Annotated in this window: 52 protein-coding genes; 35 read left to right on the plus strand and 17 right to left on the minus strand. The window is 68.2% G+C overall.

The annotated features are described in order from the left end of the window. Positions 1-246 precede the first annotated feature (246 nt). The gene (locus tag FZ029_RS29060) at positions 247-663 is read right to left on the minus strand and encodes a hypothetical protein (protein ID WP_149196838.1); all 417 of its coding nucleotides are present in this window, start codon (positions 661-663) and stop codon (positions 247-249) included. 115 nt (positions 664-778) lie between these two features. Continuing rightward, positions 779-1,693 (minus strand): pseudouridine-5'-phosphate glycosidase, encoded by a 915-nt coding sequence (locus FZ029_RS29065; protein WP_149273303.1) that lies wholly within the window; start codon positions 1,691-1,693, stop codon positions 779-781. Positions 1,694-1,733: 40 nt separating this feature from the next. Between FZ029_RS29065 and FZ029_RS29070 the strand changes: the two genes are divergently transcribed. Both FZ029_RS29070 and FZ029_RS29075 read left to right on the plus strand, forming a co-directional pair. After that, positions 1,734-2,825, plus strand: coding sequence for a ligase-associated DNA damage response exonuclease (locus FZ029_RS29070; protein WP_149273305.1), 1,092 nt, complete (start codon positions 1,734-1,736; stop codon positions 2,823-2,825). Further along, on the plus strand, positions 2,822-4,411 hold the full coding sequence (locus tag FZ029_RS29075) for a cisplatin damage response ATP-dependent DNA ligase (RefSeq protein WP_149273307.1): 1,590 nt from the start codon (positions 2,822-2,824) through the stop codon (positions 4,409-4,411). The genes FZ029_RS29070 and FZ029_RS29075 overlap by 4 nt, the downstream gene beginning before the upstream one ends. A gap of 7 nt (positions 4,412-4,418) precedes the next feature. Here the strand turns inward: FZ029_RS29075 and FZ029_RS29080 are convergent, their stop codons facing one another. Further along, positions 4,419-4,610 carry a hypothetical protein gene (locus FZ029_RS29080; RefSeq protein WP_149196834.1) on the minus strand — a complete coding sequence of 64 codons (192 nt, stop codon included), beginning with the start codon at positions 4,608-4,610 and terminating at the stop codon, positions 4,419-4,421. Between the two features lie 350 nt (positions 4,611-4,960). Here FZ029_RS29080 and FZ029_RS29085 point away from each other — a divergent pair, with 350 nt between their 5' ends. Continuing rightward, positions 4,961-6,121 carry a patatin-like phospholipase family protein gene (locus FZ029_RS29085; protein WP_149273309.1) on the plus strand — a complete coding sequence of 387 codons (1,161 nt, stop codon included), beginning with the start codon at positions 4,961-4,963 and terminating at the stop codon, positions 6,119-6,121. 31 nt (positions 6,122-6,152) lie between these two features. Beyond that, entirely contained in the window at positions 6,153-6,932 is a 780-nt protein-coding gene (locus tag FZ029_RS29090; RefSeq protein ID WP_149273310.1) for a 3-hydroxybutyrate dehydrogenase, read from the plus strand. Between the two features lie 236 nt (positions 6,933-7,168). On the opposite strand, the gene FZ029_RS29095 is transcribed toward FZ029_RS29090, so the two are convergent. After that, positions 7,169-9,679: a methyl-accepting chemotaxis protein gene (locus FZ029_RS29095; RefSeq protein ID WP_149273312.1), complete on the minus strand. Its 2,511-nt coding sequence runs from the start codon at positions 9,677-9,679 to the stop codon at positions 7,169-7,171. Between the two features lie 272 nt (positions 9,680-9,951). Between FZ029_RS29095 and FZ029_RS29100 the strand changes: the two genes are divergently transcribed. Beyond that, complete coding sequence (locus FZ029_RS29100; RefSeq protein WP_149273314.1) at positions 9,952-11,835, plus strand: ABC transporter ATP-binding protein/permease; 1,884 nt, start codon at positions 9,952-9,954, stop codon at positions 11,833-11,835. 22 nt (positions 11,836-11,857) lie between these two features. Further along, a complete protein-coding gene (locus tag FZ029_RS29105) occupies positions 11,858-12,403 on the plus strand; it encodes a biliverdin-producing heme oxygenase (protein ID WP_149273316.1) in 546 nt (181 codons plus the stop codon). Between the two features lie 10 nt (positions 12,404-12,413). On the opposite strand, the gene FZ029_RS29110 is transcribed toward FZ029_RS29105, so the two are convergent. After that, positions 12,414-12,926: a GNAT family N-acetyltransferase gene (locus FZ029_RS29110; RefSeq protein ID WP_149273318.1), complete on the minus strand. Its 513-nt coding sequence runs from the start codon at positions 12,924-12,926 to the stop codon at positions 12,414-12,416. Beyond that, positions 12,917-13,222: a DUF1778 domain-containing protein gene (locus tag FZ029_RS29115; protein WP_149273320.1), complete on the minus strand. Its 306-nt coding sequence runs from the start codon at positions 13,220-13,222 to the stop codon at positions 12,917-12,919. Before FZ029_RS29115 ends, FZ029_RS29110 begins: the two co-directional genes overlap by 10 nt. A 170-nt stretch (positions 13,223-13,392) precedes the next feature. Here FZ029_RS29115 and pyrF point away from each other — a divergent pair, with 170 nt between their 5' ends. The 4 genes from pyrF (at position 13,393) to upp (ending at position 16,510) form a co-directional block, all read left to right on the plus strand. Then, entirely contained in the window at positions 13,393-14,118 is a 726-nt protein-coding gene (pyrF, locus tag FZ029_RS29120) for an orotidine-5'-phosphate decarboxylase (RefSeq protein ID WP_149273322.1), read from the plus strand. After that, positions 14,115-14,759 carry a phosphoribosylanthranilate isomerase gene (locus FZ029_RS29125; protein WP_149273324.1) on the plus strand — a complete coding sequence of 215 codons (645 nt, stop codon included), beginning with the start codon at positions 14,115-14,117 and terminating at the stop codon, positions 14,757-14,759. The genes pyrF and FZ029_RS29125 overlap by 4 nt, the downstream gene beginning before the upstream one ends. A gap of 95 nt (positions 14,760-14,854) precedes the next feature. Continuing rightward, positions 14,855-15,763 carry a diguanylate cyclase gene (locus FZ029_RS29130; RefSeq protein ID WP_149196826.1) on the plus strand — a complete coding sequence of 303 codons (909 nt, stop codon included), beginning with the start codon at positions 14,855-14,857 and terminating at the stop codon, positions 15,761-15,763. A 96-nt stretch (positions 15,764-15,859) separates the two neighbouring features. After that, positions 15,860-16,510: a uracil phosphoribosyltransferase gene (gene upp / locus FZ029_RS29135; protein ID WP_149273326.1), complete on the plus strand. Its 651-nt coding sequence runs from the start codon at positions 15,860-15,862 to the stop codon at positions 16,508-16,510. Between the two features lie 70 nt (positions 16,511-16,580). On the opposite strand, the gene FZ029_RS29140 is transcribed toward upp, so the two are convergent. Beyond that, a complete protein-coding gene (locus FZ029_RS29140) occupies positions 16,581-16,763 on the minus strand; it encodes a hypothetical protein (protein WP_188052107.1) in 183 nt (60 codons plus the stop codon). Between the two features lie 458 nt (positions 16,764-17,221). Here FZ029_RS29140 and hemA point away from each other — a divergent pair, with 458 nt between their 5' ends. From hemA to FZ029_RS29165, 5 genes are all read left to right on the plus strand, one after another. Continuing rightward, complete coding sequence (hemA, locus tag FZ029_RS29145; RefSeq protein ID WP_149273328.1) at positions 17,222-18,436, plus strand: 5-aminolevulinate synthase; 1,215 nt, start codon at positions 17,222-17,224, stop codon at positions 18,434-18,436. 178 nt (positions 18,437-18,614) lie between these two features. After that, entirely contained in the window at positions 18,615-19,160 is a 546-nt protein-coding gene (locus FZ029_RS29150) for a hypothetical protein (RefSeq protein WP_109074336.1), read from the plus strand. A gap of 130 nt (positions 19,161-19,290) precedes the next feature. Then, entirely contained in the window at positions 19,291-20,067 is a 777-nt protein-coding gene (locus FZ029_RS29155) for an Hpt domain-containing protein (RefSeq protein ID WP_149273330.1), read from the plus strand. 241 nt (positions 20,068-20,308) lie between these two features. Further along, the gene (locus FZ029_RS29160) at positions 20,309-21,193 is read left to right on the plus strand and encodes an ABC transporter permease (RefSeq protein ID WP_149273332.1); all 885 of its coding nucleotides are present in this window, start codon (positions 20,309-20,311) and stop codon (positions 21,191-21,193) included. Between the two features lie 25 nt (positions 21,194-21,218). Beyond that, the gene (locus FZ029_RS29165) at positions 21,219-22,034 is read left to right on the plus strand and encodes an ABC transporter permease (RefSeq protein ID WP_149196820.1); all 816 of its coding nucleotides are present in this window, start codon (positions 21,219-21,221) and stop codon (positions 22,032-22,034) included. Positions 22,035-22,052: 18 nt separating this feature from the next. Here FZ029_RS29165 and FZ029_RS29170 read toward each other — a convergent pair whose 3' ends face one another. Further along, positions 22,053-22,298 (minus strand): hypothetical protein, encoded by a 246-nt coding sequence (locus FZ029_RS29170; protein ID WP_014248877.1) that lies wholly within the window; start codon positions 22,296-22,298, stop codon positions 22,053-22,055. A gap of 180 nt (positions 22,299-22,478) precedes the next feature. Between FZ029_RS29170 and FZ029_RS29175 the strand changes: the two genes are divergently transcribed. After that, positions 22,479-22,901, plus strand: coding sequence for a thioesterase family protein (locus tag FZ029_RS29175; RefSeq protein ID WP_149229491.1), 423 nt, complete (start codon positions 22,479-22,481; stop codon positions 22,899-22,901). Between the two features lie 41 nt (positions 22,902-22,942). Next, a complete protein-coding gene (locus FZ029_RS29180) occupies positions 22,943-24,289 on the plus strand; it encodes a class I SAM-dependent RNA methyltransferase (RefSeq protein WP_149273334.1) in 1,347 nt (448 codons plus the stop codon). A gap of 30 nt (positions 24,290-24,319) precedes the next feature. Here the strand turns inward: FZ029_RS29180 and FZ029_RS29185 are convergent, their stop codons facing one another. After that, positions 24,320-25,531: a class I SAM-dependent rRNA methyltransferase gene (locus FZ029_RS29185; protein WP_149273336.1), complete on the minus strand. Its 1,212-nt coding sequence runs from the start codon at positions 25,529-25,531 to the stop codon at positions 24,320-24,322. An 82-nt stretch (positions 25,532-25,613) separates the two neighbouring features. Continuing rightward, positions 25,614-26,198: a hypothetical protein gene (locus tag FZ029_RS29190; RefSeq protein ID WP_149273337.1), complete on the minus strand. Its 585-nt coding sequence runs from the start codon at positions 26,196-26,198 to the stop codon at positions 25,614-25,616. Positions 26,199-26,443: 245 nt separating this feature from the next. Here FZ029_RS29190 and ccoN point away from each other — a divergent pair, with 245 nt between their 5' ends. The 8 genes from ccoN to FZ029_RS29230 all read left to right on the plus strand — a co-directional run bounded on the left by ccoN (position 26,444) and on the right by FZ029_RS29230 (position 34,070). Continuing rightward, positions 26,444-27,940: a cytochrome-c oxidase, cbb3-type subunit I gene (ccoN, locus tag FZ029_RS29195; protein WP_149196815.1), complete on the plus strand. Its 1,497-nt coding sequence runs from the start codon at positions 26,444-26,446 to the stop codon at positions 27,938-27,940. A 21-nt stretch (positions 27,941-27,961) separates the two neighbouring features. Next, positions 27,962-28,699 (plus strand): cytochrome-c oxidase, cbb3-type subunit II, encoded by a 738-nt coding sequence (gene ccoO / locus FZ029_RS29200; RefSeq protein ID WP_109074327.1) that lies wholly within the window; start codon positions 27,962-27,964, stop codon positions 28,697-28,699. A gap of 15 nt (positions 28,700-28,714) precedes the next feature. Further along, entirely contained in the window at positions 28,715-28,876 is a 162-nt protein-coding gene (locus tag FZ029_RS29205) for a cbb3-type cytochrome c oxidase subunit 3 (RefSeq protein WP_012972963.1), read from the plus strand. Between the two features lie 3 nt (positions 28,877-28,879). After that, complete coding sequence (ccoP, locus tag FZ029_RS29210) at positions 28,880-29,770, plus strand: cytochrome-c oxidase, cbb3-type subunit III (RefSeq protein ID WP_149273339.1); 891 nt, start codon at positions 28,880-28,882, stop codon at positions 29,768-29,770. Between the two features lie 229 nt (positions 29,771-29,999). Continuing rightward, positions 30,000-30,530, plus strand: coding sequence for a FixH family protein (locus tag FZ029_RS29215; RefSeq protein WP_149273341.1), 531 nt, complete (start codon positions 30,000-30,002; stop codon positions 30,528-30,530). Positions 30,531-30,575: 45 nt separating this feature from the next. Beyond that, positions 30,576-33,101 (plus strand): heavy metal translocating P-type ATPase metal-binding domain-containing protein, encoded by a 2,526-nt coding sequence (locus FZ029_RS29220; RefSeq protein WP_149273343.1) that lies wholly within the window; start codon positions 30,576-30,578, stop codon positions 33,099-33,101. Further along, positions 33,022-33,225: a cbb3-type cytochrome oxidase assembly protein CcoS gene (gene ccoS / locus FZ029_RS29225; protein ID WP_149273345.1), complete on the plus strand. Its 204-nt coding sequence runs from the start codon at positions 33,022-33,024 to the stop codon at positions 33,223-33,225. The genes FZ029_RS29220 and ccoS overlap by 80 nt, the downstream gene beginning before the upstream one ends. Before the next feature lie 182 nt (positions 33,226-33,407). Then, entirely contained in the window at positions 33,408-34,070 is a 663-nt protein-coding gene (locus FZ029_RS29230; RefSeq protein WP_244434101.1) for a cyclic nucleotide-binding domain-containing protein, read from the plus strand. A gap of 59 nt (positions 34,071-34,129) precedes the next feature. On the opposite strand, the gene FZ029_RS29235 is transcribed toward FZ029_RS29230, so the two are convergent. The 4 genes from FZ029_RS29235 to FZ029_RS29245 form a co-directional block, all read right to left on the minus strand. Then, a complete protein-coding gene (locus FZ029_RS29235; protein WP_149273346.1) occupies positions 34,130-35,197 on the minus strand; it encodes a COX15/CtaA family protein in 1,068 nt (355 codons plus the stop codon). A gap of 89 nt (positions 35,198-35,286) precedes the next feature. Beyond that, positions 35,287-35,781, minus strand: a complete 495-nt coding sequence (locus FZ029_RS29240; RefSeq protein ID WP_149273348.1) for a lysozyme — start codon at positions 35,779-35,781, stop codon at positions 35,287-35,289. A gap of 143 nt (positions 35,782-35,924) precedes the next feature. Beyond that, positions 35,925-36,074: a hypothetical protein gene (locus FZ029_RS33245; protein WP_188052108.1), complete on the minus strand. Its 150-nt coding sequence runs from the start codon at positions 36,072-36,074 to the stop codon at positions 35,925-35,927. Positions 36,075-36,180: 106 nt separating this feature from the next. Then, positions 36,181-36,444, minus strand: coding sequence for an usg protein (locus FZ029_RS29245; RefSeq protein ID WP_149196808.1), 264 nt, complete (start codon positions 36,442-36,444; stop codon positions 36,181-36,183). 356 nt (positions 36,445-36,800) lie between these two features. On the opposite strand from FZ029_RS29245, the gene groES reads away from it, so the two are divergent. From groES to FZ029_RS29275, 6 genes are all read left to right on the plus strand, one after another. After that, a complete protein-coding gene (gene groES / locus FZ029_RS29250) occupies positions 36,801-37,091 on the plus strand; it encodes a co-chaperone GroES (protein ID WP_014248860.1) in 291 nt (96 codons plus the stop codon). 48 nt (positions 37,092-37,139) lie between these two features. Then, on the plus strand, positions 37,140-38,783 hold the full coding sequence (gene groL, locus FZ029_RS29255; protein WP_149196807.1) for a chaperonin GroEL: 1,644 nt from the start codon (positions 37,140-37,142) through the stop codon (positions 38,781-38,783). 451 nt (positions 38,784-39,234) lie between these two features. Further along, complete coding sequence (locus tag FZ029_RS29260) at positions 39,235-39,600, plus strand: hypothetical protein (protein ID WP_149273349.1); 366 nt, start codon at positions 39,235-39,237, stop codon at positions 39,598-39,600. A 15-nt stretch (positions 39,601-39,615) separates the two neighbouring features. Continuing rightward, the gene (locus tag FZ029_RS29265) at positions 39,616-40,533 is read left to right on the plus strand and encodes a DMT family transporter (protein ID WP_149273351.1); all 918 of its coding nucleotides are present in this window, start codon (positions 39,616-39,618) and stop codon (positions 40,531-40,533) included. A gap of 424 nt (positions 40,534-40,957) precedes the next feature. After that, positions 40,958-41,659, plus strand: coding sequence for a LuxR C-terminal-related transcriptional regulator (locus FZ029_RS29270; RefSeq protein WP_246457569.1), 702 nt, complete (start codon positions 40,958-40,960; stop codon positions 41,657-41,659). Positions 41,660-41,812: 153 nt separating this feature from the next. Further along, positions 41,813-42,994 (plus strand): anti-sigma regulatory factor, encoded by a 1,182-nt coding sequence (locus tag FZ029_RS29275; RefSeq protein WP_149273353.1) that lies wholly within the window; start codon positions 41,813-41,815, stop codon positions 42,992-42,994. Between the two features lie 121 nt (positions 42,995-43,115). Here the strand turns inward: FZ029_RS29275 and FZ029_RS33250 are convergent, their stop codons facing one another. Continuing rightward, positions 43,116-43,460: a hypothetical protein gene (locus FZ029_RS33250; protein ID WP_188052109.1), complete on the minus strand. Its 345-nt coding sequence runs from the start codon at positions 43,458-43,460 to the stop codon at positions 43,116-43,118. Between the two features lie 241 nt (positions 43,461-43,701). On the opposite strand from FZ029_RS33250, the gene FZ029_RS29285 reads away from it, so the two are divergent. Beyond that, positions 43,702-44,712 carry a zinc-binding alcohol dehydrogenase family protein gene (locus FZ029_RS29285; RefSeq protein ID WP_149273355.1) on the plus strand — a complete coding sequence of 337 codons (1,011 nt, stop codon included), beginning with the start codon at positions 43,702-43,704 and terminating at the stop codon, positions 44,710-44,712. A 25-nt stretch (positions 44,713-44,737) separates the two neighbouring features. Here FZ029_RS29285 and FZ029_RS29290 read toward each other — a convergent pair whose 3' ends face one another. Continuing rightward, positions 44,738-45,631: a LysR substrate-binding domain-containing protein gene (locus tag FZ029_RS29290; protein WP_149196801.1), complete on the minus strand. Its 894-nt coding sequence runs from the start codon at positions 45,629-45,631 to the stop codon at positions 44,738-44,740. 192 nt (positions 45,632-45,823) lie between these two features. Here FZ029_RS29290 and FZ029_RS29295 point away from each other — a divergent pair, with 192 nt between their 5' ends. Both FZ029_RS29295 and FZ029_RS33255 read left to right on the plus strand, forming a co-directional pair. Then, positions 45,824-46,345 (plus strand): substrate-binding domain-containing protein, encoded by a 522-nt coding sequence (locus FZ029_RS29295; RefSeq protein ID WP_149273359.1) that lies wholly within the window; start codon positions 45,824-45,826, stop codon positions 46,343-46,345. A gap of 39 nt (positions 46,346-46,384) precedes the next feature. Continuing rightward, positions 46,385-46,531 (plus strand): hypothetical protein, encoded by a 147-nt coding sequence (locus FZ029_RS33255; RefSeq protein WP_188052110.1) that lies wholly within the window; start codon positions 46,385-46,387, stop codon positions 46,529-46,531. A gap of 23 nt (positions 46,532-46,554) precedes the next feature. On the opposite strand, the gene FZ029_RS29300 is transcribed toward FZ029_RS33255, so the two are convergent. Continuing rightward, positions 46,555-48,114, minus strand: a complete 1,560-nt coding sequence (locus FZ029_RS29300; protein WP_149273361.1) for an ATP-binding protein — start codon at positions 48,112-48,114, stop codon at positions 46,555-46,557. 612 nt (positions 48,115-48,726) lie between these two features. Here FZ029_RS29300 and FZ029_RS29305 point away from each other — a divergent pair. Then, entirely contained in the window at positions 48,727-50,595 is a 1,869-nt protein-coding gene (locus FZ029_RS29305) for a GGDEF domain-containing protein (protein WP_149273363.1), read from the plus strand. Positions 50,596-50,703 lie beyond the last annotated feature (108 nt).

The raw sequence follows: 50,703 nt of genomic DNA on the forward strand, positions 1-50,703 counted from the left end.
GGGCCAAAACACTGGCTGTGTCTGCCGTGCAGCTCCAATCCATTCAAAAATCCCGGACAGCAGTGCGCGAAGGCGGGGATCCAGAGTTTCCAGTGCAAGTGCTTGCAGAGTCTGGATTCCCGCCTTCGCGGGAATGACGGCCGATAAAACTCCTTGAGGATAGGAAGAAAGCAAACGCAAAACGCCCCGCAGGCGGGCTGCGGGGCGTTTTCGGAGGCTGGGCTTGTCGGACCGGAAAGGTCGCGTTCAGTGCCGCGTGCGGGCCGGGGTGATGTAGACGCCGTCCCAATCGACGCCGAACAGGGCGTCGTCGCCGGCCTCTTCCACCAGATCGTCATATTCGTGGGCCTCGATCAGCCCGAAGATGGAGGCGGTGCCGGAGGCGTCGAGGTCGCAGGTCACCACATGGCCGCCCACCTCGACGGAGGTGAAGAACACTTCCGGCAGTTCCATGCTGTCCAGGTCGGCGGTGACGGCGGCTTCGATCTCGTGGATGCTGCGGGCCGACAGCGACACGCGCAGCTTGGCCGCCTGGGAGGCCCAGACGATGCGCTTGACGTGGGCCGGCTCCTTCATCTCCGCAACGCCCGACGCCTCGTCGCCTTGGCCGGCCATCGCGATCATCCGGGAAACCAGGGTCGAGGTGCTGCTGGGTGCGCGCATTGAAGCCTCCGCTCGTTCGATGACGACAGATTTGCGCGCAGGCGGTTAACGGGGTCTTAAGCCGGTACCGGGGCTAAAGCCTTACCACCCCGGAAGTAGTCCTATCCGTTCGGTTTTAGGCGGCGGCAAGGGCGGCGGCGACCCCTGCCGCGACCCGCGCGTTGTTGCGGATCAGCGCGATGTTGGCGGTCAGGCTGCGCCCGCCGGTGATGCGCTCCAGCGCCGCCAGCAGGTGTGGGGTAATGTCCTTCCCCTTGATTCCATTGGCTTCCGCGTCGGCCAGCGCCTGGGAGACCGCGGCTTCCATCGCGTCGGCGTCCAACTCGTCGGCGGGCGGGATCGGGTTGGCGAGCAGCACGCCGCCTTCCAGGCCAAGCTGCCATTTCGCCCGCAGGATGTCTGCCACCTCGATTGCGTTGTCACAGCGATGATCGACGGGCAGGCCGCTGCGGCGGCTGTAGAAGGCGGGAAATTCCTCCGTGCCGAAGCCCAGGACCGGGACTCCGCGGGTTTCCAGCACCTCCAGCGTCTTGGGCAGGTCGAGAATCGACTTGGCGCCGGCGCAGACCACGCAAACCGACGTGCGGGCCAGCTCGTCCAGGTCGGCGGAGATGTCGAAGCTGGTCTCCGCCCCGCGATGGACGCCGCCGATGCCGCCGGTGGCGAAGACCGATATCCCGGCCAGCCGCGCCCCGATCATCGTCGCCGCCACCGTGGTGGCGCCGATGCCGCCGGTGGCGATGGCGACGGGCAGGTCGCGGCGGCTCAGCTTGCGCGCCTTGTGGCCGGCGGTGGCCAGCCGTTCCAGCGCCGTGTCGTCCAGCCCGACGCGGATGCGCCCGTCCATCACCGCGATTGTGGCGGGAATGGCGCCGGCGGCCCGCACCTCCGCCTCCAGCGCGCGGGCGGTCTCCAGATTCTGCGGATAGGGCATGCCGTGGGAGATCACGGTCGATTCCAGCGCCACCACCGGGCGGCTCGCGGCAAGCGCGTCGGCAATCTCGGGGGTCGGCAGCAGGATCGGGTGCATGCGCTGGGTCTCCGCTGTTGGGCGCCCTATATTAGGACGCATGTCCGCTGCACTCCAATCCAATCAGGGTGGGTCCAATCCCGACCGCCCGCACCCCGACAAATGGATCAAGGTCCTGCCCGAGGGGCTGTATGTCGAGCCGGGAGGATTCTTCATCGACCCGGTGCGCCCGGTGGAGCGCGCGGTCGTCACCCACGGCCATTCCGACCATGCAAGGCCGGGCAACCGCCATGTGCTGGCGACGCCCGGCACGCTCGCCATCATGCGCCAGCGGATGGGCGAGGGGGTGGGCGGAAGCCTGCAAGCGCTGGACTATGGCGAGAGCCTGCGCATCGGCGACGTGGCGGTGCGGCTGGTGCCGGCCGGCCATGTGCTGGGCAGCGCGCAGGTGGTGCTGGAGCATGCAGGGTCGCGTGTCGTGGTGTCGGGCGACTACAAGCGCCGCCTCGACCGCACCTGTGCGCCGTTCGAGCCGGTGCCCTGCGACGTCTTCGTCACCGAGGCGACCTTCGGCCTGCCGGTGTTCCGCCATCCGCCAGACCTGGGGGAGGTGGGAAAGCTGCTGCATTCGATGGCGCTGTTCCCGGAGCGCAGCCATGTCGTCGGCGTCTATGCGCTGGGCAAATGCCAGCGGCTGATCACCTTGCTGCGGGCGGCGGGGTACGACCGGCCGATCTGGCTGCATGGCGCGCTGGAGCCGCTGTGCCGGCTCTACAGCAGTCTGGGGGTGGAACTGGGGGAGCTGCGGCCGGCGACGGTGGCGGCGAAGGAGGATTTGAAGGGGGCGCTGGTGCTGGCCCCGCCGGCGGCGGTGGCCGACCGCTGGGCGCGGCGGCTGGCCGATCCGGTGGTGGCGGTGGCGTCGGGATGGATGCGGGTGCGCCAGCGTGCCCGCCAGCGCGGGGTGGAACTGCCGCTGGTCATCTCCGACCATGCCGACTGGGACGAGCTGTGCCAGACGCTGGAGGATGTCGGCGCGCCGGAGGTCTGGGTGACCCATGGCCGGGAAGAGGCGCTGGTCCATTACGCCACCGGCCGCGGCATCCGCGCCCGCGCGCTGGCGCTGATCGGCTTCGAGGACGAGGATTCGGAAGGGATTCCGGAGAAGGCCGGGGAAGGGGAGGCGTCGTGAACCGCTTTGCCGCGCTGATCGACGCGCTGGTCTTCATGCCGTCGCGCAACGGCAAGATCCGCCTGCTGGTGGAGCATTTCGCCACCGCGCCGGACCCCGAGCGCGGCTGGGCGCTGGCTGCGCTGACCGGGGCCCTGAGCTTCCGCGAGGCCAAGCCGGCGGCGATCCGCGAACTGGCGGCGACCAGGGTCGATCCGCAATTGCTGGCGCTGTCCTACGACTATGTCGGCGATCTGGCGGAGACGGTGGCGCTGATCTGGCCGGAGCGCCCTGAACGCGCGAACAGCTTGCCGCCCAGCCTGGACGAGGTGGTGGAGGGGCTGCGGGCCGCCAGGCGCGGGCAGGTGATCGGGCTGGTGGAGGGCTGGCTCGACACGCTCGACTCGTCGGGGCGGTTTGCGTTGCTGAAGCTCATCACCGGGGCGCTGCGCATCGGCGTGTCGGCGCGGCTGGCCAAGACGGCGCTGGCGGAGTGGGGCAGGGCGGCCCGGCCGGAGGTCAGCGTCGATGACGTGGAGGAGGTCTGGCACGGGCTGACCGCCCCCTATCGTGAGCTGTTCGCCTGGCTGGAGGGGCGGGCGGAGCAGCCGGCCACCGGCGCCGGCGCCGGGTTCCGCCCGATGATGCTGTCCCACCCGCTGGAGGAGGAGGACCGCGCGGCGCTCGACCCCGCCGCCTATGCCGCCGAATGGAAATGGGACGGCATCCGCGTGCAGATGGCGGCGCGCGGCGGAGAGCGGCGGCTCTACAGCCGCACCGGCGACGACGTGTCGGGCGCCTTTCCGGACATCGTCGATCACATGAGCTTCGACGCCGTGCTGGACGGCGAGCTGCTGGTGGCGCGCGACGGGGTGGTGGCGCCGTTCAACGACCTGCAGCAGCGGCTGAACCGCAAGACGGTGACCGCGCAGATGCTGCGCGACGGGCCGGCCTGGGTGCGGCTCTACGACATCCTGTTCGACGGCGAGGAGGATCTGCGCGGCCTGTCCTTCGTCGAGCGGCGCGCCCGGCTGGAACGCTGGTTCGAGGCGGTGCAGCCGCGGCGGATGGATTTGTCGCCGATGGTGCCCTTCACGGCCTGGGACGAGCTGGTGGCGTTGCGGGAAGGCGCGCGGGAGAACGGCATCGAGGGGCTGATGCTGAAGCGGCGTGACAGCGCCTATCTGGCCGGGCGGCCCAAGGGACCGTGGTTCAAGTGGAAGCGCGGGGCGCTGACGCTCGACACCGTGATGATGTACGCCCAGCGCGGCCACGGGAAGCGGTCGAGCTATTATTCCGACTACACCTTCGGCGTCTGGCGCGGCGAGGAGCTGGTGCCGGTCGGCAAGGCCTATTCCGGTTTCACCGATGCGGAGCTGATCGAGCTGGACCGCTGGGTGCGCAACCACACCACCCGCCGCTATGGCCCGGTGCGCGAGGTGGAGGCCGGGCTGGTGCTGGAGGTCGCCTTCGACAGCGTGCACCCATCGACCCGGCACAAGAGCGGGCTGGCCATGCGCTTCCCCCGCATCCACCGCATCCGCTGGGACAAGCCGGCGCCTGAGGCCGACCGGCTGGAGACGCTGGCGGCGATGGTGGTGGGGTAAGAACCGCTTAGCGCAGCGGCGCCGTCACCACGTCGACGGAGGTTTCCGCCACGGTGCCGACGACATCCACGGCGGTGCCGGCGATGCTGGCCGCACCGCTGGCCACGCCGGTGACGGCACCGCAGCCGCTCAGCGAAGCGCCCAGCAGCAACAGGGCGGCGAGCGGGAGAAGGCGGCGGGAAGCAGGGCGGCGGGACATGGCGTCCTCCAGAAAACCACAGGCTGAAACGAAACCGATGGCGATTGCAGCACGCAATTCCCACCGAAAGGTTAATTCGGGCATTTGGCACAACAGCCTTGAAATCCGCCATCCTGCGAAGAGCCCTTCGCCGGCACTGAATATTACAAGTAATTAATAGTGGTGTAATACCTTGATGTAGGTTTTCGCGAGGATTGGGGTGGCGTAAAAGAAATCGGCATGGCTGCCATGAATATTCCTCTGTTTTTGGAGAATGTTTCCATATGGCCGCATTCATTTCCGGTCCCATATCAGGCCTGCCGACCGAAGAATGACGTCGGCAAGCGATTGACTGGTAGGGAAAGACACCGATGCGCGACGGATCCTTTGCCGATCTCACCGCCCCCTACGACCGGGTGGCTCTCGTCCTGCAAGGTGGCGGAGCGCTTGGTGCCTATCAGGCGGGCGTCGTCGAGGGGCTGTTCAAGCACGACATCCATCCGACCTGGGTGGCCGGCGTGTCGATCGGCGCCGTCAACGCGGCTCTGATCGCCGGCAATCCGCCGGAACGGCGCTGTGCCGCGCTGGCGGAGTTCTGGGCCCGCGTTGCCCCGCCCTCGCCCTGGGAGCATGCGGAGGCCCTGTGGCGGCGGCTGGATCCCGACGGCCCGTCGATTTCCATCCTCAACCAGTGGAGCGCGTGGCGGACGGCACTGTCCGGACAGCCCGGCTTCTTCCGGCCGCGGCCGGCGGTGGAATGGGCGGCGGCCGGCCCCTTCGCCGGACCGACCAGCGTCTACGACACCGCGCCGCTGAAAGACACGCTGGAAGACCTGATCGACTTCGACCGGATCAACCGGGGCGACATCCGGTTGTCGCTCGGCGCGGTCAATGTGCGGACCGGCAACTCCATCTATTTCGATACCGAGACCCATCGGATCGGCCCGGAGCATGTGATGGCCAGCGGCGCCCTGCCGCCCGGCTTCGCCCCCGTGGAGATCGACGGCGAGTTCTATTGGGACGGCGGGCTGGTCTCAAACACGCCGCTCGACCATGTGCTGGAGGACCAGCCGCGCCGCGACACGCTGGTCTTCCAGGTCGATCTGTGGAGCGCCAGCGGTCAGGTGCCGCGCGGCATGTCGGAGGTTCTGGAGCGCCAGAAGGACATCACCTATTCCAGCCGCACCCGCTTCAACACCGACAAGGTCACCTACGAGCAGACCCTGCGCAACCAGCTTGTCACGCTGCTCGACCGGCTGCCCGACGATCTTCGCGACACACCGGAGGCCAGGGCGCTGCGGCGAGCCGCCTGCGGGGCGGCGATCAACATCATCCACCTGATCTACCGCCGCAAAAGCTACGAGCGCGACAGCAAGGACTACGAGTTCTCCAACGCCGGCATGCGCGAGCATTGGGAGAGCGGCCTTGCCGACACGCTCGCCACGCTCGCCCACCCGGAATGGCTGGCGATGCCGTCGCGGCTGGACGGTCCCGTCACGCACGATGTGCGGCGCGAGCGCGCCGAACCGTAACCGACCCTCTCACCGTTTAAGGAGCGGACCCATGCGTTTGCAGGACAAAGTCGCCGTCATCACCGGGGCGGCGAGCGGAATCGGGCTGGAAATCGCCCGGACCTTCGCACGCGAAGGCGCGCTGGTCGTCATCGCCGACCTCAACCAGGCCGGCGCCGACGCGGCGGCGGCCAGCCTCGATCCCACCGGCAAGCGGGCGCTGGGCGTCGCCATGGACGTGACCGACGAGGCCCAGGTCGATGCCGGCATGGCCCGCGCCGTCGCCGCCTTCGGCCGCATCGACATCCTGGTCAGCAACGCCGGCATCCAGACCGTGGCGCCGATCGAGCAGTTCGAGTTCGCGAAGTGGAAGCAGCTTCTGTCCATCCATCTGGACGGCGCCTTCCTGACCACCCGCGCCGCCCTGCGCACGATGTACCAGCAGGGAAGCGGCAGCATCATCTTTATGGGGTCGGTCCACTCCAAGGAGGCGTCGGCGCTGAAGGCGCCCTATGTCACCGCCAAGCACGGGCTGATCGGTCTCGCCAAGGTGGTCGCCAAGGAAGGGGCGGCGCATGGCGTGCGCGCCAACGTGATCTGCCCCGGCTTCGTCCGCACCCCCCTGGTCGAAAAGCAGATCCCCGAGCAGGCCAAGGAACTCGGCATCTCCGAAGAGGCGGTGGTGAAGACGGTGATGCTGAAGGAGACCGTCGACGGCGAGTTCACCACGGTCGAGGACGTCGCCCAGGCCGCCCTGTTCTTCGCGTCCTTCCAGTCCAACGCGCTGACCGGCCAGTCGCTGGTCGTCAGCCATGGCTGGTTCATGCAATAGGCGGAACGCCGCCGGAATGAAAAAGGCGCCGGGCCATCGGCCCGACGCCTTTTCGTTACAAGATATCCTCACCCGCTGAGAGGATTTTCTCGGCCGGATTTTCTCGGCCGTCATCCCCGCGAAGGCGGGGATCCAGGCTGCTCCGTATCTAGATCTTTGAAGCGTCTGGATTCCCGCCTTCGCGGGAATGACGGCTGAGAGACGCTCATGACGTGAGCATCAAACCTCGTGAACTTTCAGAATTCCTTCCAGTCGTCGTCGTCGCCGCTGCTGTGCTTCAGGACCGGAACCGCGGTGGTGGTGCCGCGCGCCGGCGCGTCGGTGCGGGCGGCCGGCTTGGCCGTGCCGTTGCCGCGGGCGGCGGGCTTCGCCGTGGGCTTGGCGGCGGAAGCGCGGGTGGGGGCCGCCGCGGCGCGGCGGGTGGTGGCGACCGCTTGGGCGTTGTGGGCGGCGGCATGGACGGCCACCGGCGCGCGCGGAGCCGCGGCATAACCGAAGCCGGCCGCCTGTTCGAACTTGAAGAAGCCGACCAGCGACTTCAGGTCGCCGGCCTGACCGCTCATCGCCTGGGCGGCGGCGGTGGTCTCCTCCACCAGGGCGGCGTTCTTCTGCGTCATCTCGTCCATGTTGGCGACGGTCGAGTTGATCTCGTCCAGCGCCGTCGCCTGCTCGGCCGAGGCCGACGCCATCTCGGCGATCAGGGTCGCCACCTGCTGCACGCCGGACACGATGCCCTGCAGTGCGTCGCCGGCCTTGCTGACCAGATCGACGCCGTCCTTGACCTGGGCGTCGCTGTCCAGGATCAGCCCCTTGATCTCCTTCGAGGCCTGGGCGGAGCGCTGGGCGAGCTGCCGCACCTCCTGCGCCACCACGGCGAAGCCGCGCCCGGCGTCGCCGGCCCGCGCCGCCTCCACCGCCGCGTTCAACGCCAGCAGGTTGGTCTGGAAGGCGATCTCGTCGATCACCCCGATGATGTCGGTGATCTTGCGGCTCGATTCCTCGATCCGGCGCATCGCCTCGATGGCGGAGCCGGCGACGCCGCCGCCGGATTCGGCGGAGCCGCGGGCCTGGGCCGCCATCACGTTGGCGCGCTGGGCGTTCTCGGCGTTGGAGCGCACGGTCGCCCCCAGCTCCTCCATGCTGGCCGCGGTCTCCTCAAGCGAGGAGGCCTGCTGCTCGGTGCGGTCGGCGAGGTCGGAGGAGCCCAGCGACACCTCGGCGGCGGCGGCGGCGATGGTCTCGGCCGCCTGGGTGATCTGGCCGACGATCTCGGCCAGCCGGGTGGAGGTGGCGTTGACGTCGGTCTTCACCTTCTCGAAGGCGCCCTGGTAGTCGCGGGTGACGCGGCGGTTCAGGTCGCCCTGGGCCAGCGCGCTCAGCACCTCGCCCAGGTCGGCGATGACCGCCTCCACCGTGTCGGTCAGGCGGTTGATGCCTGCCGACATGGTCTTGTAGAAGCCGTCCTTGCCGGCCAGATCGATGCGCCGTTCCAGGTCGCCCTTCGACACGGCATCGATCAGTCCGGCGATCTCCTCGCCGATGGCCTGCTCGCGGGCGCGCTGGGCCTCGGCGGCGCGGCGTTCGGCCTCCAGCCGCTCGCGCTCCGCCTCGTCCATCCGCTTCTTTTCGATGGCGTTGTCCTTGAACACCAGGACCGCCTTGGCCATGCGGCCGATCTCGTCGCGGTTCTCCAGCGCCGGGACATCGACGGTGAGATTGCCGGCGGCCAGTTCCGTCATCGTGCCGGTCATCTGCACCACGGGGCGGACGATGGAGCGCGCGGTGACCAGGGCGATCAGGATGCCGAGAGCGAAGGCGCCCACCGCCATGCCGATCAGCAGCTTGGTGGTGTTCTCCATGTCGGTCCGCGCGCCGGTCAGCACCGTGTCGCGCGTCTCCGCCTGGGAGGCGATGGTCTTGTTGACCAGATCGGCGAACTCCTCCGCCTCCTTGGCCATGGTGCCGAAGGCCAGGGTCTGGGCCTCGGCGACCGCCGCGACCACCCGGTTGAAGCTGTCCAGATAGCGGCCGGTGAGCTGGATCGTCTCCTCGACGTCGCGTTTCTGCGCCGGGTCGGCGATGCCGGCGGACAGCGCCGCGGCGGACTTCAGGAAGGCGTCCAGGCGGGTACGCGCCTCGTCCGCCGCCTTCTCCGCTGGGTCCGTCAGGAAACGCTGCACGCCCAGGCGGGCGAGGATCAGGGTTTCCTGGGTCTGGCCCGCATGGGCCGCCATCTGGAAATCGCCGGCGGCGATGCCCGCGGCGATTGCCCTGCTCAGCCCCTCCCGCGCCTTCATGCCCAGCGGCACCAGCTCCTCGGACACCAGCCGGTCGCGCTGTTCGCGCGCCTTGACCAGCTTGCCGAAGTTGGCGGCGTAGCCGTCGAACTGCTGGATCATGCGGTCGAGGTTGGCGCGGCGGCCGGGATCCTGCGTCGCCTCGCGGATGGCGCGCAGCATCTCGCCCAGCTTCTTCTGCTGAGCCTGGGTCGGCGCGATCAGGGCGTTGTTGCCGGAGAAGGAGTAGTTGACCACGTTTCGGCGCATGTCGGAGACCGAGCCATCCACGTCCGAGATCCGCAGCGAATTGTCGGAGATTGTCGCGTAGCGGGTGAATCCGTCCTCCGTCGTCTGCAGCGACCGCACGCCGAGTGCTGCCACCACGGCGAGGAGGGCGAGGATCAGAAGGAATCCCACCTGGATGCGGGTGCCCACCTTGAATCGGCCGGCGAAGCTGGCGTTCTGCATGGTCAAATGCCTTGGTCTGCGGTGCGGATCGAACGCGATACGCCCGGCAGGGTAGAGGAAGATGGTTTCCAGTCCGTTGCCATGGCGCAAGGAAATGCAGGGAAAGCGTCCCTGGGCCGCGCCAAAATCGTGTCAAAGCCGTGATGCGGGGCTTTGACGATGCCGCAGCGGTCCCTAGGTTAGGTCGCCTGAACAGCTTTTCGGGGAACGGGCCTTGTCGGCTGGTTTCCCCCGGATCCGCAGAAATCCCGTAAAGGCCACTGAAGACTCCGATGCGCCGCAGCCTTCCGCCCACCTCCGACGCCAGCGCCTTCACCCGGCCGTCCGGCGACCTGCGCGCCGCGATGCGCTCGCTGGCGCCCTATATCTGGCCCAGCGATTCCCTGGAAACGCGGATCCGGGTGGTGGCGGCGATGCTGCTGCTGATCGGCGCCAAGGTCGCCAACGTCTATGTGCCGATCTTCTACAAGCATGCGGTGGACGCGCTGACTCCGGCTTCCGCAGGCGGGACCGCCGGGCCGGGCGCGGTGATCGCCATCCCCCTGGGACTGATCGTCGCATACGGCCTTGCCCGCGTGACCTCGCTGATCTTCGCCGAGCTGCGCGACGCCGTCTTCGCCACCGTGGCGCAGCGGACCATCCGCCGGGTGGCGCTGTCGGTGTTCCGGCACCTGCACGCGCTGTCGCTGCGCTTCCATCTGGAACGCCAGACCGGCGGCCTGACCCGCTCGCTGGAGCGCGGCACCCGCGCCATCGAGTCGCTGCTGCGCTACACCCTGTTCTCCATCGTGCCGACGCTGGTGGAGATCGCGCTGGTCTGCGCCATCCTGTGGAAGCTGTTCAGCGTCTGGTTCGCGCTGGCGACCTTCGTCACGGTGATGGGCTACATCCTCTACACCTTCTTCGTGTCGGAATGGCGCATCAAGTTCCGCCGCCTGATGAACGACACCGACAGCAAGGCCAACACCAAGGCGATCGACAGCCTGCTGAACTACGAGACGGTCAAGTATTTCGGCAACGAGGAGCATGAGGCCCGCCGCTATGACGGCGCCTTGCAGAGCTACGAGAAGGCGGCGGTGCGCAGCCAGCAGAGCCTGTCGCTGCTGAATGTCGGACAGTCGGCGATCATCTCGCTGGGGCTGGCGGTGGTGATGGGCATGGCCGCCAGCGGCATCGTCAACGGCAGCATGTCGCTCGGCGACTTCGTCCTGGTGAACACCTATCTGCTGCAGCTCTACCAGCCGCTGAACTTCTTTGGCGTGGTCTATCGCGAGATCAAGCAGTCGCTGATCGACATCGAATCGATGGTCACCCTGCTGGCGGTCGACCGCGAGGTGGCCGACGGCCCCGATGCGAAGCCGCTGGCGGTCGATGGGGCGGAGCTGCGCTTCGAAGGGGTGGAGTTCGGCTACGACCCGCGCCGGCCGATCCTGAAGGATGTCAGCTTCACCGTGCCGGCCGGCAAGACGGTCGCCATCGTCGGCCCGTCGGGCGCCGGCAAGTCCACCATCAGCCGGTTGCTGTTCCGCTTCTACGACGTCAATGGCGGCCGGGTGATGATCGACGGGCAGGACATCCGCGACGTCACCCAGTCCTCGCTGCGGGCGTCCATCGGCATCGTCCCGCAGGACACCGTGCTGTTCAACGACACCGTCTTCTACAACATCGCCTATGGCCGCCCCGGCGCCAGCCCGGCGGAGGTGGAGCGGGCGGCGCGGCTGGCCCACATCCACGACTTCATCATGGCGCTGCCCGACGGCTACCAGACGACGGTGGGCGAGCGCGGGCTGAAGCTGTCCGGCGGCGAGAAGCAGCGCGTCGCCATCGCCCGCACCATCCTGAAGGACCCGGCGATCCTGCTGTTCGACGAGGCGACCAGCGCGCTGGACACCCACACCGAGCGGGAAATCCAGGCCAACCTGCGCGAGGTCAGCCGCGGCCGCACCACGCTGGTGATCGCCCACCGGCTGTCCACCGTCATCGACGCCGACGAGATCCTGGTGCTGGAGGCCGGCCGGGTGATCGAGCGCGGCCACCATGCCGACCTGCTGGCCGCCCGCGGCGCCTATGCCGCCTTGTGGACGCGGCAGCAGGAAGCCAGCCAAGCGGCCACCGGCGGACCCACGCCGTTGTCCGGCGTGCTGGCCTCGACCTGAGCGGATACGCGGAGCACGCTTGATGGGACCGGCAAGGCAGGCGCTGCGCGCCGCGACGCGGGAGAGCCACGACCGGCTGGACAAGGCGGCGGTGCTGCAGCCGCTGGTCCGGCCGGACATCACCGCCGACCAGTATGCCCGCGCGCTGGCCGTGCTCTACGGCTTCCATGCGCCGGTGGAACGGGCGCTGGGCGAGGGGGCCGCGCGGCTGGCGCTGCTGCGCGAGGATCTGCGGGTTCTCGGCGCCGATCCGGACGGGCTGCCGGAGATGACGGGCCTGCCGCCGCTGGACAGCGCGCCGGCCCGGCTGGCGGCGCGTTATGTGCTGGACGGCTCCGCCCATGGCGGGCGGGCGATGCTGCCGGGGATCACCCGCGCGCTGGGATTCGATGCCCGGCGTGGCGCCCGCTTCCTGGCGTCGGACGGGCTGGACATGGCCGGGGCCTGGAAGGCGCTGATGGTCCGGCTGGAGGAGGAGCTTGTCGATCCGGCCGCGCTCGCCACCGCCTGCGCCACCGCCGCCGCGCTGTTCGCGGCGCTGGAGGGATGGACGGCAGAACACGCTTGAAAGGCAGCGGCTACAGACTAGCCCGCAGGTCCTTGATGGTGACGGTCATCGTCAGGTCGCTGACCGGGCAGGGCCTGAAGCCATGCCGCCGGTAGAAGCTTGCCGCCTTGTCGTCGATGGCATGGACCAGCACCGCCCGCACGCCGGCGATGTCTGCGATCTGGAGGCAGCGCCCAAGGGCATCCTGCAGCAGGTCGGCGCCGAAACCCTGCCCATGCAGCGATCTGTCGAGGGCGAGCCGCGCCAGCAGGATCACCGGAATCTGCTCCGGCATCTGGCGGGCGACGGCGGACCGGACGGACTGGCGCTCGACCGAGCCGGTGGCGAGCGCATAGTAACCGACGACGTCGTTCCCCCGGCACACCACATAGGTGCGCGATGCGCCGGAAAGCTGGTTCGACATCGCCCGTCTGCGCAGCCAGACGGTCAACTGTTCGACGCCGCAGTCGAAATTGGACGTATCGTGATGCGCCGATAGGGGAACCGGCGAAGACGGCGGTGCGGAGGGATCCGTCACTTCCATCGCGCCGGTCTTCCCATCAGCGCCTGGAGCTTCGCGTTGGGCTGGACCGGGGCGTCCAACAGATCGACGAAGGCCCGATAACGCTCGTCGTCGAGGGAAAAGAGCCGCTGGTTCAGCAGCACCTCCTCCGCGGCGCGGCAGGAGGCTTCCAGGATGAACTCCGTCCGCGTCTTGCCGGCGACCCGCGCGGCGCGGTCGACGAGCTCCCGCTGCCGCTTCGGCGCACGGAAGTTGATAACGGTGGAGCGGTCGTCGGAAGGCTCCGTTCCCGCACGGGCTGGGGGTTGATCCTTCATCGGGTGGCCTCCGGTTCTGTATGGTCAATGAATATACGTGGCTGTATGCACAGTGGCAATACGGATGCCGCCGGGACTGGCGTATCCCTCTTCCCTTGCGCTGGCGTACCGGCCCATCCCTTGCTAGGGTGCCGGACCATTCGCATTCGGGTTCTGGAGACCGCCTTCCCATGACCGCGCCAGCCTCGCGCATCTATTGCTCCGTCGACACCACCGAGATCGACGCCGCCCGCCGCATCGCCGGGCAGGTGGCGGGGGCCGTCGGCGGCATCAAGCTGGGGCTGGAGTTCTTCATCGCCCAGGGGCCGGCCGGCGTCCGCGCCGTGGTGGGGGAGGAGGGGCCGCCGCTGTTCCTCGACCTGAAGCTGCACGACATCCCCAACACGGTGGCGGGCGGCGTGCGCGCGGCGCTGCCGCTGAAGCCGGCCTTCATGACCATCCACAGCGCCGGCGGGCCGGCGATGATGCGGGCGGCGGCGGAGACGGCCGCCACCGCCGGGGCCGACCGGCCGAAGATCCTGGCCGTCACCGTGCTGACCAGCCTCGACGAAGGCGACCTGGGCGCGGTCGGCCAGTCGGTGCCGGTGGCGGATCAGGTGGTGCGGCTGGCCAAGCTCGCCAAGGCGTCGGGGGTAGACGGCGTCGTCTGCTCGCCGGCCGAGGTGGCGCTGGTGCGCGCGGCCTGCGGTCCCGACTTCATCCTGATGGTGCCCGGCATCCGCCCGGCCTGGGCCGCCACCAACGACCAGAAGCGCATCATGACCCCGGCGGAGGCGCTGGCCGCCGGCGCCGACCATCTGGTCATCGGCCGGCCGATCACCGCCGATGCCGACCCGGCCGCCGCCGCCCGCCGCATCGTCGCCGAAATCCATGACAATCTGGGGGGGACCGCATGACCGTCGCCGCCAAGATCTGCGGGCTGAGCGAGCCCGAAAGCCTGCGCGCCGCCGTCGCCGGCGGGGCGCGCTATGTCGGCTTCGTCTTCTATCCGCGCAGCCCGCGCGCCATCGCCCCGCCGATGGCGGCGGAACTGGCGCGGCTGCTGCCGACCGGCGTGCGCTCCGTCGGGCTGTTCGTCGATCCCGACGACGAGTTCCTGGAGCATGTCACCGGGCAGGTCCCGCTCGACCTGATCCAGCTGCATGGTGCCGAGACGCCGCGCCGCATCGCCGAGATCAAGGCCCGCTATGCCCTGCCGGTGATGAAGGCGGTCAAGATCGGCGGGCCGGAAGACCTGACCACAGCGATGGAGGCGGCGGAGGTCGCCGACCGGCTGCTGTTCGACGCCAAGCCGCCGGCCAAGGTGTCGGCGCTGCCCGGCGGCAACGGCATCGCCTTCGACTGGACGATCCTCGCCGGGCGCAGCTGGCCGCGCCCGTGGATGCTGTCGGGCGGGCTGACGGCGGAGAATGTCGCGGAGGCGGTGCGGGTCACCGGCGCCGCCGAGGTCGACGTGTCGTCCGGCGTGGAGGACCGCCCCGGCCACAAGGATCCGGCGCTGGTCCGCGCCTTCCTGTCGGCGGTCGCCTCGCTTTAAAGCCGGCTTTCGGCGAAAGCGCCCTGTTTTAGACGAATACTTCGGCTTATCTTGGTCGCATGGCGGGACCTTGCGCCGTCGGGTAGGATGCGCCCATGAGCGATTCGACCACTCCGTCCACAACCGAGGCGCTCGGCGCCGTGCTCGACGAGCATCTGCGCTGGATCGGCCAGTGGCAGCGCGCCGTTTTCTACCGTGAGGGGCGCGGCGGGGAGCGGTCGTCGGCCCCGGCATCCTTCCAGGCCTGGTGTCAGGCCGCCAGCCGCGACGACCTGCTGCAGCAGCCGGCGGTGCAGAAGCTGGCGACCCTGCACGAGCAGATGCACCGGCAGGCCCGGCTGATCCTGCTGAAGTCGTCCGGCGGCGAGTTGCCGACCGAAGCCGAGTTCGAGGGGGTGGTCGGCCGGTTCGAGGAGTTCATGCTGCATCTGCGCCGGATGGAGCGCGCCTTCGCCGCCGCCGCGTCCGGCCTGGACCCGCTGACCGGCCTGCGCACGCGGCGCGGCATGGGCGAGGCGCTGGAGCGCGAGCACAACCGCTACCGCCGCACCGGCCAGCCCTTCTGCGTCGCGCTGTGCGACATCGACAAGTTCAAGGGCATCAACGACAGCTACGGCCACGACATCGGCGACCGCGTGCTGGCCGCCACCGCCGCCGTCATCAGCCGCGGCGTCCGCAGCTTCGACGAGGCCTTCCGCATGGGCGGCGAGGAGTTCCTGGTCTGCCTGAAGGAAACCAGGCTGGACGAGGGTTATGAGGTGATCGAACGGCTGCGCGTCGACCTGATGCGCTCGCCGGTGGTGCTGCCCGACGGCCGGATGATCCCCGTCACCGCGTCCTTCGGGCTGGTGGAGGCGGTGTCCGACCTGACTGTCGACGATCTGGTGGTCTGCGCCGACCGCGCGCTCTATCAGGCGAAGAATTCCGGCCGCAACCGCGTGATCCGCTACGGCATCGACCGTCCGGAGCCGAAGCCGGCGGCGGCGAAGGCGGGACGGGGGTAGGGACAAGCGACGCCCCGCCGGTCAGCCCCCTTGGCCCCGGCCCCCCTGACGCGCTAGGATCGCGATAACCTTACCGTCAGCCGCGATCCGGATTCCATGCGCACCCTGCCCGAATTTCCCAACCTGTTCGTCCTCGACCATCCGCTGATCCAGCACAAACTGACCCATATGCGGAACAAGGAGCGGTCGACCGGCGGGTTCCGTACCCTGCTGCGCGAGATCTCGCTGCTGATGGGCTATGAGCTGACGCGCGACATCCCGCTGACCACCGAGCGGATCGAGACGCCGCTGCAGCCGATGGACGCGCCGGTGATCCTGGGCAAGAAGCTGGCGGTCGTGCCGGTTCTGCGCGCTGGGCTCGGCATGTCGGCCGGGCTGCTGGAGCTGGTGCCGTCGGCGCGCGAGGGGCATATCGGCCTCTACCGCGACCATGACACCAAGCAGCCGCACGAATATCTGGTGAAGCTGCCGCCGGCAGAAGGGCGGCTGTTCATCGTCGTCGACCCGATGCTGGCGACCGGCAACTCCGCCGCCCATGCCTGCGACGTGCTGAACCGCCATGGCGTCGACGACCACAACATCCGCTTCATGGCGCTGGTCGCCGCGCCCGAGGGCGTGCGCCGCTTCCACGAGACGCACCCGGACGTGAAGGTCTTCACCGCGGCGCTGGACAGCCACCTGAACGAGGACGCCTACATCGTCCCCGGCCTGGGCGACGCCGGCGACCGCATGTTCGGCACCAAGTAAGGTTCGCTCAAGCCATCGGAAAACGGGGCGGGCGCCGGAGGACGGCTCCGCCCCGTTTTTCGTCGGCCGGTCAGCCGGCCGTGGCCGGCTCTTCTGCCCGCACGGCATCGAACTGGACCAGCGCCTTGCGGTAGCCGATGTTGGGCGACGCATAACCCGCATCGCTGGTGGCGCGTTGCGGCACCGATGCTTGCAGGTTCTCCCCGCTGTAGGGCAGGACGCAGACCGGGCGGTAATGGCGCGGCTTCGCCATCTTGCCCTCCCTGCCGGCAGGCGCGCGGGAGATGATGGCAGCGATGGTTTTTCTCCTTCAACAGATTTGTTGAAAAAGTCCGCAACCCCGGAACGTGCCGCTGTGCACGCCGCAACCGGCTCCGGCCGCCGGGGATCGGCACAGGCATACGCACGTATTCCCTGACTGCAGCCATGGTTATGCGGAAAGTTCCCGCCCATACAATTGCCGCTTCGGTCAAGTCATCGCCGTGCGGCCGGACTGTCGGCGGGAAGCCGACATGCGGCATCCGCAGGACATGGGAGCCTGCCACTTGTGCGAAGGTCCCATATGACATTGGCTTGATTTCGATCAATGCCGGGTGGCGTGACGGAAAGGATCATGCCATCCTCTTCGATGCGCCGACCGAATGGCCTAGCCCATATGCCTTCAACCGGTGCAGCCGATCCTTAGTGGACGAACGCGAACGGGAACGCGCGATGGATTACGAAACTTTCTTCCGCAACCAGATTGCGACCCTGAAGCAGGACGGCCGCTACCGGGTGTTCGCCAATCTGGAACGCCATGCGGGCAATTTCCCGACGGCGACCTTCCGCGATTCCAATGGGCGCGAGCGCCCGGTCACGGTCTGGTGCTCCAACGACTATCTCGGCATGGGCCAGCACCCCAGCGTCATGAAGGCGATGCACGACGCGCTGGATCAGGTCGGCGCCGGCGCCGGCGGCACCCGCAACATCTCCGGCACCAACATCTACCATGTGCTGCTGGAACGCGAACTGGCCGACCTGCACCGGAAGGAAGCGGCACTGCTGTTCACCTCGGGATATGTGTCGAACGACGCGACGCTGACCACGCTGGGCAAGATCCTGCCCAACTGCGTGATCCTGTCGGACGCGCTGAACCACAACTCGATGATCACCGGTATCCGCAATTCGGGCGCCGAGAAGCACATCTTCCGCCACAACGACCCCAAGCACCTGGACGAGCTGCTGTCCGGCATCGCCCCCGGCCGGCCCAAGGTGGTGGCGTTCGAAAGCGTCTATTCGATGGACGGCGACATCGCCCCGATCCATGACCTGTGCGACGTCGCCGACAAGCACGGCGCCATGACCTATCTGGACGAGGTGCACGCCGTCGGCATGTACGGTGCCCGCGGCGCCGGCGTGGCCGAGCGCGACGATGCCATGGACCGGCTGACCATCGTCGAGGGCACGCTGGGCAAGGCCTTCGGCGTCCAGGGCGGCTACATCACCGGCTCCACCGCGCTGATCGACTGCGTCCGCAGCTTCGCCGCCGGCTTCATCTTCTCCACCTCGCTGTCGCCGGTGCTGGCGGCGGGCGCGCTGGCCTCCATCCGTCACCTGAAGAACAGCCAGACCGAGCGGACCCGGCACCAGGAACGCGCCGCCACGCTGAAGCGGATGTTCGCCGACGCCGGCCTGCCGGTGATGCCCTCGGTCAGCCACATCGTGCCGCTGATGGTCGGCGACGCCCACCGCTGCAAGCGCGCGTCCGACGAGTTGCTGGACCGGCACAACATCTACGTCCAGCCGATCAACTACCCCACCGTCCCGCGCGGGACGGAGCGGCTGCGCTTCACCCCGACCCCGCTGCACACCGACGCGCAGATGGGCATGCTGGTCGATGCGCTGCTGGATGTCTGGAGCCGGCTGGACCTGCGGCTCGCCGCCTGAGCGGCGCGTTCGGAAAAAACCCCTTTGGCGGTAGGGGCGTTTTGCCCCCTGGACAGATGACACGCACATCCCTACTTTGAGGGGTAGTGTTGCGACCGGTTCGCAGTTTTCTCGCTGCGGGCCGGCTGTGACCGTGCCGTCCATCCTGTAAACCGGGGCATCGCCCAGGGGGTTCGCCATGTACCGTGACAACTCGCTGATGCCGAAGGAGGCCGTGCGCCTCGTCGTCCTGGGCACGCTGATCCAGGGCGGCCCGTTGCGTTACGCCGATCTGGCCGGTTCCGTCCGTCATTTCCTCGATCGTATGATGGGTCCGTCGCTGGACCTGATGGGCACCTCGCTGGAGATGCTGCGCTACGAGGGGTTGATCGAGGCGCTGGACGGCAGCGGCATGGAGGACAACGCCCTGCTCGGTCCGACCGAAACCGGCCGGGCGGAGTTCGACACGCTGATGCGCGCCAATGTCCGCGCGCCGTCGGCCGACGGGCTGAACAAGCTGGTCACCGCGCTGAAGCTGCGTTTCCTGCATCTGCTGGACGTTGAGTCGCAGCGCGACCAGATCGACAATCTCGTGGCGCTCAGCGAGACCGAACTGGCTCGGCTCGGCGACCTGAAGCGGGCGGACGTCGGCAGCGACGGCCATTTCGCCTCCTGGCTGGACCGCGACATCGCCCAGACGGAAGAGCGTCTGGCCTGGTTTCAGGAACTGCTCTCCCGGCTCTGATCCCCCTTTTGGATATGAGGTTTATTTCGCGCGGCGCGTCCCTATCGCATAGGGGCGCGCCGCGTCTGTTTCGGCGTCCGGTTTTGGTGTACCTTCGGGCTACCCCTTTCTCCCAGCCGGAACCCTCTCCATGGCCTCGCCCCTGTCGACCGACGACCTCGAAGACCGCTTGCGCATGGAGTTCGTGGACGACGCGCGCGATCGGCTGGAGCTGATGAACGCGACGCTTGCGGACCGCGTGAAGGGCGAGCGCAGCGACACGGACACCATCGGCGTACTGCGGCTGGAAGCCCACAATTTCAAGGGCATGGGCACCAGCTTCGGCTATCCCACCGTCAGCCTCGTCGCCCACCGCCTGGAGGATTACCTCAGCGGCCTGAAGCGGCTGGACGAAAAGCAGCTGGTCGACGCCCAGATCTTCATCGACCGCATCTCCGAACTGGTCGACCGCGCCGAACAGCCGCTGCTGGCCGAGACCAACCGGATCATCCGCGCCCTGCCGGTGCGCTATGAGTTCCAGGTCACCGACGTCGACGTCCGCAACGTCGAGATCATGCTGGTCACCCCGTCCAAGGTCGTCGCCAAGAAGCTGGGGACGGAGCTGGCGGCCTGCGGCTTCCGCACCATGACGGTGACCGACCCGATCGAATCGATCAGCCTTGCCGTGCGCGTGCCGCCGGACATGGTCATCGCCTCGATGGTGATGGACGGGCTGTCCGGCCTGGACCTGATCCGCGGCCTGCGCGCCATGAGCGTGACCCAGCATGTGCCGATGGCGCTGCTGACCTCGCTGAACCTCGACCACCCGTCGCTGAAGGAGATCCCGTACGGCGTCTCCGTCATCCGCGTCGGCGAACATTTCGGCGACGACTTCGCCGCGGTGGTGGCCAAGCACAATCTGGGCTGAGCCTTTTCCGGCCGTCATCCCCGCGAAGGCGGGGATCCAGGCTTCCCGGCCGATCGCCTGAAATGGCTGGATTCCCGCCTTCGCGGGAATGACGGGCAAGAGGCGTGGTTGTAGGACTGGCAGTGTCGGAGCGCTGCATGCTCCATTCGGCTGAACGTCATCGTCATATAGCCGCGCTTGCGCCGGCGGGAATCCCCATGTTAGGCGTCAAACCGGTCCCACAGGCTGGAGCAGCGCCCGAATGACGGAGGTTCTTCGCCGGTACGGCCCGGTCCTGACCGGAGTGATCCTGCTGGCGGTGGCGCTGTGGCTGGCGCTGCTGGTGGTGCTGCCGCAGCTGATGATGATCGGCTTCTCCTTCCGGCCATCGCTGCCTCCGTCCAAGATCGGCGGGCCGGAGGACGTGTTCACGGTCAAGAATTACCTGACGCTGTGGACCAACCGGATCCATCTGGCGATCTTCCTGAAGACGATCTGGGCCAGCGCGCTGGTCACCGCGACCACGCTGGCGGTCTGCTATCCGGTCGCCTTCTATCTGGCGCAGGTGGCGCCGAAGCGGCGATTGCCGCTGCTGATCCTGATGCTGGTCGTGCCCTTCTGGATCAACGAGCTGCTGCGTACCTTCTCCTGGTACATCATCCTGGCGTTCAATGGGCCGCTGAACGCGATTCTGCTGGGGCTCGGCATCGTCGACGAGCCGCAGCGCTTCCTGGGCGGTGACGGCGGGGTGATCGTCGGGATGGTCTACGTCTACATCCTGTTCATGGTCTTCCCGCTGTACAACGCCATCGAATCGCTGGACCGCAACCAGATCGAGGCGGCGCGGGATCTGGGCGCCGGCTGGCTGCGCATCCACCGCCGCATCGTGCTGCCGCATGCGAAGCCGGGCATCGCCGTCGGCTGCATCATGACCTTCATGCTGGCGGCCGGCAGCTATGCCGTGCCGGCGCTGCTGGGCGGGCCGAACAGCCGCTGGTTCACCGAGATCATCTACAACTGGTTCTTCGAGGGCGGGAACTGGAACCAGGGGGCGGCCTACGCCTTCATCCTGCTGGTGCTGTGCATCGGCTTCATCCTCGGCGCGATGCGGCTGTTCCGCGTCGGGCTGGCCGATATCGCGAAATGAGCCCGCCGTTCATGAGAAGGCCGACATGACCGCCGCCCGACTCCGCCGCCTGCTGACCGGCGCCTATCTGGTGCTGTTCTTCTGCTATCTGTTCCTGCCGCTGGGCATCATGGCGGCGGCGACCTTCAACAGCAGCCGCTTTCCCACCGTCACCCCCTGGATGGGCTTCACATTGGGCTGGTTCCAGGCGCTTTGGGAGGACCAGCGCATGTGGGCGGCGCTGGGCACCAGCCTGATCGTCGGGGCGGGGGTGATCGCGCTGGCGGTGCCGCTGGGGCTGGCGGCGGCGCTGCTGCTCGACCGGTTGCACAGCCGGGCCAAGACCTTCCTCTACGCGCTGATGGTGTCGCCGCTGCTGACGCCGGGGGTGATCGTCGGCATCTCGACCCTGGTGTTCTGGCGGGAGTGGTTCGGGGTCAGCGGCGGGCTGTTCCTGACGGTGGTCGCGCAGTCCAGCTTCATCGCCGCCTATGCCATGCTGCTGTTCTCGGCAAGGCTGGAGCGGTTCGATCCGGTGCTGGAGGAGGCCGCGCTCGACCTCGGCGCCAGCCATGGGCAGGTGTTCCGGCGCATCACGCTGCCGTACCTGATGCCGGCGATCCTGTCGGCGGCCCTGCTGGCCTTCCTGCAGAGCTTCGAGAACTACAACACCACGCTGTTCGTGCGCGGGTTGGACACCACCCTGACCGTCTATATCGCGACCAAGGTGCGCACCGGGCTGACCCCGGCGGTCAACGCGCTGTCGCTGGTGCTGATCGCGCTGACCATCCTGGGCGCCGTCGTCTACGAGGCCTTGCGCCGGCGCGAGGCGCGCCGGCAGGCAGGGTCCGCAGTCGCTTGAGGGGCAACCGCCTGATCGTCAGTCCTCTTCCGCCTCGTCGGCGTCCGCCTCGATCTGGGCGGCGAGGTCGCGCAGCATGTCGATGACGTCTTCGTGGCTGGTCTCGTCCACGGCGGCGTTCACCGCGGCCTCGATCATGGCGACGGCGATGTAGGGGCCGAGCGGGCCACCTTCCTTGATCGCCTCATCCAGATGCTTTTCGGCGATCGACAGCGCCTTTTCGAACAGCGCCTCGGCCGTCTGGTTGGTGGTGTCCTTGCTCATCGTCCGGTCCGTTGCGGAGGGTTGGTCCGACTCCAATAACACGCCCAATCGGCGATTGGCGCGGGAATTCGCTGTCCCGGCCGCAAATAGAGGCCGCGAAACGGGAAGCCGGGCTTGCGCCGCCCCGGACCATACGCCACAGTCCGGAGATGCGTTGACCTATACGGCAAGAGAGACAGCATGACCGGGACGCCCGACCTGACCAGCCCCGACCTCTACCGCTTCTGGTGGGAGGAGCGCGTGCGCTTCAACGACCTGGACGCCGTGGGACACGTCAACAACAACGCCATCGGCGTCTTCTTCGAACAGGCGCGTATTGCCCTATTGCATGGCGCCGGCGGCTTCCGCGACGAGGATCCCTGGACGGTCGTGCTGGCCCGCAGCCTGATCGAATACAAGGCGGAACTGCTCTATCCCAACACCGTGCGGATCGGCGCGCGGACGCTGCGGGTCGGCACCAGTTCCATCACGCTGGGCTGCGCGATCTTCCTGGGCGACCGCTGCATCGCCACCCAGGAAGCGGTGGCGGTGATCGTCGACAAGGCGGCCCATCGCCCGACCCCCATCCCGGAACCGTTGCGCGCCAAGCTGCTGGAGGCGTAAAGGGAGGCGCAATAGCCCCCGCATCCCGACGGATCCCCGCCATGACGCGCTCCCCCCAGCGCCCTTCCGGCAAGCGCCCCTTCGCCAAGGGACGCCCGCCCGCCCGCAAGACCGCCCAGTTACCCGCCGAAATGCGGGAGATGGAGGTTGCCGTCGCCGATGTCGGTGCGCGCGGCGACGGGATCGCGTTCGCCGAGGGCCTGCGCCTGTTCGTGCCCTACACGGTGGCCGGCGACCGCGTGCGTGTACGTGTTGCCGAGGGCGACGGGAAAGGGGAGGGCGTACGGGCCGACCTGCTTGAGGTTCTTGAGCCCAGCCCCGGCCGCCAGACGCCGCCCTGCCGCCATTTCGGCCGCTGCGGCGGCTGTACGCTCCAGCAGATGGACGATGCGACGTACGCTGCCTGGAACAGCGGGATGGTACGCGGCGCGCTGGAGCGGGTCGGGCTGGGCGATGTCGCGCTGGAACCGCTGGCGCGTACGCCCGCCGGCGCCCGCCGCCGTGCCCGCTTTGCGGCGCTGAAGCGCGGCAAGCGCGTCTGGTTCGGCTTCAACGAGCGGCAGAGCCACCGGCTGGTCGATCTGGAGGAGTGCCCGATTTTGGCGCCCCGCCTGTTCGCCCTGGTGGAGCCTCTGCGCGCTGTGCTGGCGGAGATCCTGCCGGACGGCGGCGACGCCGACGTGGTGCTGACCGACCTGGAGGGTGGCGCCGACCTGCTGCTGGTCGGGCCGCGCAGCCTGGACCGGGAGGCCCGCGAGGCGCTGGTCGCCTTCGAGCCGGAGCGCATCGCCCGCATCGCCTGGCAGCCCACCGACCGCGCGGCCGTGGAGCCGGTGGCGAACCGCCGTCCGGCCTTCATCCGTTTTGCAGGCGTTCCGATCCAGCCGCCGCCCGGCGCCTTCCTGCAGGCCAGCGCCGAGGGCGAGGCGGCCCTGGTGGCGGCAGTACGCGAGGGGGTGGGGCAGGCGTCGCGCATCGCCGACCTGTTCGCCGGCATCGGCACCTTTTCCATTCCGCTTGCGCAACAGGCGGCGGTTCATGCGGTGGAGGGTGACGAGGCGGCGGTGACGGCGCTCGGCCGCGCGGTGCAGGGCCTGCGGCTGACGGTGGAGCGGCGCGACCTGTTCGAGAACCCGCTGGGGGCGAAGGACCTCAACCGTTTTGACGCGGTGGTGTTCGACCCGCCGCGCGCCGGGGCGGCGGCCCAGGCGGCGGCGCTCGCCGGAGCCAAGGTGCCGCGGGTGGTGGGGGTGTCCTGCAACCCCACCAGCTTCGCCCGCGACGCGCGGGTCCTGGTTGATGGCGGCTATCGCCTGGTGAAGGTCTGGCCGGTCGACCAGTTCCTGTGGTCGGCCCATGTGGAACTGGTCGGCCTGTTCGAGCGGTGAGGAGGCTGTCGCAGCCTCCCCATCGTCGCATCAATCCAGCTGCAGAACGATCGCCTTCAGATAGGCCGACTCCGGCAGGTGCGGGTGAACCGGGTGGTCGGGGCCGGCGCCGGCGCTGCGCAGGATGCGGCCGGTGCGGCCGGCGTCGTGCAGGCCGCGGGCGACCTGTTCGGCGAAGGTCGGCGGATCGACATTGTGGCTGCACGACCCGCAGAGCAGAAAGCCGCCCGGCGCCGTGATCTTCGCGGCCAGACGCGCCATCTTGCGGTAGGCGCGGCAGCCGACCGCCAGATCCTTCTTCGACTTCACGAAAGCCGGCGGATCGGCCACTACCACCTGGAAGGTCTCGCCGGCCTCGATCAGCCGTTCCATCTCCTGGAAGGCGTCGGCCTTGCGCGCCTCGAAGCGGTCGGCGACGCCGTTCGCCTCGGCGGCGCGGGTGGCGTTCTCCAGCGCCAGGGCGGAGCGGTCGACCGCGACCACATGGGTGGCGCCGGCCACCGCGCACTGGATGCCGAAACCGCCGTTGTAGCTGTAGAAGTCGATGGCCCGGCCGCCCTTGGCCAGCGAGGCGATGAAGGCACGGTTGTCGCGCTGGTCGTAGAACCAGCCGGTCTTCTGGCCGTCCAGCGGGTTGGCGAAGAAGGTCACGCCGTTCTCTTCAAGGCGGATCGAGCCGTCGATCTGGCCCTTGGCCAGCCGGGTCTCCTCCGTCAGCCCTTCCAGCGCGCGCTGGCTGCCGTCGTTGCGCAGGATGACCGCGCGCGGCGCCATCACCTCGTCGATGGCGGCCAGGATGTCGTCGATCCGGCTGTCCATGAAGACGGAGTTGGCCTGGACCGTCACCACATCGTCGAAACGGTCGACGATGAGGCCGGGCAGACCGTCGGCCTCGGCATGGACGACGCGGTAGAAGGGACGAGAGAACAGACGGTCGCGCAATTCCACCGCGCGGCGCAAACGGCCGGCGATGAAGGCGCGGTCCACCACGGTCGCCGGGTCGTTCGACAGCAGCCGGGCGGCGATCAGCGTGTGGGGATTGAAGGTGTAGATGCCCAGCGGCGTCCCGCCGGGGTCCAGAAGCCGCACCGGGCTGCCGGGCGGCACCGCCTTGGCGATGCTGTCCATCTGGACTTCGTTGGAATAGACCCAGGGATGTCCATGCATGACGCGCCGCTGGCGGCCGGCCTGCAAATGGATGGGCGGGTATTTCTTGACGGGTTTGGTGCCGGTGTCGCTCATGGCCGCATCCTAGCGGCAAATCGCCGGCGCGCAATGGCTGCCTGCCCCGCCCACCTACTTGGGCCCACCAACTCGGGCCCACCTACTCGGCGCGCAGGGTGCCGCCCGGCAGGCCCGGGGCGTTGTCGTTGACCACGACCAGATCCTTGCAGAAACGAACCGTCTCCTGCCGGTGGCCTTCGGTGCGGAAGCAGTCGGGGATCGGGTTGCGGCGGGAATCCCGCTGCATGTAGCGCTCCGGCAGGGTGGTGTGGATGGCGGCGCAGCCGAGCCGCCGTGCCAGCCCCTCCATCGCCTGCAGCAGAGTCTCGGCGGGGCCGGCGACGTCGAACAGGTCGAGCACGACGAAGTTGTCGACGCACAGCGTCCGGCCATGGAGCAGCTGCGCCTCCACCGCGTAGGAGAACAGGCCGTGCATGTACCCCTGGGTGTTCTGCACGGTCATGATGCCCCTGGCCGCGGGCAGGCCGTCCGCCCCGGCACCTCTCCCGCCTCCGCCCCCGTCCCCGCCCTTGGGGCTGCTGCCCACGGTTGCGCTGTCGAGCAGCGCTGCGGCAAATGCGCGCCATTGGTCGACCCCCAGGCCCGGTGCGATGGCGCAGACCAGCGGATAGGCCTGGTCGATTTGGCGCCGACCAAGGGGTTTGGCGATGAAACTGTCGTCCATTTCAGTCCGGCCGATTGCAAGGACACTGAACGATGGCAGGCCCTGGCCGCAAGGGTCGTTGACGTAGATCAATGTTGCTGAACCCCCCCATACACATAGTGGCGTCCATTGGAGACAGGCGCGCCCGGCGTCCCTCTCGGCATTTCCGAGTGCAACCTGTCCCGCTCCTTAACAGTACGTACCCAGTGGTGGTGCAACCCAGAAGGCGCGGCCCCACGGCCGCCCGGGGCAAACGGGAGAGATTTATGACATCAGCGACTCTGACTTCAGGGGCCACCCTGGGCAGCCAGCGGGTGTCGGAAGACGTGCGTTACCATGAGGACGCCATCCGACTCTTCGTTATCGCTGCAGTGTTCTGGGGCGTGGTCGGTTTCCTGGCCGGCACCTTCATCGCTCTGCAGCTGGCCTTCCCGGCGCTTAATCTCGGGCTGGAGTGGACGAGCTTCGGGCGCCTGCGCCCGGTCCACACCTCGGCCGTGATCTTCGCGTTCGGCGGCAACGTGCTGCTCGCCACCTCGCTCTATTCGGTCCAGCGGACTTGCCGCCAGCATCTCTTCGGGGGCGAAGGGCTGGCGAAGTTCATCTTCTGGAACTACAACGTCTTCATCGTGCTCGCGGCGCTGAGCTATGTCCTGGGCTTCACCCAGGGCAAGGAATACGCCGAGCCGGAGTGGATCCTCGACCTGTACCTGACGGTCGTCTGGGTGCTCTATGCGGTCCAGTTCATCGGCACCGTGATGACGCGGCGCGAGTCGCACATCTATGTGGCGAACTGGTTCTTCATGGCGTTCATCCTGACCGTCGCCATCCTGCACATCGGCAACAACGTCAACGTTCCGGTGTCGCTGTTCGGCATGAAGTCCTACACCTACGTGTCGGGCGTGCAGAGCGCGATGGTGCAGTGGTGGTACGGCCACAACGCGGTCGGCTTCTTCCTGACCGCCGGCTTCCTGGGCATCATGTACTACTTCGTGCCCAAGCGCGCCGAGCGGCCGGTCTATTCCTACCGCCTGTCGATCGTCCACTTCTGGACCCTGATCTTCCTCTACATCTGGGCCGGCCCGCACCACCTGCACTACACCTCCCTGCCGGACTGGGCGCAGACGCTGGGCATGACCTTCTCCATCATGCTGTGGATGCCGTCCTGGGGCGGCATGATCAACGGCATCATGACCCTGTCGGGTGCCTGGGATAAGCTGCGCACCGACCCGGTCCTGCGTTTCCTGGTCACCTCGGTCGCCTTCTACGGCATGTCGACCTTCGAAGGCCCGCTGATGTCGGTCAAGCCGGTCAACGCCCTGTCGCACTACACCGACTGGACCGTCGGCCACGTGCACTCCGGCGCGCTCGGCTGGGTCGCCTTCATCTCCTTCGGCGCGATCTACTATCTGGTTCCGGTGCTGTGGAAGCGCTCGCAGCTCTACAGCCTGCGTCTGGTCAGCTACCACTTCTGGACCGCCACCATCGGCATCGTGCTGTACATCACCGCCATGTGGGTGTCGGGCATCATGCAGGGCCTGATGTGGCGCGCCTACGACAACCTGGGCTTCCTGCAGTACTCCTTCGTGGAGACCGTCGCGGCGATGCACCCGTTCTACGTGATCCGCGCGATGGGCGGCGTCCTGTTCGTCACCGGCGCTCTCATCATGGTCTACAACCTGTGGCGCACGGCGAAGGGCGATGTCCGCATCGAGAAGCCCTATGTCACCACGCCGCACAAGGCGACGGTCGGCGCGGCCTGACGCTAGGGAAGGATGCGAGAAATGGCTCAGGATAAAAAGGGCTTCAGCCACGACCTGATCGAGCGGAATACCCTTCTGCTGATCGTGCTCGTGCTGATCACCGTGTCGATCGGCGGTCTGGTTCAGATCGTCCCGCTCTTCACGATCGAATCGACCATCGAGAAGGTGGAGGGGGTCCGTCCCTACTCCCCGCTCGAGCTGGCCGGGCAGAACATCTACTTCCGCGAAGGCTGCTACAACTGCCACAGCCAGCAGATCCGTCCGTTCCGTGACGAGGTCGAACGCTATGGTCACTACTCGCTGGCGGCGGAGTCGATGTACGACCATCCGTTCCAGTGGGGCTCCAAGCGCACCGGTCCCGATCTGGCCCGCGTCGGCGGCAAGTACTCCAACGACTGGCAGGTCGCCCATCTGGTGAACCCGCGCGCGGTCGTGCCGGAGTCGATCATGCCGACCTACGGCTGGATGAAGGACCGTCCGCTGAGCTACGGCGACATCGCCGACCACCTGAAGACCCTGAAGATCGTCGGGGTGCCCTACACCGACGAGCAGATCGCCAACGCCAAGGCCGATCTGGAAGCGCAGAAGAATCCGGACGGCGACACCGCCGGCCTGACGAAGCGCTACCCGAAGGCCGTGGTCGCGAACTTCACCGGCAGCAAGACCGTCACCGAAATGGACGCTCTGGTTGCCTACCTGCAAGTGCTGGGCACCATGGTGGACTTCACCAAGTACCAGTCCAAGCAGCTGCAGCAGTAATCGGGGGAGGAATCCATGGACTTGGATTCGATCACGGTGATGCTTCGGTCCTTCTGGACGGTGTGGTTGATGCTGCTGCTGACGGGCATCCTGGTTTACGCCATGTGGCCCGGCAACCGCCGCACCTTCGACGACGCCGCCCAGATCCCGCTCAAGGATGATGGTCAGGAGCTTTAGACCATGGCACAGAATTACAAGGACGAGCTGTCCGGCGTCGAGACCACCGGCCACGAGTGGGATGGACTGCGCGAGCTGAACAATCCGCTGCCGAAGTGGTGGCTGTATCTCTTCTACGTCTGCATCGCCTGGGCGATGATCTACTACGTGTTCTACCCGGCCTGGCCGCTGGGCAAGACCTACACGAAGGGCATCCTCGGCTATTCCCAGCGCGAGGAGCTGGACACCAAGCTGGCGGAAGCGAAGGCCGGCCAGGCCAAGTACCTGACCGCCATCGCCGCCAAGTCGGTCGACGAAATCCAGAAGGACAAGGACCTGCTGGGCTTCGCGATGGCCGGCGGCCGGTCCTACTTCAACGAGAACTGCGCCGCCTGCCACGGCGCCGGCGGCCAGGGTGCCAAGGGCTTCCCGACGCTGGCCGACGACGTGTGGCTGTGGGGCGGTGCCTCGGCCGACATCTACAAGACCATCCAGCACGGCATCCGCTCGGATGACGGCGACACCCGCGGCACGCCGGGCACCGGCATGACCGCCTTCGGCAAGGACGGCATCCTCACCCGCGATCAGATCGATCAGGTGACGGACTATGTCCTGTCGCTGAACGGCAAGCCTGCCGACGCCGGCAAGGTCGCCAAGGGCAAGACCGTCTATGACGAGAACTGCGCCGCCTGCCACGGCGACGCGGCCCAGGGTGCGGTTGCCGCCGGCATCGACGGCGTTGGCGCCCCGCCGCTGAAGCAGGCCAACTGGCTCTACGGCGGCGACAAGGCGACGCTGATGGAGACGGTGACCAACGGCCGCGCCGGCGTGATGCCGGCCTGGTCCAAGCGTCTGGACGACGCGACGATCAAGTCGCTGGCGGTCTACGTCCACAACCTGGGCGGCGGCAAGTAAGCCGCTCAACGGGAAAATGGTTCGGAACTGACCGGAAAGGCGTCGGGGGGGATACTCCCCGGCGCCTTTTTCTTTGGCGCAATTGGCGGTCGGACGGCCGCTTCGTTAACTTCCTGTCATTTGATCCATCGCAATGTACCTGCGGCAATCGGTCGCCATAGTGCCTCCCGACCGGCCACACACATCGTCGATCAAACGCCGCCGACCAGTCGAAGGGCAGCCACCGACCATGAGCATGAGCACCACCACCGGAAACCGCCCCGCCGCGCCGAAGCGTGTGAAGGCACCGCGCCAGCCGGGATGGTACATCCCCTGGATCTTCGTCGGCGTCTTCATGGTCGTCCTGGCGGTTAACGGGGTCATGGTCCATTTCGCGGTGTCGAGCTGGACCGGGATCGAGACCGAGAACCACTTCATCAAGGGTCTCGGCTACAACAACGACCTTGCCGGCGCCCGTGCCCAGGCGGAGCGCGGCTGGCAGGTCGAGCCCCAATTCACCAGCACCGAACCGCGCAAGGCCGTGATCGCCATCACCGCCCGCGACAAGAAGGGCCAGATCCTGAAGGACGCCACCGTCACCGTGACGATGATCCGTCCGATCTCCGAAGGCCACGACAAGACCCTGACGCTGCCCTATCTGGGCGAGGGCCGCTATGGCGCCCCGGTGGAGCTGGATTTGGAAGGCCAGTGGGACATGCGCTTCGTCATCACCCACGCCACCGGCGACTATCAGGACCAGAAGCGCGTCTGGGTGCAGTGACGGCGGCGACGACGCCGCGACCGGGACAGTCAGGGTGACGATGAGATGACCGTCTGCCTCCATTGCGGACAAGAGCTGGGCGAGGGCGCACAGGCTGGTGCAGGTGCCGCGACCGCCGGTGCCACGACCGCCGCTGATGGTGCGGGTCCCTTCTGCTGCACCGGCTGCGCCGCCGCCTACGACCTCGTCCGCGGGCTGGGGCTGGAGCGCTATTACGAGCGCCGCAGCGTCGATCCCACCGCTCGCCCGCTGCGCCCGGACGATGCCCCGGCGGTCGATTACGAACCGCACGCGCGCGAGGAGTCCGACGGCAGCCGCAGCCTTCACCTGATGGTCGACGGCATGCAGTGCGCGGCCTGCGTCTGGCTGATCGAATCGGCGCTCAGCCGCCAGCCGGGCATCGGTCAGGCCCGCATGAACATGACCACGCGCCGGCTGACGGTGCGCTGGAATCCGAAGGAGACCGACGCCAACGCGGTGGTCGGCACCGTGGCGCAGTTGGGATACCGCGCCGTGCCCTTCGACCCGGAGCGGCTGGGCGGCGCCCAGGCCAAAAGCGAGAAGGAGCTGCTGCGCGCCATGGCGGTGGCGGGCTTCGCCATGGGCAACGTCATGCTGCTGTCGGTGTCGGTCTGGGCCGGCCACAGCCAGGGCATGGGCGCCGCCACCCGCGACCTGATGCATTGGATTTCGGCGCTGGTCTGCATGCCGGCAATCGCCTATGCGCTACGGCCCTTCGCGCGCTCGGCGCTGTCGGCCCTGCGCCACGGCCGCACCAACATGGACGTGCCGATCACCATCGGCGTGCTGCTCGCCACCGGCATGAGCCTGTTCGAGACGATCCACAGCGGCGAGCACGCCTATTTCGACGGCGCGGTGATGCTGCTGTTCTTCCTGCTGATCGGCCGTTATCTCGACCAGCGGGCGCGCGGCCGGGCGCGGTCGGCGGCTGAACAGCTGCTGGGCCTGCGCGCCAACGCCGTCACCATCCTGAACGAGGACGGGACCAGCGCCGTGGTGGCGCCGGAGCAGGTCGGCCCCGGCAGCACCATCCTGGTCGCGGCCGGCGAGCGCATCCCCGTCGACGGCCGGGTGTCCGACGGCGTGTCCGACCTCGACACCGCCCTGATCACCGGCGAGACGGTGCCGGGCACCGCGCGGCCGGGCGATCAGGTCTTCGCCGGCACCCTGAACCTGACCGCGCCCCTGCGCCTGACCGTCACCGCGGTGGGGGAAGGCACGCTGCTGGCCGAGATCGTCCGGCTGATGGAGGTGGCGGAGCAGGGCCGCGCCAAATATGTCGCCATCGCCGACCGGGTGTCGCGCCTCTACGCTCCCGTCGTGCATCTGACCGCGCTGACCACCTTCGCCGCCTGGATGCTGCTGGGCGGGGTGGTGTGGCAGGACGCGCTGATGAACGCCATCGCCGTGCTGATCATCACCTGCCCCTGCGCGCTGGCGCTGGCCGTGCCGGTGGTGCAGGTGATCGCCAGCGGCCGGCTGATGCGCCAGGGCACCCTGCTGAAAAGCCCCACCGCGCTGGAGCGGCTCGCCACCATCGACACGGTGGTGTTCGACAAGACCGGGACTTTGACCGAAGGCCACCCGGTGCCGCAACTCGACGGGCTGGCGGCGGAGGATCTGGCGCTGGCGGCCTCGCTCGCCGCGGCCAGCCGCCATCCGCTGGCCCGCGCGCTGGCCGCCGCCGCGCCGGAGGCGCCGGTGGCCGCGGGCGTGCGCGAGATCGCCGGCGCCGGCCTGTCCCTGCAGACGGCGGACGGCGAGGTGCGGCTGGGCAGCCGCCGCTTCACCGGTGCGCCGCTGGAGGCCGAGGACGCCGCCGGTCCGGAACTGTGGCTGGCCCGTCCGGGCGAGGAGCCGCGCCGGATCGTCTTCCTCGATGCCCCGCGCCCGGATGCCGCCGCGGTGGTGACGGCGCTGAAGGCGCGCGGGCTGGAGGTGAAGCTGCTGTCGGGCGACCGCAAGGGCGCGGTGGCGGTGGTGGCGGAGCGGCTGGGCATCGCCGACTGGCGGGCCGAGCAGACTCCGGCCGACAAGACCGCGGCGCTGGCCGAACTGGCGGCGCAGGGCCGCACCGTGCTGATGGTCGGCGATGGGCTGAACGACGCCCCGGCACTGGCCGCCGCCGCGGTGTCGATGTCGCCCTCCACCGCGGTGGACGTCAGCCAGACCGCCGCCGACGTGGTGTTCCAGGGCCGGCTGCTGCGCCCGATCGTCGAGACGCTGGAGGTTTCCCGCCGGTCCGGCCGTCTGGTGAAGCAGAATTTCGGCATCGCCCTGGTGTATAACCTGTGCGCCGTGCCGCTCGCGATGGGGGGGCTGCTGACGCCGCTGCTGGCGGCGCTGGCCATGTCGTCCTCGTCGCTGATCGTCATTCTCAACGCGCTGCGGCTGGCCCGCGGCGCCGTCATCAAGGATCTTCCCGTGCGGGACATCGCCGCGCGGGAAGCGTCGGGCAAGGATTCGGGTGATGGACGAGCTTCTCTATCTGATCGCGATCGCGCTGAGCCTGGGCGGTCTGGGGCTGGGGGCCTTTCTGTGGGCGCTTAAGTCCGGCCAGTTCGACGATCTGGACGGAGCGGCCCACCGCGTGCTGTTCGACGACGATCTGCCGCCGCCCGCCCGCGCCGGACATGAACCGGCCAAGCCGGCGGAGGCCGCGCGCGGGCAATAGCCACAGGGCCGGTATGGGCAATGAAAGGGTTGTATGCGTGCGAGGTTGCGATTCTCAGCGATTGCCACCAATATGGGCCCATGCGGAATGAAAGGCTGGGTTCCTCCATGCCACCCTTCGATACGGTCCGGGCTCGCGACAAGAGCGCTGCGACGGAAATGAATCCCTGCGGGGCCTGTCCCGTGCGCAGCCTGACGGTGTGCGCCGCGCTGGAACCGGAGGAATTGCGCCGTCTTGCCGACATTCTGCAGAACGTGCGCATCGACGCCGGCCACACCCTGTTCGCCGAGGGTGACGCCGCCGACGCGCTCTACAACGTCACGTCGGGCACGGTGAAGCTGTACAAGCTGCTGCCGGACGGGCGCCGCCAGATCACCGGCTTCCTGGTGACCGGCGATTTCCTGGGGCTGGCCGTCAACGACAGCTATGCCTACACCGCCGAGTCGGTGACCAGCGCCTCGCTCTGCCGCTTCCCGCGCAAGAAGATCGACGCGCTGCTGGAAGAATTTCCCAAGATGCAGCGGCGCCTGTTCTCCATGGCGTCGAACGAGCTGGCCGCCGCGCAGGACCAGATGCTTCTGCTCGGCCGCAAGACGGCTAAGGAGAAGATCTGCTCCTTCCTGCTGATGCTGTCGCAGCGCGCCGCCCGCCGCGGCCACAAGGAAAACCCGGTCTTCGTGCCGATGAGCCGCGCCGACATCGCCGACTATCTCGGCCTGACCACCGAAACCGTCAGCCGCACCTTCACCCAGCTGAAGACCGCCGGGGTGATCTCGCTGCAGGAAGGCAACAAGGTCCTGATCGCCGACCTCGACGCGATGTACGATCTGGCCGAAGGGGCCTGACGCGGCCCGACGGGGGGCATCCACGGCATTGCCGTGAACGCCGCCGCTCTACGAAGCGGTCAATCCACCGGCCGCAGTTCGAACAGCAGCCACACCAGCATCGACACCACCAGAATCGCGCCGGCCTGATGGGCGGCGGCGATGGGGATCCACACCACGGTCAGCAGCGTGGCGATGCCCATGGCGATCTGCAGCAGGACCATGGCGCCCGACGCCAGCGCGGCGCGGCCGGCGCGGCCGGGCAGGCGGGCGTTCAGGACGCGGGCGGCCAGCACCAGCACCACCACCCCGGTGAGGATCGCCAGCGCGCGGTGGATCAGCTGGATCGCCGCGGTGTTCTCGAACGGGTTGATCCACCAGGGAGTCAGCGTGTCGACCTCCGGCGGGATCCAATGGCCGGCCATCAGCGGGAAGGTGTTGTAGGCGAAGCCGGCATCCGATCCGGCGACGAAGGCACCCCAGACGATGGTGACGGCGACCAGACCCAGCGCCCAGCGGGCGTGGCGGCGCAACGGCGCCGACTCCGGCCGCCAGCCGGCCAGCGGCAGCGGGTCGAGCAGGCCCAGCGCGGTGCGCAGCAGCAGGGCATAGATCAGGATCGCGGTGCTGAGATGCAGGGCCAGCCGGTAATGGCTGACGTTCGGCGAATCGACCAGCCCGCTCTTCACCATGAACCAGCCGATGCCGCCCTGCAGCCCGCCCAGCAGGAACAGCCCGGCCAGCTTCGGCCAAAGCTCTGCCGAGACGCGGCCCTGCATCCAGAAGCGCAGGAAGGGGATCAGGAAGACGAAGCCGATCAGCTGGCCCCACAGCCGGTGGAACCACTCCCACCAGAAGATCGACTGGAAGCCGGCCAGATCCATGTGGCTGTTGTAGATGCGGAATTCCGGCGTCGCCTTGTACAGGTCGAAGACGCGGTTCCATTCCGCCGAGGACAGCGGCGGCAGGATGCCGATCAGCGGCTTCCACTCCACCATCGACAGGCCGGATTCCGTCAGCCGGGTGACGGCGCCGATCACGGCCATGGCCAGCACCATGGCGGCGCAGACCAGAAGCCAGACGGCGATGGGCCGGTTCGGGTTGGGACGGGTGGAGGCGGCGAGGCTGTCGGAGGCGAAGGCGGTCAAGGCGGCATTCCGGAGCACGGCGGTGGGATGTTCGCCAATGTGGTGCGAACATCCCGTCCCGTCAAATGCCTCCTGCCGCCTCAGCCGGATCAGGCGGTGCCGTCGGCTGTGGTCACGCCGGTCTGGGGCTGGGCGGTCTGGCCCTGGAACAGCGCCTCTTCGGCCGCGCGGCGGGCGACGAGGCCGGCCAGCTTGGTCGGCTTGCCGTTCACCGTGGCATAGACCCAGCGGCCGAACTGGTCGGCGGCCCCGGCATAATCGCCGGCATTCAGCAGCTTCAGCAGGGTCGAGCTTTGCAGGCTGCCGGCGCCCAGGTTGAAGACGAAGGAGGACAGCGCGCCGCGCTGGTCGTCGTTCAGCGCCACCTTCACCAGCGCGTCGACGCGGCCAGCCGCCGCGGTCAGGTCGGAGGCGAGAAAGGCGTCGGCCTGCTCCGCGGTGATGGTCTGGCCCATCTTCACCCCGGCGGTGTGGCCGTAACCGATGGTGGGAACGCCGGCCGGGCAGAGGTAGGCGCTGAGGTACAGGCCCTCGAAATGCTTCACGAGATCGACCGCGGCTTGGCAGACCGGCTTGGTGGTCATGGATGCTAACTCCCGGTTGGCGCGCCGGGCGGACACCCTCCGCCCGCAACAGGGGCGATCGTATGCGAATTACGCGCTTAACGGGAAGGATAGAATGCAAATTGTCGTAATTTGCCGCAAGCCGGCCGAAGAGCCCCGCAGAGTCAGGGTGTCAGCGTCTGCGCGGCGCCAAACAGCACGAACAGGGCGAACAGCAGCGCGAACAGCCCGGCGATCGTCGTGACCTCCAGCAGCGCCTCCACCAGCCGGCCCTCGCGATTCCGCCACTCCTCCGCCTTCCGCTTGGCCGCCATCGTCCCCTCCACCTCTGCAGTCCCGGTATTCGATAAAATTTTAGCGAATACCTGGGGGTGGTGCTGTGACGGCAGTCACAGGGGGCCGAAAGGGCGCCGGCCGGGATCAGTGAAGGCGGAAATCGGCGGCGGCGTGGCGAAGCTCGCCGGGGGTGATCAGGGTGTGGCTCGCCAGCCGCACCGAATGCAGCTTGCCGTCCAGATTGCGCTGCCAGAAATCGAGGAAGCGGCGCAGCACCGGATAGTCCGGCGCCTGGTCCAGCTCCTGCCACAGGTAGCACTGCAGCAGGCCGGGATGGTCCGGCATATGGTAGAGAATCTCGGCGGTGGTCAGGCGGAAATCGCGGAGCTGGAGGCTGAGATCGGCCATGCGCGGTCTCCCGTTCGGTGGGGGGGATCGGGTGGGTCTGGCGGTGTCCGGTTCCTCCCGGTGCCGTCCCGGCAGGGCGGCAGGCGCCGGAACGGTCGGGTCCCCGGTGACCGTTTGAAGAAATCTTGCCGCCGCGCGGGTCGGGGCGCAATGGAAAATATCGTCCAATTACAATGTGTTAGCAGCATGTTGCCGTGAGTGCTGCCGGCATTCGCGCCAAATTCCGAAACGAGCCTCTTGAATCCCCAAACCGGTTCGATTAGCTGTCTGGCACTCGCCGGGTGGGAGTGCTAACAGCCGCCGCCCGCGCCAATTCACGTCAGTCAGAACCAAGCCTTGATCCAAGGAGGCATTCCATGAAGTTCCGCCCGCTGCACGACCGCGTCGTCGTCAAGCGTCTGGAGTCCGACACCAAGACCAAGGGTGGGATCATCATCCCCGACACGGCCAAGGAAAAGCCGCAGGAAGGCGAGATCATCGCCGTCGGCCCCGGCGCCCGTGACGAGGCCGGCAAGGTCGTGGCGCTGGACGTCAAGGCCGGCGACCGTATCCTGTTCGGCAAGTGGTCGGGCACGGAAGTGAAGATCGAAGGCGTCGATTACCTGATCATGAAGGAATCGGACATCATGGGCGTCATCGAGGCCTAAGTCCTCCGCCCGTATCCTTCGAAATTTACAAGTTAAAGGAATCGAGACATGGCTGCCAAAGACGTCAAGTTCGGCCCCACCGCGCGCGAAAAGCTGCTGCGTGGCGTTGACATCCTCGCCGACGCCGTGAAGGTCACGCTGGGCCCGAAGGGCCGCAACGTCGTGATCGAGAAGTCCTTCGGCGCTCCGCGCATCACCAAGGACGGTGTGTCGGTCGCCAAGGAAATCGAGCTGTCGGACAAGTTCGAGAACATGGGCGCCCAGATGGTCCGCGAGGTCGCCTCGAAGACCAACGATCTGGCCGGTGACGGCACCACCACCGCCACCGTCCTGGCCCAGGCCATCGTCCGCGAAGGCGTGACGAAGGTCGCCGCCGGCCTGAACCCGATGGACCTGAAGCGCGGCATCGACATCGCCGTCGCCGCCGTCGTCGCCGACATCCAGGCCCGCGCCAAGAAGGTCACGACCAACGACGAGATCGCCCAGGTCGGCACCATCTCCGCCAACGGCGAAGCCGAGATCGGCAAGATGATCGCCCAGGCGATGGAGCGCGTCGGCAACGAGGGCGTCATCACGGTGGAAGAGGCCAAGAGCCTGGACACCGAGCTGGACGTCGTCGAGGGCATGCAGTTCGACCGCGGCTACCTGTCGCCGTACTTCATCACCAACGCCGACAAGATGATCGCGGATCTCGAGAATCCGTACATCCTGCTGCACGAGAAGAAGCTGTCGGGCCTGCAGCCGCTGCTGCCGGTCCTGGAGTCGGTCGTGCAGTCGTCGCGTCCGCTGCTGATCATCGCCGAGGACATCGAGGGCGAGGCCCTGGCCACCCTGGTCGTCAACAAGCTGCGCGGCGGCCTGAAGATCGCCGCCGTGAAGGCCCCGGGCTTCGGTGATCGCCGCAAGGCGATGCTGGAGGACATGGCCATCCTGACCGGCGGCCAGGTCATCTCGGAAGACCTCGGCATCAAGCTCGAGAACGTCACGCTCGACATGCTGGGCACCGCCAAGAAGGTCGTGATCTCCAAGGAGACCACCACCATCGTCGACGGCGCCGGCGAGAAGGCCGACATCGAAGCCCGTTGCGGCCAGATCCGCGCCCAGGCCGAGGAGACCACCTCGGACTACGACCGCGAGAAGCTGCAGGAGCGTCTGGCCAAGCTGGCCGGCGGCGTCGCGGTCATCCGCGTCGGCGGTGCGACCGAGGTCGAGGTGAAGGAGCGCAAGGACCGCGTTGACGACGCCATGCACGCCACCCGCGCCGCGGTGGAAGAGGGCGTGGTCGCCGGTGGCGGTTCGGCCCTGCTGTACGCCGGCAAGGCCCTGGACAAGCTGGTCCCGGCCAACGACGAGCAGCGCGTCGGCATCGACATCATCCGCCGCGCCCTGCAGGCCCCGGTCCGTCAGATCGCCTACAACGCGGGCACCGACGGTTCGATCGTGGTCGGCAAGCTGCTGGACCAGAACGACCCCAACTTCGGCTACGATGCCCAGAAGGGTGAGTTCACCGATCTGGTCGCCGCCGGCATCATCGATCCGGTGAAGGTGGTCCGCACCGCTCTGCAGGATGCGGCCTCGATCGCCGGCCTGCTGATCACCACCGAGGCGATGATCGCCGAGAAGCCGGAGAAGAAGGCTGCTCCGGGTGGCATGCCGGGTGGCATGGGCGGCATGGACGACATGGGCTTCTAATAGCCCATCGGCCGACCGTTCCACGGTTCGGGAAAGGGGCGCCTCCGCGAGGGGGCGCCCTTTTTCTTTTGCCCGGAGGGAAGCGGGGGAGCGGGGGCATACAGGCATGCAGCTTGGTGGTCAGCCACTCCGCCGAGCCGTCGGGCACCGCTTTCAGCGTCATCCCCGCGAAGGCGGGGAACCAGCCGTTTCAAGCACTTGCCGCGAAAGCCTGGACCCCCGCCTTCGCGGGGGTGACGGTCGATGAGGTGTGATTCAGGCTTCGGTCGGACGTGCGGGCCCCGCGCAAGTGCCGGTGGGCCGTGACACCCCGGCCATCCTGAAATGTCAAGGCGAAGTCCGCCTTGCTTTGCCGCGGTCGCCTCCCAATAATCCGCCCCTCTCTTGCCGGGTGCCCCAGCGTGGGGCGCCGGCCTCCTGACTTCCGTATATTTCAACGAGGGCCTGTTCCATGCGCTCCTTCGAGGGCCAGCATTCCGACAACGTCGCCATCAAGCGCAGCCGCGAGGAGAAGCAGCGTCAGCTGGTTCAGCTCAAGGAGCAGCTGGCGACGCTGAAAGCCCACGCGGCCCCCGCCATCCGTGAAGCGTTGGTCAAGCGCATCGCCGAACTCGACGCCGAACTGCGCCAGCCCGCCAAGCCGCCCCGCGAGGGCCGCGAGGGGCGCGAGGGCCGTGGTGGCGAGGGCCGTGAAGACGCGCCGCGCCATCCCCGCCGCGAATCCCGCCCCAGCGTCTTCCGCGCCGAAGACAGCGGCGACCGCGGCGGCGCCCTGTCCGCGTCCAGCGTCTTCGCCTCGCCCCGCCGCCGCAGCTGAAGCACGGACAGCCCGATGCCCGCCAACCGCGTCGCCTCCGCCAAAGGATCCCGCCTGGCCGATCAGGCCTGGCTGCTGATGATGCTGCCGCCCCTGTTCTGGGCCGGCAACGCGGTCCTGGGGCGCGCGGTCGCCGGGGCGGTGCCGCCCATCGGGCTGGCCTTCTGGCGCTGGTGCCTGGGCATGCTGGTGGTGCTGCCCTTTGCCTGGCCGCACCTGCGCCACGACATCACGCCGATCCTGGCGCGGTGGAAGAGCGTCCTGCTGCTGGGCACGCTGGGCATCGGCATCTACAACACCTTTCAATACATCGCGCTGAACACGACGACCGCGCTGAACTGCGTGATGCTGCAGTCGTCGATGCCGGTGATGATCGTGCTGATGAGCCTCGTGCTGTTCCGTGACCGGATCGGGGCGATGCAGGGGGTGGGGATCGCCGTCTCCCTGGTCGGCGCGATGACCCTGATCTCGCACGGCGATCCGGCGACGCTGCTGGGACTGCAGCTGAATGCCGGTGACGTCTGGATGCTGGCGGCGGTGGTGATCTATGCCGCCTATACCACCCTCCTGCGCCGCCGGCCGGCGATTCATGGTCTGAGCTTCGTCGTCGTCACCTTCGCCATCGGCGCGGTGGAACTGCTGCCCTTCTACATCTGGGAGAGCCTGACCGGCCATCCGGTAGAGGCCAGCGGCATCACCCTGCTGGCGGTCGGCTATACCGTGCTGTTCCCGTCCATCGCCGCCTATCTCTGCTTCAACCGGGCAGTGGAACTGCTCGGTCCCAACACCGCCGGTCTCGCCATCCATCTGGTGCCGGTCTTCGGCAGTCTGCTGGCCATCCTGTTCCTGGGCGAGCAGCCGCATCTGTATCACGGGATCGGCATCGCCCTGATCGCCGCCGGCATCGTCCTGGCGACCCGCCGCCGGGCATGAGCGGAGGCGCGACCAGCGCCAATAATAAAATTACCGTCAAAGGGAAATTTTAAAACTGCGTCTAGGAAACAAAAAAATTAGGATTGAGTTACTTCGTGTGCAGAAAATTTGGAATGGCGTCTTCTGTAAGCCGGCAGTCGGTCCAGGAGAATAACTTGCGAATATACTTGCGAAGTTCGCCATCTGGTTTTGTACCGCGCCGCGGGATAGCGCCTTGATTGGGTTTCTTGTTCGGATGTTCGCCCGTATAATATCCCCGATATCCTTTTAGACATCCCCACTATCCCTCGCGCCTGCGGCGGTCAATAAGGGATGACCGCTAAAATGCGGGTCATGGCGGCGGTTCGGTAGCGGATCGATCGTCGTGTGGAGCCGGCGCTGTTCGCCGGTCCGATGTGGTGGAGGTCCCAAGATGCCCCTGCAAATGTCCGCGCCCGCTTACACGCAAACCGCCTGTCTGGTTCATATCGTCGACGGCGACCTGCTGTCGCGCAGCACGCTCTCGCGGGCGCTGGGCGCCGTCGGCATCGCCTGCCGGGTCCACAGCACCGCCGCCGACGCGCTGGCCGTGCTGGGCACCGCGTCGGCCTGCATCGTCCTGCGCAGCGACCTGCCGGACATGACCGCCATCGAATTCATGGCCGAGGCCTCGCTGCACGGGCATGACCTGCCGGTTCTGGTGGTGACCGAGCAGGGCGACGTCGACGCCGCCGTGGCCGCGATGAAGGCCGGCGCGATGGACTGCATCGCCCATCCCTTCGCCATCCCGGCCTTCCTGGAGCGGCTGCGCGCCTGTCTCGCCTCCGGCAATCCGCAGGCCCAGCAGCGCGACCGCAGCCGCGACGCCGTCCGCCGGCTGGCCCTGCTGAGCCGCCGCGAGTCGGAGGTCTTGGAACTGATCGTCGAGGGCAAGCAGAGCAAGACCATCGCCTGGGAACTGGGCATCAGCATCAAGACGGTGGAGGTCCACCGCGCCCGCATCATGGAAAAGACCGGCTGCCGGTCCATCGTCGGGCTGGGCCGCCTGTGGGAGGCGGCGGAGATCCTGCGCGGGCGCGACCTGCCCCATGGGCTTCCCGTCCGCCAGCCGGCCCAGCCGGTACTGATGGAAGTGGCGGCATCCTGACGCAGGGCACGAGGCGGCATCCTGGAAGTTGCGCTTCGTCCGGCTCCGGCCGGACGAAAAATGAGACGAGACGTGTCCTTTGCGTGGGCTTGACCCCAAGAGGATTGTAATGTTCTGGCGATGAGCAACCAGAACGCCGACAGGAGCGGTCCGATGTTCCCCGATCATGGTCACCGTCGCATTGCCGTGGCGTCGCCCGACGACATCGCCACGGCGCGTCGGATCGCGGCGGAGCGGGCCGAGGGCGTACTGGCGGCCGACGAGGCGGCCCGGCTGGACCGGCTGGTGGCCGCGCTGGCCGAGCATGCGCTGGGCCTGCCGGACGGGACTCTGCTGATTGCGCGGATGCGGTCGGGCGCCGGTGTCGAATGCCTGGCCTACGACCGCGATCCCGCCACCGCCGAGCTGCCCGCGCCATCCGAGGGCGATGCGCCCGCCGGGCTCGGCGTCGCGCTGGAAACGGTCCGGGCGCAGGCCGACCGTTTCCACATCCATGCCACACCGGGCATCGGCTCGGCGCTGCTGGCCCGCGTGTTGCGGCCCGGGGCGGACGATGCGCCGCCCGCCGACGCCATGGTGCAAACCGGGTCCGTCATGGTCGAGCGGAGCGGGGGCGAGGCCGCGCGGGGCGGCCCCTTCATCGACCATTGGTTCGTCAGCTGCGCGCCCGCCCGCGGCGGGTACGGCCCCTGCGGAATCGCGCTGATGATCGACGGCGACACGGTGGCCGGCGGCAATGCAGGCGTGGACGCCGGGGCCGGGGCCGGGGAGGGCAATGGCGAGGTCTATGGTCCTCCCCGCTATCCCCCCACCGTGATGACGCCCGGGGTGATCCGGCAGGTGGAGACGGTGGTCGCCGCCACGGTGCCCGGCCTGCCGGCGCCCATGGTGGTCAATGCGATCCGGCGCGATCTGAAGGGGCGGCCCGAACTGGGGCTTTCCGAGGACAAGACCCTGGCGCAGATCGGACGGGCCGCCGTCGCGGTTCTGCGTTTCGACGCCAAGGCCGTCGACTATACCGCGCTCGGCACCGTGGCCGGGGCGGTGGTGCGGCCGCAGGAACTGACGGCGCTCGGCGCGCGCTGGGCGATGATCGGCTTCAACCCGCTGGCCCCGGCCGCCGTCCATCTGCTGTGGGGACCGGGCGACCACGTCGTGCTCTACACCGGCGGATGCGCCCGGCTGCCCGCCCTGTTCATCCGCCGTGACCTGCGCACGGTCGAACCGACGCTGGCGGCACTGGTCCTGCTGCGCGACGGCGCGGTGTGCGACGACGACCACACCATCCTGGTGCTGCGCAACCGCGCCGATCAGGTGCCGGCGTCGGCCGCCTGACGAAGGACGCTGATCAGGATCCACCGCGTCGTGCGTTTCATATTAAACGCATGACGCGGTGGCTTTATGTTCGGCGATCGGATTCACGCTCCAAATCGATTCCGATTCTACGCGATCCGATCTAGCGGCCCCAGCCGCGCGGGCCGCCGGGGCGTTCCCATGCATGCGGGTCGCCGTTGTGGTTCCATTCCCGGCGGTGCCAGCCGCGATCGCCGCGATCGCCCCAACCGCGGTCGCCCCAGCGGCGGTCGCCATCCCACGAGCGGTAGCGGTAGCCGGGCTGCACGATGACCGGCGGCGGCACCGCATAGACGGTGGGCGGCGGCGCCACCACCGGCCCGCCGTAAGCGGGATAGTAGGGATCGTAGCCATCGTAGGCGACACAGCCGGACAGCGTGGCCGCACCCGCGGCCAGAAGCAGGGCGGTCAGCATCTTCGGCAGGATTGTCGGACGAATGGTGCGCATGGCCTTGCTTCCTGTCTTGCGGAGGACCGGGATCGGCGAAGAAAGCGGTCATCGGTACAAACAGCCCAACCCGCCCGGCTATTCCATACCCCTTTGGCGTCACCCTGTCCGGAGCGGGTGCGGCGGCAAGCCGTCCATCGCGGTTTCTGATGGATGAAACAAGAACTATGAATTTCACATATCCGGTGGGCGCCGTCATCCTGTGTCCCGACTTCCTCCACAGCATGAAGACGAGGCCATCATGAAAGCCATCGGTTACCGCAAATCCCTGCCCATCACGGATGCCGACGCGCTGATCGACGTCGAGATCGACCGCCCGACGCCCGCCGGCCGCGACCTGCTGGTCCGGGTGGAGGCGGTGTCGGTCAACCCGGTGGACACCAAGCTGCGCCGCAACGCCTCGCCGGCTAACGGTGACCTGCGCATCCTGGGCTTCGACGCCGCCGGCATCGTCGAGGCGGTCGGACCGGGCGTGACCCTGTTCCGTCCCGGCGACGCGGTGTTCTATGCCGGCGCCATCGACCGTCCCGGCACCAACAGCGAATATCATCTGGTCGACGAGCGCATCGTCGGCGCCCGCCCGGCCAGCCTGAGCGTCGCCGAGGCCGCCGCCCTGCCGCTGACCGCCATCACGGCCTGGGAGATGCTGTTCGACCGGCTGGGCCTGCCGCGTGAAGGTGGAGAAGGCAAGTCGCTGCTGATCGTCGGCGGGGCCGGCGGCGTCGGTTCCATCGCCATCCAGCTGGCCCGCCGGCTGAGCAAGGTCCGGGTGCTGGCCACCGCCTCGCGGCCGGAGACCGCCGACTGGGTGCGCGAACTGGGCGCCCATGACGTGATCGACCACAGCCGGCCGATGGCGGAGCAGGTGAAGGCGCTGGGACTTGCCGGTGTCGATTACGTCTTCTCCACCAACGCGACCGACCGCCATTTCCCGGATCTGGTCGAGCTGGTGGCGCCGCAGGGCCATATCGGCCTGATCGACGATCCGGAGCCCATCGACGTCCGCCTGCTGAAGCGCAAGAGCGTCTCGCTCCATTGGGAGCTGATGTTCACCCGGTCGCTGTTCCAGACCGACGACATGATCGCCCAGCACGAGTTGCTGACCGAGGTGTCGCGGCTGGTCGATGCCGGCACCCTGCGCACGACGCTGACGGAAACGCTGGGCCGCATCGACGCCGCCACCCTGCGCAAGGCCCACGCCCTGATCGAATCGGGCAAGGCCCGCGGCAAGGTCGTGCTGGAAGGCTTCTGATCCGCCGGCGCGTCCCCCCGCCGCTTTACCCCGCCAGGGCGAGCGGCGGGCGGGCCGGGCGCATCGCCGCCAGGCTTTCCACGATGAAGCCGACCAGCGGTTCGGCGAGACGGCGGTTGCGCGGCGTCTCGCCGAAGATCGCCATTTCGACATTGCCCAGCTCGGGCAGCCCATCCTCCACCCCCAGCCGGCGCACGCCGTCGGGTACCGAGGATTCGCTCAGCACCGCCACACCAAGCCCGGCGCGGACGGCGGCCTGGACCCCCATGACGCTGGCGCTGGTGTAGACCACCCGCCAGGACCGTCCGGTCTCGCCCAGCGCCGCCAGCCCGCGGTTGCGGAAGACGCAAGGGGCCGGCAGGGCGCAGAAGGGCAAGGGGCCGTCGGCCGGGATTTCCAGGCCGGGGGCGGCGATCCAGCGCATCGGCTCGGTCCAGATGGCGCGGCCGCGGCTGTCGCCGGCATCGCGGCGCGAGATCACGAGGTCCAACTCTCCGGTATCCAGCGCCGTGACCAGATCGCTGCACATCCCCACCCGCACGTCGATGTGCAGGCGCGGGTGCAGCTTGGCGAAGCGGCGCAGCACATGGGGCAGATGGTCGGACAGGAAATATTCGGCGACGCCCAGCCGCAGCTCGCCCTCCGCCGCCGGTTCGGTGAAGCGGCGCACCGTCTCGTCGTTCAGGTCCAGCAGGCGGCGGGCATAGCCCATCAGCAGTTCGCCGTCATGGGTCAGCGCCAGCGACCGGCTGGTGCGCTCGAACACCCGGCGGCCGAGAAGATCCTCCAGCTTCTTGACCTTGACGCTGATCGCCGACTGCGTCCGGCCCAGCCGTTCGGCCGCCGCGGTGAAGCCGCCGGCCTCCGCCACGGTGACGAAGGCGCGCAACGCGTCGATCTCCAGGTCGGGCAGGGACATGAGGATACATTCCGGATGGTGATCAGTGGCGCTCATCCTATCGCGATTGCTCATGGATGGCGAGCGGCGCATCGGGGCGGCCTGTGGGACAAGCGGCGGCCGGGCCGTTGAAGCCGGGCGGGAGCATCCTCATTGTCAGCCCCCGGGCCTTGCCGCCCGGATGTCCGATGATCCTGAGGAGAGAGACGCCCGATGATCCGTTTTTCCGCGCCGGCCGGCAGTTTGGCCCTCGCGTTTGCCGCTGCCGCCCTGCTCGCCGGCTGCCAGATGCCGGGCACCATGCCGCCGCCGCAACAGACCGCCGCCCTTCCGCCGCCGGCCGTGCCCAAGCCGCCGCCGGAAGCCCGCGGCATCTGGATCGTGGGCAGCCCGGCCCTGCGCGGCACCATCGATCAGGTGGCGGCCAAATATGACGGCGGCCCCGACACCAAGCCGCATCTCGATGCCCGCGGCACCGCCGCCGGATTCCGCGCCTTCTGCGCCGGGGTCGGGCTGGACCATCCCGACATGGTGGCCTCCGACCGTCCGATCAGCGCTGCCGAATACAAGCGTTGCCGCGCCGCCGGCGTCACGCTGACCGAATATGATTTCGGGCCGAAGCGCTTCGTCTACGTCAAGGACTCGCACATGATGGCGGTGCCCGGCGTCAACGACTTCGTCACCAGCTGGAGCCGGACCGGCAAGCCGGTGAGCGCGCCGACGGCGGGGAGTTAATAATTTGTGAGCTTTATGAGTTCTGCTGAGAGAGGCTCGATGAATGAACCGCTTCGCATCGAATCTCATCAAGAGCTTCTCTCGGCCGTCATTCCCGCGAAGGCGGGAATCCAGCCATATCAACCGCTTGATCCTGAAACCTGGATCCCCGCCTTCGCGGGGATGACCGCCAATAATAGCTTCTGAAAACTCACAAACCCTGAGGCGGATCAGCCCGCCGCGAACAGCCCGCCCCCATTGCTGGTGTCGGGGGCGTCGGCGGCATCATCGGCGTTGGGGTCGCCCAGCGCGGTTTCCCAGCCCAGCGCCGGCAGGGTGATGGCGCGGGTGTTGCCGAGGCCGCTGCGGCTGGTGATGAAGCCGCGCTGTTCCATGTAGGTCAGCAGGCGGCGGCCGCGCCCCTTCGACCGGCTGCCGCAGGCGCGCGCCACGTCGGCGTCGGACGGGCAGGGGGCATGGTCCAGGGCGGCGCGGGCCAACAGCAGGAAGACCGGCTGGATGTCCTCCGCCAGCGTGGCGGCGACCTCCGTCGCGCGCTGCCAGGCCGGATCGTCGCCGCTGCCCGCCCCGGCACGGGCGGTGGCGAGACGGCGGCGGAAGGCGGGCAGGGCCAGACGGTCGCCGTCCACCCCGCGGCCCCGGCAGCGCACCAGGAAATCCTGGTACAGCACGGCGAGCGAGCGGTAGGGCGCCTCCGGGTCGGCCAGCACCTCGGCCAGCACCTCGTCATAACCGGCTTCGCGCTCGGCGGCCTGTTCGGCGGTTTCCTCCGGCTCCAAGGGCAGCAGGGCGGGCTGTTCGGCGTCATCGTCGGGGGACGACGGCGGGGCGGCGGGACGGCCGCGCGCCAGTTGCGCCATCAGGTCGGCGCTGGCCGAGGTGGAGGGACGGCGCACGTAGCGCGGCGGCTCCGGCTCGGTGGTGGTGAAGATCAGGTCGCGGGCGTCCGCCACCGGCGTGGCGGGGGGCGGCATCAGGGTCGGGCTGCCGGTGCGGCCCTGGGTCTCCACCGCGCCGATGCGCAGCGGCAGCGGCCGGCGCGACAAAGCGGGGCCGAGCGCGATGAAATGGCCGCGCTCCAGGTCGCGGAACATCTCCGCCTGCCGGCGCTCCATGCCCAGCAGGTCGGCGGCGCGCGCCATGTCGATGTCGAGGAAGGTGCGGCCCATCAGGAAGTTGGACGCCTCGGCGGCGACGTTCTTCGCCAGCTTCGCCAGACGCTGGGTGGCGATCACCCCGGCCAGCCCGCGCTTGCGCCCGCGGCACATCAGGTTGGTCATGGCGCCGAGCGAGACCTTGCGCGCCTCGTCCGACACTTCGCCGGCGGCCGAGGGGGCGAACAGCTGCGCCTCGTCCACCACCACCAGCATCGGATACCAGAAGTCGCGGTCGGCATCGAACAGCCCGCCCAGGAAGGCGGCGGCGTGGCGCATCTGCATTTCCGCGTCCAGCCCCTCCAGGTTCAGGACGACGGAAACGCGGTGCTGGCGCACGCGGGCGGCGACCGATTGCAAGGCGGCCTCGCTGTGTTCGTCGGCCTCGACCACCACATGGCCGAAGCGTTCGGCCAGGGTGACGAAGTCGCCCTCCGGGTCGATCACCGCCTGCTGCACCCATTGGGCGCTCTGTTCGATCAGCCGGCGCAGCAGGTGCGACTTGCCGGAGCCGGAATTGCCCTGGACCAGCAGACGGGTCGCCAGCAGCTCCTCCAGGTCGAGCGTCGCGGCGCTGCCCGCGTTTGTCGCCCCCATGTCGATGCCGACCTTCATCCCGCTCGTCTCCCACTCACCCGAACCGCCCTCATGACTGGCGGGGCCTTCCTATAGCGCAGGCGGGCGCGGCGATACGAGGATTCGATTCGGGACGGCCGGGCCGCGGATTGGGAGGCACTCTCCGGCCGATTGAGCGGCAGAGGCCCGGATGAGCGTTCCGGTGGTGGGGTGGGTCTTGCGGCGGAGGGCGGTTTGACCATATTCTGGCGGACAGGAGGGTGCGGGGCCAACCGCACCCTCCGTCCGGTCCGGTTACTTCAGCAGGTCAAGGATCGCCTTGATCAGCTAAAGCACCAGGACCAGGAGGACGAGTGCTTTTTCCACTCTGTGCTCCCAGGTAGGTGGGACGCGGGCGGTGGCCATTCCGCCGCCCGGTTCCCACCACTGCATGCATAGCGATGCACGGTGGTGCGGGCAACGCGCATTCCACCGAACCGTGTGCGCGGTGGGCCTATGATCAACCGGAATTCGGATCCTGCCTGTTCCTCCGCGTCTGCGGCGGGAGGGCGCGTTGCGCAACAACGTGGCGCTGCGGTCATGAAACCGCAAACAAGCTCTGTTACAAGCGGATGCTGATCCCAGACGGGACCGGCGCTGGCGGACCGAGCGATGACTGTGCTGACCACGACTATGGCCGGGATTGAAACCGGGAGGTTGGAGAGCGGCCGTGCCGAGTCCTATGGCGCGAACTGGAGCGCCGTCCGCTCCGCCGACGGTGCCGCCGCGACGTTCGATTGGGCATCGGCGGTCGGGCTCTTGCGCTATGCCTTCCAACCCATCGTCCAGCTGCGGTCCGGCCGCTGCCATGGCTATGAGGCGCTGCTGCGCGGGTTCGAGCGCACCGGCTTCGCCAATGCGGGCGAATTGCTGGATGCCGCCGAGGCCGCCGGCCTGCTGGCGACGGTGGAGACGGCGCTGCACGCCAAGGCGGTCGCGGCCTACCGCGCGCTGTCGGGGTGGAGCGAGGCGAAGCTGTTCCTGAACCTGGACGCCCGGCTGATCGGCCGGCCCGACTCGCCTTGGCTCGCCCGCGATCCGGCGGCGTCGCGCAACAGCGGCATCGTGCTGGAACTGTCGGAAAGCCGGCCGGTGCCCAGCGGCGTCGCGGTGGATGCGGCGGTGGACCGCTACCGTCAGAGCGGGGTCGGGATCGCCATCGACGATTTCGGCGTCGGCCATTCCGGCCTGCGCACGCTGTACGAAGCGCGGCCGGACTATGTGAAGATCGATCGCTTCTTCATCGCCGGCATCGACGCGGATTCGCGCAAGCGGGCGCTGGTGGCGGCCCTGGCCGGCCATGCCCATGCGCTGGGCATCCAGATCGTGGCGGAGGGGGTGGAGACCGCGACCGAGTTCTACACCTGCCGCGATCTGGGCTGCGACTTCGCCCAGGGCTTTCTGATCGCCCGGCCGCGGGTGGATCTGACCGGGCTGCCCAACCGCTATGCGATGGTGGAGGACCTCAACCGCCAGGACCGCCGCCAGCCCAGCGAGTCGCACCGCCGCCTGTCGGAGGTGATCGAGCGGCTGCCGCCGCTGCGGGTGGATTCGCGCAAGACCGAGCTGCTGGACTATTTCCGCCGCGACGGCAGCGCCCCCATCGCACCGATCACCGACGAGCATGACCGGCCGCTCGGCCTGATCCGCGAGCGCGACCTGAAGCGTTACGTCTATTCGCGCTTTGGCGGGGAGCTGCTGCGCAACCGCGGCCTGGGCGACCGGCTGGACGATCTGGTCATCCGTTCGCCGGTCTGCGACATCTCCACCCCGCTGGACCGGGTGATCGAGGCCTTCTCCACCGAATCCGCCGCCGACGGGATCGTGATCGTGGAGGGCGGCGCCTATGCCGGCGTGCTGTCGAGCGGCGCCCTGCTGCGGCTGGTGCATGAGCGCAACCTGGCGATGGCGACCGACCAGAACCCGCTGACCCGGCTGCCGGGCAACGCCGCGATCCTGCGCCACATCGAAGGGGCGCTGGCCGACCCGGGCCGCGGCCATGTGCTGGCCTATCTGGATTTCGACAACTTCAAACCTTTCAACGACAATTTCGGTTTCCGCCAGGGCGACCGCGCCATCCTGATGTTCAGCGAGCGGCTGAAGGCCTGGGCCGGCAGCGCCGGGGCCGCCATCGACGCCGACGCCTTCGCCGGTCATATCGGCGGCGACGACTTCTTCCTGGGCGTCAGCGGTGGCGAGGAGGGCGAGGTGCTGGCGCGGCTGGTGGAACTGCTGGCCCTGTTCCGCTCCGACGCCGAGAGCCTGTACGACGCCGAAACGCGGGTCAGCGGCGGCTTCCTGGCGAAAGACCGCTATGGGGCGCTGCGGCGTTTCCCGCTGCTGGCGGCCAGCGGCGTCGCCGTGGTGATCCCGCCCGGCTGCGGCCAACTGACCCCCGACGCCGTCAACGCCGCCATCGCCGACCACAAGGCCGCCGCCAAGGGGGCGGAGGACAAGCTATGCGTGGTGCGGCTGGGGTGAGGGAAGTTACGGCGCGAGCTGCCCCCTCCCTAACCCTCCCATAGGCGCTAACATGAGAGGGAAGCGATAGACGGGTCGGGCGTGACGAATTGCGCTGGGCTGTGTTTT

The organism is Azospirillum sp. Sh1, assembly GCF_008365135.1.
Lineage (GTDB): Bacteria > Pseudomonadota > Alphaproteobacteria > Azospirillales > Azospirillaceae > Azospirillum > Azospirillum oryzae.

What these genes read in the sequence shown, in the direction of transcription:
- FZ029_RS29060 (WP_149196838.1), bottom strand. Translation starts at nt 663, where the DNA reads ATGCGCGCACCCAGCAGCACCTCGACCCTGGTTTCCCGGATGATCGCG.
- FZ029_RS29065 (WP_149273303.1), bottom strand. Translation starts at nt 1,693, where the DNA reads ATGCACCCGATCCTGCTGCCGACCCCCGAGATTGCCGACGCGCTTGCC.
- FZ029_RS29070 (WP_149273305.1), top strand. Translation starts at nt 1,734, where the DNA reads ATGTCCGCTGCACTCCAATCCAATCAGGGTGGGTCCAATCCCGACCGC.
- FZ029_RS29080 (WP_149196834.1), bottom strand. Translation starts at nt 4,610, where the DNA reads ATGTCCCGCCGCCCTGCTTCCCGCCGCCTTCTCCCGCTCGCCGCCCTG.
- FZ029_RS29085 (WP_149273309.1), top strand. Translation starts at nt 4,961, where the DNA reads ATGCGCGACGGATCCTTTGCCGATCTCACCGCCCCCTACGACCGGGTG.
- FZ029_RS29090 (WP_149273310.1), top strand. Translation starts at nt 6,153, where the DNA reads ATGCGTTTGCAGGACAAAGTCGCCGTCATCACCGGGGCGGCGAGCGGA.
- FZ029_RS29095 (WP_149273312.1), bottom strand. Translation starts at nt 9,679, where the DNA reads ATGCAGAACGCCAGCTTCGCCGGCCGATTCAAGGTGGGCACCCGCATC.
- FZ029_RS29100 (WP_149273314.1), top strand. Translation starts at nt 9,952, where the DNA reads ATGCGCCGCAGCCTTCCGCCCACCTCCGACGCCAGCGCCTTCACCCGG.
- FZ029_RS29105 (WP_149273316.1), top strand. Translation starts at nt 11,858, where the DNA reads ATGGGACCGGCAAGGCAGGCGCTGCGCGCCGCGACGCGGGAGAGCCAC.
- FZ029_RS29110 (WP_149273318.1), bottom strand. Translation starts at nt 12,926, where the DNA reads ATGGAAGTGACGGATCCCTCCGCACCGCCGTCTTCGCCGGTTCCCCTA.
- FZ029_RS29115 (WP_149273320.1), bottom strand. Translation starts at nt 13,222, where the DNA reads ATGAAGGATCAACCCCCAGCCCGTGCGGGAACGGAGCCTTCCGACGAC.
- pyrF (WP_149273322.1), top strand. Translation starts at nt 13,393, where the DNA reads ATGACCGCGCCAGCCTCGCGCATCTATTGCTCCGTCGACACCACCGAG.
- FZ029_RS29125 (WP_149273324.1), top strand. Translation starts at nt 14,115, where the DNA reads ATGACCGTCGCCGCCAAGATCTGCGGGCTGAGCGAGCCCGAAAGCCTG.
- FZ029_RS29130 (WP_149196826.1), top strand. Translation starts at nt 14,855, where the DNA reads ATGAGCGATTCGACCACTCCGTCCACAACCGAGGCGCTCGGCGCCGTG.
- upp (WP_149273326.1), top strand. Translation starts at nt 15,860, where the DNA reads ATGCGCACCCTGCCCGAATTTCCCAACCTGTTCGTCCTCGACCATCCG.
- FZ029_RS29140 (WP_188052107.1), bottom strand. Translation starts at nt 16,763, where the DNA reads ATGGCGAAGCCGCGCCATTACCGCCCGGTCTGCGTCCTGCCCTACAGC.
- hemA (WP_149273328.1), top strand. Translation starts at nt 17,222, where the DNA reads ATGGATTACGAAACTTTCTTCCGCAACCAGATTGCGACCCTGAAGCAG.
- FZ029_RS29150 (WP_109074336.1), top strand. Translation starts at nt 18,615, where the DNA reads ATGTACCGTGACAACTCGCTGATGCCGAAGGAGGCCGTGCGCCTCGTC.
- FZ029_RS29155 (WP_149273330.1), top strand. Translation starts at nt 19,291, where the DNA reads ATGGCCTCGCCCCTGTCGACCGACGACCTCGAAGACCGCTTGCGCATG.
- FZ029_RS29160 (WP_149273332.1), top strand. Translation starts at nt 20,309, where the DNA reads ATGACGGAGGTTCTTCGCCGGTACGGCCCGGTCCTGACCGGAGTGATC.
- FZ029_RS29165 (WP_149196820.1), top strand. Translation starts at nt 21,219, where the DNA reads ATGACCGCCGCCCGACTCCGCCGCCTGCTGACCGGCGCCTATCTGGTG.
- FZ029_RS29170 (WP_014248877.1), bottom strand. Translation starts at nt 22,298, where the DNA reads ATGAGCAAGGACACCACCAACCAGACGGCCGAGGCGCTGTTCGAAAAG.
- FZ029_RS29175 (WP_149229491.1), top strand. Translation starts at nt 22,479, where the DNA reads ATGACCGGGACGCCCGACCTGACCAGCCCCGACCTCTACCGCTTCTGG.
- FZ029_RS29180 (WP_149273334.1), top strand. Translation starts at nt 22,943, where the DNA reads ATGACGCGCTCCCCCCAGCGCCCTTCCGGCAAGCGCCCCTTCGCCAAG.
- FZ029_RS29185 (WP_149273336.1), bottom strand. Translation starts at nt 25,531, where the DNA reads ATGAGCGACACCGGCACCAAACCCGTCAAGAAATACCCGCCCATCCAT.
- FZ029_RS29190 (WP_149273337.1), bottom strand. Translation starts at nt 26,198, where the DNA reads ATGGACGACAGTTTCATCGCCAAACCCCTTGGTCGGCGCCAAATCGAC.
- ccoN (WP_149196815.1), top strand. Translation starts at nt 26,444, where the DNA reads ATGACATCAGCGACTCTGACTTCAGGGGCCACCCTGGGCAGCCAGCGG.
- ccoO (WP_109074327.1), top strand. Translation starts at nt 27,962, where the DNA reads ATGGCTCAGGATAAAAAGGGCTTCAGCCACGACCTGATCGAGCGGAAT.
- FZ029_RS29205 (WP_012972963.1), top strand. Translation starts at nt 28,715, where the DNA reads ATGGACTTGGATTCGATCACGGTGATGCTTCGGTCCTTCTGGACGGTG.
- ccoP (WP_149273339.1), top strand. Translation starts at nt 28,880, where the DNA reads ATGGCACAGAATTACAAGGACGAGCTGTCCGGCGTCGAGACCACCGGC.
- FZ029_RS29215 (WP_149273341.1), top strand. Translation starts at nt 30,000, where the DNA reads ATGAGCATGAGCACCACCACCGGAAACCGCCCCGCCGCGCCGAAGCGT.
- FZ029_RS29220 (WP_149273343.1), top strand. Translation starts at nt 30,576, where the DNA reads ATGACCGTCTGCCTCCATTGCGGACAAGAGCTGGGCGAGGGCGCACAG.
- ccoS (WP_149273345.1), top strand. Translation starts at nt 33,022, where the DNA reads ATGGACGAGCTTCTCTATCTGATCGCGATCGCGCTGAGCCTGGGCGGT.
- FZ029_RS29240 (WP_149273348.1), bottom strand. Translation starts at nt 35,781, where the DNA reads ATGACCACCAAGCCGGTCTGCCAAGCCGCGGTCGATCTCGTGAAGCAT.
- FZ029_RS33245 (WP_188052108.1), bottom strand. Translation starts at nt 36,074, where the DNA reads ATGGCGGCCAAGCGGAAGGCGGAGGAGTGGCGGAATCGCGAGGGCCGG.
- FZ029_RS29245 (WP_149196808.1), bottom strand. Translation starts at nt 36,444, where the DNA reads ATGGCCGATCTCAGCCTCCAGCTCCGCGATTTCCGCCTGACCACCGCC.
- groES (WP_014248860.1), top strand. Translation starts at nt 36,801, where the DNA reads ATGAAGTTCCGCCCGCTGCACGACCGCGTCGTCGTCAAGCGTCTGGAG.
- groL (WP_149196807.1), top strand. Translation starts at nt 37,140, where the DNA reads ATGGCTGCCAAAGACGTCAAGTTCGGCCCCACCGCGCGCGAAAAGCTG.
- FZ029_RS29260 (WP_149273349.1), top strand. Translation starts at nt 39,235, where the DNA reads ATGCGCTCCTTCGAGGGCCAGCATTCCGACAACGTCGCCATCAAGCGC.
- FZ029_RS29265 (WP_149273351.1), top strand. Translation starts at nt 39,616, where the DNA reads ATGCCCGCCAACCGCGTCGCCTCCGCCAAAGGATCCCGCCTGGCCGAT.
- FZ029_RS29270 (WP_246457569.1), top strand. Translation starts at nt 40,958, where the DNA reads ATGTCCGCGCCCGCTTACACGCAAACCGCCTGTCTGGTTCATATCGTC.
- FZ029_RS29275 (WP_149273353.1), top strand. Translation starts at nt 41,813, where the DNA reads ATGTTCCCCGATCATGGTCACCGTCGCATTGCCGTGGCGTCGCCCGAC.
- FZ029_RS33250 (WP_188052109.1), bottom strand. Translation starts at nt 43,460, where the DNA reads ATGCGCACCATTCGTCCGACAATCCTGCCGAAGATGCTGACCGCCCTG.
- FZ029_RS29285 (WP_149273355.1), top strand. Translation starts at nt 43,702, where the DNA reads ATGAAAGCCATCGGTTACCGCAAATCCCTGCCCATCACGGATGCCGAC.
- FZ029_RS29290 (WP_149196801.1), bottom strand. Translation starts at nt 45,631, where the DNA reads ATGTCCCTGCCCGACCTGGAGATCGACGCGTTGCGCGCCTTCGTCACC.
- FZ029_RS29295 (WP_149273359.1), top strand. Translation starts at nt 45,824, where the DNA reads ATGATCCGTTTTTCCGCGCCGGCCGGCAGTTTGGCCCTCGCGTTTGCC.
- FZ029_RS33255 (WP_188052110.1), top strand. Translation starts at nt 46,385, where the DNA reads ATGAATGAACCGCTTCGCATCGAATCTCATCAAGAGCTTCTCTCGGCC.
- FZ029_RS29300 (WP_149273361.1), bottom strand. Translation starts at nt 48,114, where the DNA reads ATGAAGGTCGGCATCGACATGGGGGCGACAAACGCGGGCAGCGCCGCG.
- FZ029_RS29305 (WP_149273363.1), top strand. Translation starts at nt 48,727, where the DNA reads ATGACTGTGCTGACCACGACTATGGCCGGGATTGAAACCGGGAGGTTG.